Annotated in this window: 36 protein-coding genes (2 of these 36 cut by a window edge); 22 read left to right on the top strand and 14 right to left on the bottom strand. The window is 49.9% G+C overall.

The window, feature by feature from the left end; genetic code table 11:
• The 7 genes from ACN0YR_RS15785 to ACN0YR_RS15755 form a co-directional block, all read left to right on the top strand.
• Nucleotides 1-785 carry the final stretch of a DEAD/DEAH box helicase gene (locus ACN0YR_RS15785; protein WP_417850207.1) on the top strand. Its footprint begins 3,772 nt before the window's first position, so the window shows 785 of its 4,557 coding nt (coding positions 3,773-4,557); its start codon lies off the left edge, out of view; its stop codon occupies nt 783-785.
• Between the two features lie 564 nt (nt 786-1,349).
• On the top strand, nt 1,350-2,342 hold the full coding sequence (locus tag ACN0YR_RS15780) for a hypothetical protein (protein ID WP_417850206.1): 993 nt from the start codon (nt 1,350-1,352) through the stop codon (nt 2,340-2,342).
• 196 nt (nt 2,343-2,538) lie between these two features.
• On the top strand, nt 2,539-2,832 hold the full coding sequence (locus ACN0YR_RS15775; protein WP_417850205.1) for an RNA polymerase subunit sigma: 294 nt from the start codon (nt 2,539-2,541) through the stop codon (nt 2,830-2,832).
• A gap of 192 nt (nt 2,833-3,024) precedes the next feature.
• Nucleotides 3,025-3,252, top strand: a complete 228-nt coding sequence (locus tag ACN0YR_RS15770) for a hypothetical protein (RefSeq protein ID WP_417850204.1) — start codon at nt 3,025-3,027, stop codon at nt 3,250-3,252.
• Nucleotides 3,253-3,343: 91 nt separating this feature from the next.
• A complete protein-coding gene (locus tag ACN0YR_RS15765) occupies nt 3,344-4,651 on the top strand; it encodes an L-fuconate dehydratase (RefSeq protein WP_417850203.1) in 1,308 nt (435 codons plus the stop codon).
• A 151-nt stretch (nt 4,652-4,802) separates the two neighbouring features.
• Nucleotides 4,803-7,454, top strand: a complete 2,652-nt coding sequence (locus ACN0YR_RS15760) for a DUF1592 domain-containing protein (protein ID WP_417850202.1) — start codon at nt 4,803-4,805, stop codon at nt 7,452-7,454.
• The gene (locus ACN0YR_RS15755; protein ID WP_417850201.1) at nt 7,451-8,875 is read left to right on the top strand and encodes a DUF1552 domain-containing protein; all 1,425 of its coding nucleotides are present in this window, start codon (nt 7,451-7,453) and stop codon (nt 8,873-8,875) included. Before ACN0YR_RS15760 ends, ACN0YR_RS15755 begins: the two co-directional genes overlap by 4 nt.
• 268 nt (nt 8,876-9,143) lie before the next feature.
• Here the strand turns inward: ACN0YR_RS15755 and frr are convergent, their stop codons facing one another.
• Nucleotides 9,144-9,704: a ribosome recycling factor gene (gene frr, locus ACN0YR_RS15750; protein WP_145206115.1), complete on the bottom strand. Its 561-nt coding sequence runs from the start codon at nt 9,702-9,704 to the stop codon at nt 9,144-9,146.
• A 279-nt stretch (nt 9,705-9,983) separates the two neighbouring features.
• On the opposite strand from frr, the gene ACN0YR_RS15745 reads away from it, so the two are divergent.
• A complete protein-coding gene (locus tag ACN0YR_RS15745; protein WP_417850200.1) occupies nt 9,984-11,468 on the top strand; it encodes a methyltransferase in 1,485 nt (494 codons plus the stop codon).
• 156 nt (nt 11,469-11,624) lie between these two features.
• Here ACN0YR_RS15745 and ACN0YR_RS15740 read toward each other — a convergent pair whose 3' ends face one another.
• The 3 genes from ACN0YR_RS15740 to ACN0YR_RS15730 all read right to left on the bottom strand — a co-directional run bounded on the left by ACN0YR_RS15740 (nt 11,625) and on the right by ACN0YR_RS15730 (nt 15,671).
• Nucleotides 11,625-12,932 (bottom strand): alkaline phosphatase family protein, encoded by a 1,308-nt coding sequence (locus ACN0YR_RS15740; protein WP_417850199.1) that lies wholly within the window; start codon nt 12,930-12,932, stop codon nt 11,625-11,627.
• Nucleotides 12,933-13,072: 140 nt separating this feature from the next.
• Complete coding sequence (gene trmB, locus ACN0YR_RS15735) at nt 13,073-13,720, bottom strand: tRNA (guanosine(46)-N7)-methyltransferase TrmB (RefSeq protein WP_417850198.1); 648 nt, start codon at nt 13,718-13,720, stop codon at nt 13,073-13,075.
• 472 nt (nt 13,721-14,192) lie between these two features.
• The gene (locus ACN0YR_RS15730; protein ID WP_417850197.1) at nt 14,193-15,671 is read right to left on the bottom strand and encodes an SGNH/GDSL hydrolase family protein; all 1,479 of its coding nucleotides are present in this window, start codon (nt 15,669-15,671) and stop codon (nt 14,193-14,195) included.
• Nucleotides 15,672-15,856: 185 nt separating this feature from the next.
• Here ACN0YR_RS15730 and ACN0YR_RS15725 point away from each other — a divergent pair, with 185 nt between their 5' ends.
• Nucleotides 15,857-17,146 carry a Gfo/Idh/MocA family protein gene (locus tag ACN0YR_RS15725; RefSeq protein WP_417850196.1) on the top strand — a complete coding sequence of 430 codons (1,290 nt, stop codon included), beginning with the start codon at nt 15,857-15,859 and terminating at the stop codon, nt 17,144-17,146.
• Nucleotides 17,147-17,310: 164 nt separating this feature from the next.
• Here the strand turns inward: ACN0YR_RS15725 and ACN0YR_RS15720 are convergent, their stop codons facing one another.
• Both ACN0YR_RS15720 and ACN0YR_RS15715 read right to left on the bottom strand, forming a co-directional pair.
• Nucleotides 17,311-27,216, bottom strand: coding sequence for a VIT domain-containing protein (locus tag ACN0YR_RS15720; protein WP_417850195.1), 9,906 nt, complete (start codon nt 27,214-27,216; stop codon nt 17,311-17,313).
• Nucleotides 27,217-27,840, bottom strand: a complete 624-nt coding sequence (locus tag ACN0YR_RS15715; RefSeq protein ID WP_417850194.1) for an RNA polymerase sigma factor — start codon at nt 27,838-27,840, stop codon at nt 27,217-27,219.
• A gap of 398 nt (nt 27,841-28,238) precedes the next feature.
• On the opposite strand from ACN0YR_RS15715, the gene ACN0YR_RS15710 reads away from it, so the two are divergent.
• Nucleotides 28,239-29,600, top strand: coding sequence for a sigma-54-dependent transcriptional regulator (locus ACN0YR_RS15710; RefSeq protein ID WP_417850193.1), 1,362 nt, complete (start codon nt 28,239-28,241; stop codon nt 29,598-29,600).
• A 269-nt stretch (nt 29,601-29,869) separates the two neighbouring features.
• Here the strand turns inward: ACN0YR_RS15710 and ACN0YR_RS15705 are convergent, their stop codons facing one another.
• The gene (locus ACN0YR_RS15705) at nt 29,870-30,865 is read right to left on the bottom strand and encodes a phosphoglycerate dehydrogenase (protein WP_417850222.1); all 996 of its coding nucleotides are present in this window, start codon (nt 30,863-30,865) and stop codon (nt 29,870-29,872) included.
• Between the two features lie 412 nt (nt 30,866-31,277).
• On the opposite strand from ACN0YR_RS15705, the gene ACN0YR_RS15700 reads away from it, so the two are divergent.
• Nucleotides 31,278-31,493, top strand: a complete 216-nt coding sequence (locus ACN0YR_RS15700; RefSeq protein WP_417850191.1) for a (2Fe-2S)-binding protein — start codon at nt 31,278-31,280, stop codon at nt 31,491-31,493.
• 407 nt (nt 31,494-31,900) lie between these two features.
• Here the strand turns inward: ACN0YR_RS15700 and bfr are convergent, their stop codons facing one another.
• Nucleotides 31,901-32,383: a bacterioferritin gene (bfr, locus tag ACN0YR_RS15695; protein WP_145199699.1), complete on the bottom strand. Its 483-nt coding sequence runs from the start codon at nt 32,381-32,383 to the stop codon at nt 31,901-31,903.
• 487 nt (nt 32,384-32,870) lie between these two features.
• The gene (locus tag ACN0YR_RS15690) at nt 32,871-34,250 is read right to left on the bottom strand and encodes a sigma-54-dependent transcriptional regulator (protein WP_417850221.1); all 1,380 of its coding nucleotides are present in this window, start codon (nt 34,248-34,250) and stop codon (nt 32,871-32,873) included.
• Nucleotides 34,251-34,991: 741 nt separating this feature from the next.
• Here ACN0YR_RS15690 and lptB point away from each other — a divergent pair.
• Both lptB and ACN0YR_RS15680 read left to right on the top strand, forming a co-directional pair.
• Nucleotides 34,992-35,870, top strand: coding sequence for an LPS export ABC transporter ATP-binding protein (gene lptB / locus ACN0YR_RS15685; RefSeq protein ID WP_417850190.1), 879 nt, complete (start codon nt 34,992-34,994; stop codon nt 35,868-35,870).
• A gap of 525 nt (nt 35,871-36,395) precedes the next feature.
• On the top strand, nt 36,396-38,324 hold the full coding sequence (locus ACN0YR_RS15680; RefSeq protein WP_417850189.1) for a transketolase C-terminal domain-containing protein: 1,929 nt from the start codon (nt 36,396-36,398) through the stop codon (nt 38,322-38,324).
• Between the two features lie 355 nt (nt 38,325-38,679).
• Here ACN0YR_RS15680 and ACN0YR_RS15675 read toward each other — a convergent pair whose 3' ends face one another.
• A complete protein-coding gene (locus ACN0YR_RS15675; protein ID WP_417850188.1) occupies nt 38,680-40,296 on the bottom strand; it encodes a protein kinase domain-containing protein in 1,617 nt (538 codons plus the stop codon).
• A gap of 700 nt (nt 40,297-40,996) precedes the next feature.
• Complete coding sequence (locus ACN0YR_RS15670; RefSeq protein ID WP_417850187.1) at nt 40,997-41,707, bottom strand: GntR family transcriptional regulator; 711 nt, start codon at nt 41,705-41,707, stop codon at nt 40,997-40,999.
• 86 nt (nt 41,708-41,793) lie between these two features.
• Between ACN0YR_RS15670 and ACN0YR_RS15665 the strand changes: the two genes are divergently transcribed.
• The 3 genes from ACN0YR_RS15665 (at nt 41,794) to ACN0YR_RS15655 (ending at nt 46,319) form a co-directional block, all read left to right on the top strand.
• Nucleotides 41,794-43,074 carry a Gfo/Idh/MocA family protein gene (locus ACN0YR_RS15665; RefSeq protein WP_417850186.1) on the top strand — a complete coding sequence of 427 codons (1,281 nt, stop codon included), beginning with the start codon at nt 41,794-41,796 and terminating at the stop codon, nt 43,072-43,074.
• Nucleotides 43,074-44,549: an aspartate aminotransferase family protein gene (locus tag ACN0YR_RS15660; protein WP_417850185.1), complete on the top strand. Its 1,476-nt coding sequence runs from the start codon at nt 43,074-43,076 to the stop codon at nt 44,547-44,549. Before ACN0YR_RS15665 ends, ACN0YR_RS15660 begins: the two co-directional genes overlap by 1 nt.
• A gap of 444 nt (nt 44,550-44,993) precedes the next feature.
• Nucleotides 44,994-46,319 (top strand): NRAMP family divalent metal transporter, encoded by a 1,326-nt coding sequence (locus ACN0YR_RS15655; RefSeq protein WP_417850184.1) that lies wholly within the window; start codon nt 44,994-44,996, stop codon nt 46,317-46,319.
• A 182-nt stretch (nt 46,320-46,501) separates the two neighbouring features.
• Here the strand turns inward: ACN0YR_RS15655 and ACN0YR_RS15650 are convergent, their stop codons facing one another.
• A complete protein-coding gene (locus tag ACN0YR_RS15650) occupies nt 46,502-46,945 on the bottom strand; it encodes a hypothetical protein (protein WP_417850183.1) in 444 nt (147 codons plus the stop codon).
• A gap of 201 nt (nt 46,946-47,146) precedes the next feature.
• Nucleotides 47,147-48,541, bottom strand: a complete 1,395-nt coding sequence (locus ACN0YR_RS15645; protein ID WP_417850182.1) for a polysaccharide lyase 6 family protein — start codon at nt 48,539-48,541, stop codon at nt 47,147-47,149.
• A gap of 107 nt (nt 48,542-48,648) precedes the next feature.
• Here ACN0YR_RS15645 and ACN0YR_RS15640 point away from each other — a divergent pair, with 107 nt between their 5' ends.
• The 5 genes from ACN0YR_RS15640 to ggt all read left to right on the top strand — a co-directional run bounded on the left by ACN0YR_RS15640 (nt 48,649) and on the right by ggt (nt 54,043).
• Complete coding sequence (locus tag ACN0YR_RS15640; protein ID WP_417850181.1) at nt 48,649-50,325, top strand: sodium:solute symporter family transporter; 1,677 nt, start codon at nt 48,649-48,651, stop codon at nt 50,323-50,325.
• Nucleotides 50,322-50,555, top strand: coding sequence for a hypothetical protein (locus tag ACN0YR_RS15635; protein ID WP_417850180.1), 234 nt, complete (start codon nt 50,322-50,324; stop codon nt 50,553-50,555). The genes ACN0YR_RS15640 and ACN0YR_RS15635 overlap by 4 nt, the downstream gene beginning before the upstream one ends.
• 43 nt (nt 50,556-50,598) lie before the next feature.
• Nucleotides 50,599-51,399: an amidohydrolase family protein gene (locus tag ACN0YR_RS15630; RefSeq protein ID WP_417850179.1), complete on the top strand. Its 801-nt coding sequence runs from the start codon at nt 50,599-50,601 to the stop codon at nt 51,397-51,399.
• Nucleotides 51,396-52,169, top strand: coding sequence for an amidohydrolase family protein (locus ACN0YR_RS15625; protein WP_417850178.1), 774 nt, complete (start codon nt 51,396-51,398; stop codon nt 52,167-52,169). Before ACN0YR_RS15630 ends, ACN0YR_RS15625 begins: the two co-directional genes overlap by 4 nt.
• 185 nt (nt 52,170-52,354) lie before the next feature.
• Nucleotides 52,355-54,043, top strand: a complete 1,689-nt coding sequence (gene ggt / locus ACN0YR_RS15620) for a gamma-glutamyltransferase (RefSeq protein ID WP_417850177.1) — start codon at nt 52,355-52,357, stop codon at nt 54,041-54,043.
• 345 nt (nt 54,044-54,388) lie between these two features.
• Here the strand turns inward: ggt and ACN0YR_RS15615 are convergent, their stop codons facing one another.
• Complete coding sequence (locus ACN0YR_RS15615) at nt 54,389-56,749, bottom strand: BatA domain-containing protein (protein ID WP_417850176.1); 2,361 nt, start codon at nt 56,747-56,749, stop codon at nt 54,389-54,391.
• Nucleotides 56,750-56,866: 117 nt separating this feature from the next.
• Here ACN0YR_RS15615 and ACN0YR_RS15610 point away from each other — a divergent pair, with 117 nt between their 5' ends.
• Nucleotides 56,867-57,671: the 5' portion of an acetylxylan esterase gene (locus tag ACN0YR_RS15610; RefSeq protein ID WP_417850175.1), read on the top strand. Its footprint extends 503 nt past the window's final position; the window shows 805 of its 1,308 coding nt (coding positions 1-805); it begins with the start codon at nt 56,867-56,869; the stop codon falls past the right edge of the window.

Here is a 57,671-nt window from a genome sequence, read left to right as displayed (position 1 = left end):
TGACAAACCTGTTGCCGACTCAGCTTGACGAACGACTGGGCGAGCTTGTCTCGCGCGGATGGATCACCGCCGATGGTTTTGCAGGATTACGCAAGCTGACACGGACACAAGCGGATGAGAAAAAATCACGTCGGCGTTCCACACTCCATCGTGAACGAAAACCAGCTGTCAATATCGGTCGCTGGACATTGTGGAATCAGGAAGAACATGACATCTCAGACGAAGAAGTTGTTGAGCAATGGGCCTGGCAACTGATTCGCCGCTGGGGCGTGGTCTTTCGCGACCTCGTTCTGCGTGAACCGCTTTCACCTCAGTGGTGGGAACTCTTGAGGGTTTATCGCCGACTCGAGGCCAGAGGAGAAATCCGAGGGGGCCGATTCATAAAAGGTGTTGGAGGAGAACAGTTCGCAACTGGTGAAGCGATCCGGGAACTCCGCACAATCCGCGATACTGATGGAACGCCGGAACTGACGACGATTTCAGCTGCCGATCCCCTTAACCTGACCGGGATCATCGGTTCGGGGAAACGTATTCCCGGGCTAGCTGGAAATCGTGTGTCGTATCTTGATGGAGAAATTGTCGGTTGGAAAAAGGGAGACGAACACTGGATTGCGGACAAGATCGAAGATCAACAAAGAAATGAAATCTTGTACCACTTCGGTCTCCCAATTCAACGGGTCCCTATAGAACTTGAGCTGGACGCTCCCGACAAGAATCGTAAACCCAGAAAGAAACGTCGTCCGAATCGTGATGGGAGTGGAATCCCCAAACCGTTTCCGTTCTGATTGAAAGCTCTGAAAGGGATAGAGCATTTTCGAACCTGGGTCCGGATTCTGCCTCGTAGTGAACAGCAATTTCATTGGTGGATTGTGTACCACTCGGAGAGTCGGTAGAGCAAACTGCTTCTGTCGATGAGAAGTTGCACGAGAAAAATTCGAATCAACCGCCACTCCTGCGATTACAAATTTCTCTCTGAACGCCCTCCTCTCAGCTTTTGATATTTTGCAAACGCTGTCGCGTTTTGACGTCAAAAATAGATGAAAGATTCATCGGGGAATCCCGCTGATTCCACAGACCAGCTGAAGCGGTCTTGCGTTGATTTTGGGCTACGTGTTATTTCTTCCATATCCAGCCATGATTCATTGTGCTTTCCAGTGAATTCACGGTCTACAAGATTGAAGTCAGGAGCATGGTTTGAGGCTCGAAAGGTCAATCTAAACAAGTGGACGAACGTATACAACTTTAGTGTTAGGCTTGAATTGATGTGGTGTGCTAGCTGTCAGGACGACGTCGCCGCCGAAATCTCGGAAGATGGGCAAGTTCTCAAGTGTACAACTTGTGGTGAATCGATGCGCCAAGTGTTCGCGCCGAGTTTGCATCCGGAAACAAAGTCCGCCCGGGACTTGCTGAAAAAATGGGCTGAGGAACAGCAACAGCTTGTTGGCGATCGACAATCGTTGCCTCCAGAGACGCCCAGTGAAGAACCGAAACAGGATGTTTCGCCCGTGACATCACCGGCCGCTGATGTCGTTGCTTCCGATCAAGACGCTTCCCCTCAAGGTTCTTCTCTCGCAGATGCATTAAGCAAGTTAAAAGAGGAAGAACCGGTTGTTGAGCAGGTTGCTGAGCCGATCCAAAACGAAAAGAAGAAACCAAAATTTCGCATAGACGCCGCCCATTCACCAACATTACGAAAATTCCCCGAGATACCGTCTCCACCTGTCGATCAGTCGCCAGTCAATCAGCCACCGACCACGCCTCAAGAATCAGTGATGGCAGAAGTCGTCGGGAATGTGGCTCATAATGAGCACGAAGCTGAACTTCAGGACGACGATGAAGAGATCGAAGATCCGATTCCATTAGCACGTGAAACGATTGAAGCTACTGAAAGTCAGCGAGAGCACTATTCGCACTCTGCTCACGTTCAGGCTCCCGCACCGCATTTCGACGTCGTTGCGGCAGCTAAACAATCAAAATCTCGTCCTGGGCGATCGGAAGTCATTTGGGGGCAACTGATGGCTTACGCTGGTGTCGGTGTTTTAACTGTGGGAACAGTCTTGGTCCTGTGGGGCTACTTTGGAATGGTCGAGCAATACGCCTCGACGGGATGGCTACTTTCAACCGCTGGACAAATGTTGTTATTGCTCGGAATTGTCACGCTCGTCTCTGGCGGAATGCAGCAAACAACTCATGAAGTGACAGAACGAATCGAATATCTGGGTGGTCGTATGATTCGTATTGAGCAATCAACGGACCAACTGTTAAAAGGCCCGCACCTCGGGAAAAAAATTCGTCGCCAGAAAGAATCCGAACTCGGCGACGAGAAAAGTTCTACATCATAAATTGCAACACGATTCCGATCTTTCGTAAAATCGAATTCGCAATTGAGGAACTGATCCTTTCACTTTACGATCCCGCCTCAACACATACAGACCCGATTTTGAGTTCACTTCCTCTGAAGCGAGAAACGTGATTGTGTTGCCGAGAGTATCGGCGATACGCAGAGAGGTGAATTCGCAAGCTAAGTAATTTGGACTCATGACAGGATATACGGTTCACACAGGATCGAACGAAAATTTTCGCGATGGATGGGACGCAATCTTTGGCGGCACCCCAAAAAAGACAACTAAGAAGACCAAGACAGCCAAGAAAGCTGCAAAGAAGACCGCGAAAAAGCCACCTGTAGAAAAGAAGGCAGCTAAAAAGAAAGCTGCAAAGAAAAAATCAAACACTGAAGAGACGACGAAAGCCTCTGTAAAGAAGAAAACGACAGCGAAGAAAAAAGCTGCTAAGAAGAAAACAGTAAAAAAGAAATCAGCAAAGAAGAAGTAAAGTTGATGCATCAATCGCTGGAGGCGCATTGATCGCAGAGAGAATTGAACCCGACCTGAGCTTTGACCTCTCACGTGTTAATGATGGTGAGAACGACTAGACAGAGCATCGGCGATGGAGCGATTCGAATCACCATACCCATTTCCCTACTCCCTTTCGGGTTCCTATCAAACGACATTGGAGGTCTAGTTGATGTCTGAACTCCCGCAACTTGATGAGCAGCAAGTTCTTCCTATGGAAGAAGAAACCACTGGCTACGAAGTCATTTCGAGCGACGAAGTTGATCGAACTGTCGCATCGATTGAAGAAATGATGTCTCGTATTCAAAGTGAAAACATTCGAGCCATTCTCGACGAAGCTGCCGACGAGATTTATAGTTTGGTTTATTCAGAATCGATTCATGACGCAGAGGCTGCGTAACCCAAAATTCAGAAGAATTTGATAAAATCTCAGCACTGCCGACAGCGAATCTGTCGACAGTGCTTTTTTTATTCCCGGTTCGAGACAAGACATGCCCATCACAATCACAAAGCTGACGCCGTTTGATATTCGATTTCCGACCTCGGAACAGCTCGATGGTTCTGATGCGATGAATCCCGATCCCGACTATTCAGCGGCTTATGTTGTCCTGGAAACAGATTCCCCAGACGGAGTTTCTGGACACGGAATGACGTTTACAATTGGACGCGGCAACGAGCTATGTGCGAAAGGAATTGAAGCACTCGCTCCCCTGATTGTCGGTCGAACGCTCGAATCATTCACAGAAGATATGGCAGGTTTCTGGAAGCACATCACCGGGGACAGCCAGCTTCGCTGGGTCGGTCCAGAAAAGGGAGTAATTCATCTGGCGACAGCTGCAGTTGTCAATGCGGTGTGGGACCTGTACGCCAAGGTCGAGGGAAAACCGCTGTGGCGTCTCCTGGCAGAAATGACTCCGGAACAACTCGTCAGCTGCATCGACTTTCGATACATCACCGATGTGATCACTCCGCAAGAGGCAGTCACGCTTCTGGAAAATCTCGCTGACTCGAAACAAGAACGGATTGATGCCCTCGCGCAGAATGGCTTTCCTTCGTACACGACCTCCGCTGGATGGCTCGGGTATTCCGATCAAAAACTGCGGGACCTATGTCGCAGTTGTATTGAACAGGGCTGGGACTGCTTCAAAATAAAAGTCGGTCGAAATCTGGAAGATGACATTCGCCGCTGCCGAATTATTCGCGAGGAAATCGGCCCGGATCGTCGATTGATGATCGATGCCAATCAGGTCTGGGAAGTTACAGAAGCGATTGAGTGGATGAAATCGTTTGTCGAGTTCAAACCATGGTTTATTGAAGAGCCGACATCACCGGATGATGTCCTCGGCCATGCTGCGATTGCGAAAGCGGTTGCTCCAATTAAAGTCGCGACTGGTGAACATTGTGCAAACCGCATCATGTTCAAACAGTTCCTTCAATCGGGGGGGATGGGTGTCTGTCAAATCGATAGTTGTCGTCTGGGAGGAGTAAACGAAGTCCTGGCGGTCTTGCTGATGGCCGCCAAGTTTGACGTCCCGGTCTGCCCGCATGCGGGCGGAGTCGGACTGTGTGAGTACGTCCAGCATCTGTCGATGTTCGATTTCATCGCTGTCAGCGGTTCACAGGAAGATCGCCTGACAGAATATGCCGGGCACTTGCACGAACACTTCAAAGATCCAGTCGTGATGAAGATGGGGAAATATATGCCTCCACAGGCTCCTGGGTACAGCATTGAGATGCTGCCTGAATCAATCGAAACCTACACTTTCCCGAATGGTTCATACTGGAAAAATCGAGCGTAACGAACAGCTTTATTCCGATCACTCAGCAGACGCCGATGCGGACGAACGCCGAAATTGGCTACGCCTCCGTTCTTCTCGGGAGAATCTCGTATCAGCCTTGCTTGTATCAGTAAAAATTGAAATGATAATTGCTTCTTAATAGAGGCAACTCATGTATCGCTCTTCAGTTCAATCTGTCCACCACCTGTTCATTGCTCTTGGACTCGTCGGTTTCACTACATTGAATTTGCCTGCACAAGCACAGGAGAATTCTACGAATACGCGTGTGACCTCCGGCTTGCAGGTTCTTTATCATTTCGCAGAAGAGAAAGGGAATGTCGTCCATGACGTTTCAGGCGCTGGAGTGCCTGTGAATCTGAAGATCGCAAACGAAAAGGGAGTCCGTCGTACAGCTGGGGCGTTAACCCTCACCGCTAGCACGATCCTTCTCTCAGAGAAACCCGCAAGTCGACTGAGCGAGGCTCTCAAACGTTCGGGAGAAATTACCGTCGAAGCATGGATTACCCCGAGTGATTTGGGACTGAGCGGTCCTGCCCGGATCGTCACAATTTCCAAGAATTCCGTTGAGCGTAATGTCACCCTAGGACAAGACAAAGACAAACTCGAAGTTCGCTTACGGACGACAAAAACGAGCACCAACGGACTTCCCTCAACGAGTTCTAAACCTAAAGCTGTCGCAAAAAAACTCACGCACATTGTTTACACGCGGAACCGCGCCGGGATCGCGAAGATCTATCTAAACGGGCAGCTCAACAGTGAATCGAAGGTTGAGGGCGATTTTTCAAATTGGAATTCGTCATTTCAATTTGCACTCGGAAACGAGATGACAAATGATCGCCCCTGGCTAGGAACCTACCATCTCGTTGCGCTGTACAACAAAGCGCTTCCACCGCAGGCTGTCGTCGCCAATTTCAAAGCGGGCTCAAATGCGAAGATCACCGATCCCAAACAGATGGCGGCGAAGTCCCCACAAGAAGAGTTCTTCGAAAACAAAGTGGCTGGAATTTTCGTGAGACACTGTTTTGAATGTCACGATTCATCGACGAAAGAAGGTGGGCTGAACCTCTCAAAGAAAGTGGCAGCTGTAAAAGGTGGCGATAGCGGCGTCGCTTTCGTTGCGGGAAACCACGCGAAGAGCCCCCTTTGGAAGTCAATCGAAGCTGATGATATGCCCGCGAACCGCGAGCCTCTCTCGGCTGAGGAAAAAGAGATCATCAAGAAATGGATCGATACGGGCGCTGTCTGGAGTCTCGATCAGATTGACCCGGAAGTTTATCTTCACGAAGGGAAAGTCGCTGGCAACTGGATTCGCAGGCTGACGATTCCTGAATACATCGAAACTGTCCGGGCTGCGGTCGGTGTCGATATCTCGAAAGAAGCACGCGAACTTCTCCCGCCGGACCTTCGAGCGGATGGCTTCAGCAATACCTCTTACAACCTGAACGTCGACCTGAAGCACGTTAATGCATACTCACAACTTGCTGAAATCATCGTGAGCCGCATGGATGTCGAAAAGTTCGCGTCGCGATTTACGAAAAAGAAACGACTCATTGACGATGATATGCGAGACTTGGCAGCCAAGATGGGAAAATGGATTCTACGTGGTCCACTCACTGAACGAGAGATTGTCATTTACCGCGGAATCTCAACGAGCGTGGCGAGTGCAGGAGGAGACTACCGAGAGGCCGTTGCCTACACGCTTCAGGCGATGCTTCAATCCCCTCGCTTCCTGTACCGTATTGAAAGTCAACGAGGAGACGGGAGTGCCTGGCCGGTCAACAGCTATGAGTTGGCCTCTCGAGTGAGTTACACCATCTGGGGTGGCCCTCCCGATCAGGAACTGATGCGTGCCGCCGAGGCTGGCGAACTCTTCGACCGAGCCGCTCTTGATAAGCAGGTTCAGCGCATGCTGAAGGATCAGCGAGCAATCGATCAATCTGTTCGATTTGTGAATGAATGGCTCGACCTGCAACGGCTCGACAATTTGCGTCCAAACAAAGAAAAATTCCCCAACTGGAATGCAAGCCTGGCAGTTGATATGCGGAAAGAAACGCAGGCCTACTTCCAAGACATTCTCTGGGATCAAAAGCGTCCACTCGTCGACCTGTTGAATGCTCAGTCGACGTTTCTGACACCTGAACTTGCGAAGCATTACAACCTGAATTTGAAGATTAAGGATTTCGAAAAGGTTGATCTCAAAAACATCCCGAGCCGTGGAGGCTTACTCACACAGGGCAGCATTCTCACTAAAGGTGGCGACGAAGCTTCGATGATTTCGCGCGGGCTTTTTGTGCTTCACGACCTGTTGCGTGGTGCTGTCAAAGATCCTCCTCCCTGCGTCGATACCACACCAATTCCCACCAAGCCGGGTCGGACTCAGCGGGTGATCGCTATGGAACGATTGGCAAACGGTTCGTGTGGTGGATGTCATGCGAAGTTTGAAACGCTGGCGTTCGCACTTGAAAAATTCGACGGATTGGGCTCATTTTCCGAAGCTGACAAACATGGGAACAAGCTGCGTGAGGATGGCGAAATCCTCTTCCCAGGTGATGAAAAACCGATCCCATATCAAACATCTGCCGAATTAATGGATCTTCTCGCGAAGAGCGATAGAGTAAATGAATGTTTGTCATGGAAAGTTGCCCAGTTCGCCATCGGGCGACCACTCGTGCCAGCTGATGTACCGATCATGAAAGAGGTGCATCAAACGTCCCAGAAAAATGGCGGAACCTGGTCAAGCCTGATTTCCGCGTTGATTCAGAGCGATCTCATACAAACCATCCGAACGGAACCTGTCCAATGATGAATCGAAACATTAGCCGCCGAACAGTTCTCAAAGGATTAGGAGGCGTTGCGATCGGACTTCCGTTACTGGAAGAGATGATGGCAACACCCGCACTCGCTGCTGCTCAATCAGAGGTTCCTGTTCGAGCTTTCAACGTCTTCTTCGGTCTCGGAATTCCTGCGCCACTGCAAACCGAAGGATTCGATGGGGTTCTCGAACCGCTCAAACCGCTGAGCAAGAAACTGCTCATTATGCGAAATGTGGATCAGGTTCGCTGTGATGAATCAGGCATCAATGCCCACTTCGATGGGGCATCGGGGGCATTCACAGCAGAACCTCCAAGTGGTGAGGCGAAAGCGGGAGGACCGTCCATCGACCAGGTGATTCGCAAAACGTATTACCCCGATGGACTGCCAGCAGGGACGGTTCCGACATTGGTCGGCGGAACGTTCTTTCGCCGAAGTCGTGTCAGTCGCTACGTTCACAGCTACAATTCAGACGGAACAGTCGCTGCGACGATGCAGGAAAAGCCGCGAGATGTTTTTGATCGTGTCTTTGGATCGCTGGCGGGTCAAGTCGAGGACACCGATGTTCGCAAACAACGACTGCGCAGAAGCGTGTTGGATTCTGTTGTCGACCAGTATCAATTTTATACAGGCGTCAATTCTCCTCTCGGTGCATCTTCGAAAGCACGGGTCGCAGACCATCTCGACAGAATTCGCGAGTTCGAACAACGTGCCTTCGAGATGAAGCACGACGCAAAAGGACCAGAACTCCCACCTCGTTCAAAGATTGCTCACGGCGGATCGGCTGACCCAGGTGGCGAAGGTCTCGACATGCCACTAGAGAATCTCGTTACAGAATGGCGATTGATGGCAGACCTGTATGCCTTGGCGATTCAACTTGATCGGGTCCGCTTCGGTTCGCTCACATTCCTGGCAGCTGGCGAACGTCTCCGAGTGACGGGTGACTACGAATACGATGGCCGTAAAGTGTTTACATTTGACGATGCGAAACAACTCAACGCATCTGGTTCGAGTGGGTGCAGCCATGAATGGTGGCACAAGTTCACCGAGAAGAAGACTAACGAACAACTCCGTGCCCACGCACACATGAAAATGCGTGAAGTTGCTTACTTCCTGAGCCGACTAGACGGTCAGGACTCGCTGGAAGCAAACGGCAAGACGATCCTCGAAAACTCCATGATTACGGTCTCAACAGAATCGGGAGACGGCCGCCACTCGGACGTCAAACGCGAACTCTCTGGTGTCTTTCATGCCATCACCGGAGCCAATGGCCGCTTCAAAACCGGACAAATTCTGGACGTCAACGCTGAAGGTATCGACGTTTACAACACAATGCTGGATGCCTTTGAAACCAAAGATCGTCTAGGCCCTGCGAAGCGAGAAACTAACCGCATCGATAAAATTCGTGCGTAGCGTCCGGAAACCTTCCGGCTGGATGCGGTCCGTGAACTCTTTCGAAATTAAAAAACAGATTTCAAAAGGGAAAATAGGGTTGATCGTATATACGCATAGAACAAGCGGTACAAAAAATCAGGCTGAGGGAGCGATGCTCCCTCAGCCTGAAACATGATCATGAAGTGACTCAAGCACTTTGCTTGAAGTTTGCCGGGGACGAACGGTTTTCGTTAATGGAATATTGTCGGTCCACGAGGCATTTTCAAATTCTGATTTCGAAAATGCTCTACTCGTTCATCACTTCTTCTTCTTTCTGCTTCGCCTGATCATTGATCTGGTTTTCAAATTTCTTCGTCAACTCTTGAACATCGTCTTTGGTTGACTTAAGAATATCTTCGGAAATGATTTTCTCTTTCTCCGATTGATCGAGGCTTTTGTTTGCATCGCGGCGAATATTTCGAATTGAAACCCGCGCATCTTCTGCAAAGTTACCAACGCGTTGAGTCAGTTCTCGACGACGTTCGGTGGAAAGTGCGGGAACGTTAATGCGAACCAAACGTCCATCGGAGTTCGGAGCCATTCCAGCATCGCTGGCCTGAATTGCTTTCACAATTTCAGTGACGATTGACTGGTCGAAAGGGCGAATCACAATTTGTTGTGGCTCTGGGCAACTGATGTTGGCCAGCTGTTTTAATGGAGTCGGTGAACCGTGATAGTTCACTCGAACAGTATCGACAAGACCGGGAGTTGCTCTTCCCGTCCTGAGTCCTTGCAGGGCGTCCTTGAACACTTCGACCGCTTTTTGCATGCGTTCTTCCGCGTCCATTAAAATCTCATCTGGTTCCATCGACATCAGTTCAACCTCTTTCTATTCCTGGCAACAAATCGCCAGACTTGCCCCAAACGCTCTCCGGAGACATGCTCCTGATGGATCTTGCGGCAGTCCAGCAGGAAACGAGACGTCCAATCGCTCGCTTCACACCTTACAATACTGGAGATCGGACACATTGAGAAGCCAGAGTTCAGATTTGCCCCCCTTGACTCTCTTCTCCCCCGACAGAGTAGGCAGAACAGGTCCTCTTTTTGCTATGCTGCGGACTCAATTCAGACCGAATGAGTGAATAAAATGTTGAGACTGACATACGACGACAACGGATCAACACATCAGGATATCACCCTGCAAATCGGTGACTTCCTGAGCGTCAGCGATTCGTATTACTTTCTTCTGGAAATGGACGAAGAGCTTCCTGCGGCGGTTCGTGTCCGCACGTGTCTATCACAGATGCTCACTGCCTGGGCCACTGAAATTTCCGAAGCGACAGAAACGACGTATTTACTCGCTGAACTCCATGATGAATTCAGCCGCTGGATTCGATGCGTGCCGCTCAACGACGGCTTCGAGGTTCAACTTGGCTGGTCGACCGAGGCAGGCCACGATCTCAATTCGCTTCGTGATGCAACACGAACTTCGCCGCCGGCAGACTGGCAAGAGTGCTCCGGTTCTGAACCTGTAATTCAAACGCGGCAAGAAATTCTGCGCTTCGGCGGAAGCATGGAATCTCTTCATGTTCAGACGGAACCTTTGTTTGATCCAACACCTATTTTCGAGCACTTTCGAGGTGCATACGGAACACAACTTCTGACTGCCGCTGTTGCCCACTTCAATCTGTTCGAAAAACTTGCCACAAGTCCCGATCTTTTTCTCCCAGTGGGACAACTCAGGCAAGAACTGGGATTAGAGCAGCGCCCGTTTACGGTTCTGATGACTGCGATCAAAGCGATGGGTTTACTGGTTCAAGATGGGGATCGAATCGGTGCGACACCCTTGGCAGCCGAGCATCTTCTTCAAAATCGAGAGTTTGAAGTCACGAATTATATTGGTCTGGCCGCCACTTCTCCTGATGTTCTGGGAATGGTGGAACGTCTGAAAACGAACATACCTTACGGGCTTGATGTGAATGAAAATGGAGCTGCATTTATCTACCGAAACGGAATGCCCTCAGCGATGGAAGAGTCTGAACTTGCCAGACACTTTACACTTTCTCTGGCAGGTCGAGCCAAAAACGTCGCTCCAGTTCTCGCAGATCGTTTTCGCATTCCCGATGCAAAAATCCTTCTCGACATTGGCGGCGGAAGTGGAATTTATTCCATCGCCTATCTGGCAAGAAATCATCACTTGAAAGCGATTGTCATCGATCGCCCCGAAGTTCTGACAATCGCTGCTGAATTCGCGGAACAATGCGGGGTTGCTGGTCGCCTTGAACTTCGCGAAGGAGACATGTTTACAGATGACTTCCCGGAAGCGGACGTGATGCTTCTTTCAAATGTTCTTCACGATTGGGATGTTCCGGAATGTGAGGAGTTGATCGCAAAGTGTGTGAATCGACTTCCTCCTCAAGGCCGACTCCTCATTCATGACGTCTTCCTGAACGATGAGCACACTGGACCACTTCCCATCGCTCTATACTCGGCAGCTCTTTTCTCACTCACAGAAGGCCGAGCTTACAGCGTTGCGGAATACACAAGCTGGATGACCAAGTACGGTCTGAATGTCAGCGGCCCCATCGAAACACTCGTTCATTGCGGCGTGCTTTGTGGCTTGAAGCGTTAACCAAAAAAGTTGTGCGACCGCACTTATCAAGTACGATCGCACAAATTGTGATTCACATTTTCCTTACCCAGGCACTTTCGTGTTTCCTGTGCCCATGAAGAACACTCTTCACCAGCGAATCAGATCTATGTGGACAGGGCAAGGATTGCAGAGGTTTCAAGAACTGAACTCAACTCCGAAATCCTTGAGCACAAGCGGCGTGACATCCGTATCCTGGTAGCTCTCTTCATCCAAACCTTTTGACGAGATCAGGATGCCAGTTGAACCGGGATACCCGTGTGATCCTTTGACCAGGGTTGCATCCAGCGGTGTCGACTTACTGGGCATGTCGATAAACATTTCAACGGGGTCGAAGCCCGGCTTGCGGTGAATATCAACTGTTCTTGCATAGGTCGGGGCTTTCTCGTCATCCAGCCACCAGTAGTATGCAAACCATGCTTCCTTCTTCGAGATCAATACAACTTCTCCCGAACGTGGATGGTCCAGTTTGTATTTGTCTCGTTCCGCTCCAACCAAGACTTCATCAACCAGCGGATGATTTCTAAACAGTTCCGCGACGCGCTGAATGTCTTCTTCATCCTTGACGAACACATGAGCCAGTTGATGGTCAACCATCGCCCATGCCTGTGATTCTCCCGGGACAAGTTGCTCACGACCATCGTCGTCAGCGAGTTGTAACAGACCAGCTTCACGCAGCACCCGGTTCGGGTAGGCAACGTCATTCACTTCAGTAATGACATATTCACTCGCGATCAACCAGTGAATGTCATCCATCTTGGAATTTTCAATTCCATCAATCAGTCGGCCAAGTGAAGCGTCAATATCAACGACCGCTTGAAGCGCCTCTGGGCTGTCTGGTCCCAACTTCTGGGCAGCGTAATCAAGATGTGTGACATAAATGTAGAAAAAATCAGGCGCGAACTCATTCGCCGCTTTGATTGCAGAGTCAATAATCCAATCCGAACTTTTAATATTTGCAATCGGCCCCCAAAAATTCATCAATGGGAAATGTCCGAGTTCGTCGCGGAGTTCTCCATACAGTTTCTCTGGAACTGTGTAACACCAGAGCGATTCTGATCCATCCGGATTATGAATCGGTGCGGGAGTGCAAATGTAATCCGCCCCAGCCCCTTTGGAGTGCATCGGAAACCAAACCGCCGATTTGATCTCTGGATTGGCCTGATGCAGCAGATCCCAAATTTGGGGAGCTTCAATACATTCATTCCAGGCGGTCCACAGTTCGAATTCTCCTTTATCGCGATAGTAAAACCCATTGGCGATCACTCCGTGAACATCTGGACCTACTCCAGTCGTCAAGTTCGCCTGAACGGGACAAGTCACGCAGGGGAAAGAAGCTGTCAACGGTTTCACAGCGCCAGCATCAGCGATTTTCTTCAGATTCGGCATCCGCTCGAGATCTTGCTGACGCAAACCTGGGATAGAAACGAGTACTGTGGAGGGCATAGAATTTTCAGGAGTTAGGAATAGGATCTGGGAAGCAGGTTTTTACAACTTCACACTCTGTGGAATCACGCACTGTCGATTCACAATGCATGGACTGTTCACGCTGTGTGGATCGTTGCATTTCCGATCTGATCACCTCGTCAGGCAATTGGTTTTCTTTGCCATTTTCCTCGGTGAATAGGAAGGCCGAGCTTACGTTTTTTTCTTTCGTAGCTGGTCTGGTAATCCATATCGTGATCTGGGTCGCGTTCTTCCGGGGTCGGGAGCGTTTCAAAATCTTCATGATGATTCATTAACGCAGAGATGACTCCGAAATACTCTTCAACATCGGTCCAGGAATGCAACAAACCTCCCGGGACGAGCAGATTCGAGCATAAGTTCACGAACACATCATTGAACACGCGGCGACTGCGATGCTTTCGCTTCCACCACGGATCGGGAAAGTAGACATGGATCGCATCAACTGAATGCGGTTCGATCATTTTTGTAAACGGAACATTCGCATCGCCGCCGATCACGCAGGCGTTCGTCAAGTTGCGTCGCTTCAATCTTGCAGCTCCACGCCGACCTTCGCGGAAATCGATTTCAATCCCCAGAAAATTTCGCTCGGGGTGCATCTCGGAGGCTGTCACGACAAACAGCCCCCGTCCGCAACCGACATCGATCTCGACGGGATTGTCGTTACCGAAAAAAGTCGGCCAGTCGAGTTTGCCGTCATACTCCTCGAACAGATCGTCCATCGCGAGGAAAAACGGCTTCAGGTTAGTCGGTGGAGGATTCGTTTGCATGCTGATGAGAGGTTCGTAGTCGGGTCGTCAAAATTCGGAGTATAGCGAAGCAAGAGGGGGGTTTCATCTCAGCGATTGTGAGGAAAGCGAGGAATTGTCCCGGAATCGTTTCTCTATTTGCCGAGAGAAATGACTCCCTGACGAATTCAATCCCACACTCACGAAGCAGGTCGCCGATTGTGGAGACCAGTCAGGGAAAAAGGATCGAAACTCACTTGATTCCTCTTCTCCATGTCCCGCTTACCGCTGCACGCAAGAGAATTCTCGCTCAAAAACTCGCTCAGAAATGTTCCTCCTCTATAAACATCGCGGAACTCAGATTTAGTCATATGTCTGCGATGTCAGCTTTGAGAAATTTGATTCAGGACAATCTTTCAGCAACCCATCAACAGCAGCTGATTCACCGGAAACGACGACAGAAGTTTCGCTGCAAAAGATTCGTTGCCGAAGAGATGCAAAGTCTCATCGCCCGTTACTTTTTAAATTTGTGTGGAAAACGTTTTTCCACGGGTATTCCGTCCGCATCGCCCTGCGTCCATTTTTTCAAAGCGGACAACATTCTCTGACCGCGATGGAAATACGTTCGAGGAAGTGCGTCAAAATGCTCGCTGAAACTTTCCTGACAGGCGACATCCCAATCTGCATTCAATTGGACATAGCCTTGCTGATGGAGCCAGTGCCCGATCGCAAGGGCAATTTGCTGATGGCCTTCAAAATTTGGATGAACATGGTCAACGAACAAATTGTGGCCAACATTCCCCGTTTTCGTTTTCTTTTGCAACATTTCGTTAAGGTCAATCAAGGGAACATCTTCTTTCTCAGCAAGTTCATCGAGCGCAGATTCCAGCGCAGTTGTCATTCTCAGAGGACAAACATCAAGGTCTCTCGCTGCGATGTAGGCAGATTTTGCTTCTTCAGTCCGATACTGCACGTCAAGACACGATCCGAGTTCATACCAGTTTGTCGCAGCGGCCGGATCAATGCGGCAAATTTCTCTCCAAATGTCTGTCGCCCGATTCATATCAGATGAATACAAACGTCGAGCGGCAATTTTCATCTCTTCGACATTGGAGATTTCCTCCTTTGTCAGCAAGGCTGATTCCGACTTAAAGGGAGGCGTCCCACTGAGATTCGAAGGTGGCTTGAGCAAAAGGATCGGAACGTTGTTCGCCTGAGCAAGATGTATCATGCGGAGAACATTTGATTCAAAATGAACCGCAACTCCATGGCTCCATTCTTCGTCACGATGAAAGGCTGCGATCCCGTTTTTATAGTCGAGAGTTGCATCGGCTTCCGTTTGTAAAATCGTTTTCCCGTCCGAATGAGAACACATCATGCTCGATGCAAGTTGAACAGTTCTCGTCGATGTTAAGAAATGTGCTGGCTTTTCAATCCATGCCGGGACTTGTTTGAGATGCTTATAAGTACGATCTTCCAGAAATTCATTGTGTCCTGTGCAAAGAATAATGAGGTCAGGCTCGTAGCGAAGTGTCTCTTCCAAGATTGGGACAAGGCGATAGCTGGCGTAGGAAATGCCTCCGCAGTTAACAACTTCCCAATTTGTCTCAGGATCTGCCTGCTCAAGTCCGATCCTCAACCATGTCGTGAAAGAAGTTTCAATCGAATAGGGACGTCCCTGAACCGTTGACCCTCCGAGGCAGAAAATTCGAAATGTTTTTTCTGATTTCCTGGCTGGGAATTCTTCATGAGCAAAAAAACTTGTTCGCTGTGGCGAAAGAACAAACCGGCTGCCATCCTCATTCAATTCGAATAACGGAACAATGCTGGCAAATCCGACAAACGGATCTTCAGTTTCAGAGCTCTTTCCTATGTTAAAAAGAGTAAGTACCAACTCAATAACAAGGAATGGAGAGAGGGCAAGCGCGACAGTTAAGCAGCGAAATGCCCATCTCCTGCGACGATTCGGTTTGTCTAGAAGGGTCGATTCCATCAGGAAATTGTAATATGAATTCGTTCAGACCTGTACCGATTGGCTTCTCAATTCTTCCGCCACTATAATAATTTGAACTGATCCGAGTGCCTAAATTCACCTCTTAAACTCTGAGGATACCCTATTACCGCTTTGGTTGTCGGAGAGGTTCTAATACGTTTCGAAAATTACTTCAGGAGTCGAGAATGACGAAAATTAGTCGACGTGCATTACTTGGATCGACCGCAGCTGCGACCGTTGCGTATGCGACCGGACCACTCTTCGCACAGAAAGGAGAGTTACCCTCACAAAAAGTTCGTGTGGGGGTCATGGGATTGAGTCGTGGACGTTCATTGGCAGTTTCCGCTGCTCGTTTGCCCGGTGTCGATGTCGCTTACGTGTGTGACGTGGACTCCTCAAGAGCAGGATCTGCTGTCGCTCAACTTGAAAAAGATACGGGACAATCGCCGGAGCCGATCACCGATTACCGCAGAATGCTCGATGATAAAGATCTCGACATCGTGGTCTGTGCAGCACCGAACCACTGGCACGCCCCAGCGACAATCTTGGCCTGCAATGCTGGCAAGCATGTTTACTGTGAAAAGCCAGCCAGCCACAATCCGTGGGAAGGTGAGATGATGATCAAGGCGGCTCGGCATAATGACCGCGCCGTTCAGTTGGGTACGCAACGTCGAACCAGCACTGGTTACATCGATGCTATCGCAAAAATCCATGAGGGTATCATCGGGAATGTGTACTGTGCCCGCTCATGGTACAACAACATTCGCGAGGGAATGGGAATCGGACACCCGGCTGAAGTACCTGGAAACCTCGATTACGAGCTCTGGCAGGGACCAGCTCCTCGTATGCCTTATTACGACAACCGAATCCATTACAACTGGCACTGGTTGTGGCACTGGGGTAACGGAGAACTTGGCAACAACGGGATTCACTCCCTTGATGTCTGTCGCTGGGGCCTGCAGGTTGAATTCCCCAAAACGGTTGTCTCATCAGGTGGTCGATATGCGTATGAAGACGATCAACAAACGCCTGATACGAATATCGCTACTTACGAATTTGCGGAAGGAAAACAGATTTCCTGGCAAGGCCGAAGTTGCAACCGTCACAAAGATTCCTCAGCTTTTGTTTCATTCTACGGAGACAAGGGAGCCTGTGAGATCGACGCGAACGGCAACTACAAATTCTTCGACCGAAACGACAAACTTTTCGACGAAGAGAAAAAATCGACCTATGCAAACGAGCCGCACATTCAAAACCTTGTTGATGCAGTCCGCTCTGGCGAGCATCTCAATTTGAATGCCGAAATCGAGATTGGACATCGCAGTACACTTCTGTGCCACCTCGGTAACATTGCCTATCGAACGCAGTCCATGCTGACCTGCGATACTGAGAATGGACGCATTCTCGAAAACGAAGATGCAATGAAACTGTGGAAACGTGAGTACGAACCTGGTTGGGAACCGAAAGTCGGTTAACACTTTGAACTGACACTTTTAAGCGTCAGTCCCAAACAGGGATCTCGATCCCAATGCAACTCCTGGAGTCAAAATGGCTCCAGGAGTTTTTTTGTTCGCAGTAAGACAATGTTCAGCAAACTCACCTGACCAGAATGTCTGAGTGTTTCAGCTCAGAGGAAAGATCACTGCTGCGATTTGATTCGCCGATCGAGCTCACGAGTTTGATTGTTGACGTCATTGAATCTTGCGGGCCATTCGACACGTTGAAGTTTGTGAAGCGTAGCCTTTGCATCTGTCCACTTCCTGGCTTGAACCTGGGCATTTCCCAGTCCGAGCAGACCTGTCGGTTCGAGTTTGCGAAGTTCTGCAACACGCTCCCAGTGTGAAATGGCGGATTCCCACTGTGATTGCGTTTCGCGAAATTTCGCCAACTCTTGATGAGATTCTGCTTCATTCGGTGCCGACTCCACGATCGAAGTCGCCGCCCGCTCTGCCAGCTCAGAATCTTCTTTGGCGCGATTGGCAAGTTCCACATACAACTGAAGATTGTGTCGATCAAAATCGATCTGTGCGAGCAGTTGCTTGATTGCCCCTTGCGAGTCATTCAACTTATCGAAGCTGTTCAACAGTCCCTGGTGTACCTCACGATCATAAGGTGAGAGTTCTAGTGCAAGTTGATACTGTTCGATGGCAGCTTTGTATTTCTGCTCATTAAAGAATCGCATCCCGATTGCCTTCCGGATGATCGGACTGTCTTCCCCGGTTTGCTTGGCGTTTGCGTCAATCACTTGAATGTAATCACTGATATCCCTGGCACTCGCGATAACAGCATTCAAGTTGTCGAGAGCATACTGGCGCTGGTCGTGGTGGGCTCCCCAACTGACAATGGCTGCTGCTGCCGCATCAATCGCTTTCTCGGTGTTGCCTGCGCGTCCATAGGCGACTCCAAGCTCTGAGTAGTACTGAGAAAGAATCCCTCCGCCGATTCCACGATTCTGAGCAGTTCGTTGATGCAAGTTGATGGCTTCTTCTAAATAGCCAATCCCCTCCTGCAGACGTCCAATTTCGACACAAACTCGCGCAAACTGAATGATGTTGGCCTCGGACCACAAATTGTCGGTGTGAAACAATGCATCCGTTTCCGTTAACAGAGCTTGAACCTTGTCCGCTTTTTCTGTGTAGTAATATGACCGCAGAAGTAAGACACGCAAACTCATGTCACGAGGAGAAATTTCGATGAGCTCCGTGAGCAACGGAATCGATTTCAGATACATCTTCTGCGCGTGTAAGAATCGAACCAGCGTGCGTGTTCCGCTGTCGTCAAGAAGTCCCCGTTCCTTGGCATCCATCAAAATGTCAATTGCTCTCGAATGACGACTCAATCCCTGATCGAGATAGTTCGCAACATAGAAAATTATCCTTGGGGAGTCGGCTCTTTCTTCGAGAACTGTTTCTGCCACACGTTGGAAATCTTCAGCCTTCTCCGGCCAGAAATAGGAATAGTTGTCGTGATAAAATTCCTGGTTCCGAACTTGCAAACTCAGCAGTTCATCGCGGAGCTCTTCGACGATAATCAGCAATAACCGACCTTCGAGTTGATTGAGTCTGGTTTTGTCGGTTGCCTGATCATTCGCGGCATTGTGGCGGTACTGCGCTAGCTGACTCGCATGATTCACCCACTGATTCTGGGAACTGTAGCGAAATCGAACGGGATACTCTTCGTATCGATCGATTACGAAGTTCAGCGCTTCGAGTGGACTGACGCGAGAGTTAAGAATTGAAGCAAAATGACTGATGAGACTACTGTAGTAATCTTGTTGCGGTTGGATAATCTCGGGGAATGTTTGACTTGTAAACTTCAGGAACTGCCCTTGTTCATCCATTGGACCTTTTGTTTGATCTTCAAGTACGTAGTTGAACAAATTCCCAATCTGCATCAAGACGTTGTATCTTTGATTGTCGTTTTGAGTCGTTGACTGCTCGACAAGCCTTGAAATTAAATTTTCGAAGAGCGTCGCTCCTTCGCCCAGAGAAACGCGAGCGTCATGCCGAAAAGCCTGTTCATAAAGACTGTTCAAGTGTTGCTCATAGGTCCATTGCTGAGACTCGTTCTGCAGAGCATCGCGATGCTTAAGCACATACTTCTCAGCTTTCGCGTAGGCAGCTCGCCGTTGAAGGAAGGATGAATAAGTCGTCACGAGATCGCGAGATGCATAAGGAATCAACCCACTATGTGGCTCAGCAAATTCATCGAGTGCGATCTCAATCAGACGAATCGCCTCATCGTGTCTTCGGTAGGAATTCAACAACGCAGCACGCGCCACCGCGATCCGGACTCGTTCTGTTGATCCTGCTTTTGCACTCTCATGGAGCTGTTTGAGTTGACTAAGCTGAACGTCAACAAGTGGTTGTAACACCACTGCATCTCTGGAATTCGTCAGTCCTCCTAATTGCTGAAGAAACTGTGCGTAACGTAATGGTTCTCCTTCCTGCCAGTCTTTTTTGAACGCTCGATTCAGAGCAGCAACCGCTTTCTGAGCATGTGGCCCCGGCTCGTTGAGAACTTGCGAAGATTTGACTTCGATCATCGCTTCAATGAGATCAAGAGCACGCAGATCGAGAACAAGCGACCTTTCGTTTGGATCAGCTCCACGGGGAACTTCTCCAGCGTTTAAACGATCGCGCAACTTCTCAACATGCTCCAGCATTTTATCAGCCGTCGCTTCTTTACGAACTTCCCTGAGGATGGTGTTTTGAAATTGCTGCAGCGCGTTGTAAGTCATCGATTGAGTGCGACCGAGCATCCCCTCCGGGACTTGTTCGAAGACCCTGAAGTCACTCGTCGCAGTATATAAATTGCGGATCATTGAATAATGATTTCCCGGCTGGCTGGTTTTCTCGAAGAGTGCTTTCAGTATCAGAAATGAGTTTTCATCAAGTTCATGTGGTCCATTCCCGCTACGAATCTGTCTGGCTTGTTGATTGAGGACATTCGCCAGGTTCCATTCGCTCTGCTCAAAGAGCACCTTCAAGCGACTTGCCTCGTGGTCCTCTTTCCGATCGAGAACAAGTTGCCAGTTCGCAAGTGACTTGTAGTCGTCGCTGGTCAATTCCTTCTTGTCTTGTATCGTCTCGAAGATTTTAATTGCCTCTTCAAGCTCTCCCTGTTCGGCAAGTAACAACGCCAACCCACGTTGCCAGGAGGTGTTCCACTCGTCCGTGTCGATCCACGTTCGCAATTGTTTTCGCAATTCGTCTGGGCGATCGAACAGGATCAACAGCTTGTACTTCAATGATTTCCAGGGCTTCGAGAGATCTTCTTTCTGGTAAATTTCGCCCTCTTTCCCAAAGCTTTTCTGCAACGTTTCCGTATCTTCCGTGGTTTGCTGAATCGCCTTGTCGACGTAATCCAGAATCCGCTCGATTTCCTGCTTCTTTGCGTCTTTACGTGCAGCGAGATTGATGACCGTCATGAGGGCTCGTTCTCGAACGCGTTCGTTCAGTAATTTTTGAAACAACTCCTCGATTGTCAGTTCTGTTTCCAAATCGATCGCAACCGGTTCATCACCGAGGAGTTCCCAACATTCTTTTATTGATTGCTGTCGATTTTGTTCCAACTCGATATCAAGACGAATTCGTTCGAGTTGAAGCCACGGCAATAACTCGGGATGTGAGTCGTCGATTTGTTCTGATGTTTTAACTAACCGCTCAGCCAGTCCTCCACGGGCTGACTCGACAATCGCCGCTTGCTTCTCGGTCAACTCAGTCCGTGTCAATTCATCCGACTTACCTTCGTCCTGTAACTTGACGACGCTAGCGGTCACGCGGTTTTGTAACATCTTGTCGATGAGCTGATACAACTTTGGTGCAAGGTCTGAAGCCCTCTGACTTGGACTCTCAGATTCAGAAAGACTCAACCAGAGGTCGAACGCTTCGCTTTCAATCCCTTCTGACCAAACCTGAGACAGCAGAACATTGAAGAGTTGTTCGCGGTAATTTCTCCGATAAGCTTCAGGCCCTTCTTCGACGAGACGCCGCAAAAATGGAAGATGTTCTGGCGTCAAGTATGATCCGTAGACAGGAACCAGCAACTGTGAGAGTTGATGTTGCCGCAAAGACTCTTCTTCTTGCTCCCAGCGTTTCAGGAGTTGATCAGCAATGATCTTCCATTCTTTCTCGGTGACCTGACGGATTTCCATCGCATCTCCTTCACCGATCAGCAACCGTCCTCTCTTGAGCGTCTCAAGATAAAAGGAAAGCCGTTCATACGGGAGTGAGCCCGTCTCGTCGAGAAGCCAATTCAAAATCGAACCGCGTAACCGATCACCTTCATCGGACTGAACGAAATTGTTATTGCTCACGATGTTCCGAGCGATCTGGAGCCGTTCATCATTTTGAACGCAAACAATCGCGGTCTTGAACAGTTCCGGCAACCATTTGCGATCCATCCCGTTGTAACGATTCAAGTTGTGGCCATTTCCGAAAGCAAATTGAATCGCCGCATCTACTTTTGCCAAAGCAACAACATCCAGCTCAGCTGGTTGCTGAGCGAGTTGTAACCAGGCGGTAGCGAGATTTTCAGCCTCAGTCATTTGATCATTCATGACCAAGGCTGAGAGCAATCGTGAAAAGACTCGCGATGAATCGGTCTCCTTCTTCAACCAGTCCTGAAGAAAAGTGAGCAACTCTTTGTACTCAGAATTCCCTTCCAGCATTTCCGCATACCGATCACGAAGGCGCGTCAATTCATTGTGACGCCAATGATTTTCAAGGCTCAATTGTTGCAAGAAGAATTTCTTCGCCGCATCTCGCCTTTGATGCAGGGCGAGTGTTGAACCGTAGCCGATTTGCACAGAGACATTCCCCGGATACTTCTGAGTCATCTCTTTTTGTAATTGCAAATTCTCCTCGGTTTTCCCGAGAGCATTCAAGACTTGAACCCAGCGATTCTCCCAATCCAACTGTGCGACTTCGGTGTCTGCCTGTCGATCATAAATCGGCTTGAGTTTTTCCACGACAGGAGCATATTCCGGCCAGCCAATGATGGAGTAAACCGACGAAAGCAAGTGCGTTGCCAGGAACAGATCTCCACGCTGCGAGACGGGATTTCCTTTGCCTGTCCCATCGACAAATGTGTCAACGCGTTTGACAATTTTCTGTCGCGCATCTTCTTTTCTCCCCGCTGCCAATTCTACGGCGATGCGAACATATTGCATCCCGGGCTTCTCTGTTGCCAAAGCTTCCATTTTTCGAAGCTGCTCGAATGCATCTTTCCAAGATCCGAAGTGGCTATAACGCACTAACATGACAAGATGATCACCGACCGTAGCATCACCTTCGCGAACTGCTTTTCGGGCTACGTCCAGTTCAGGCAGAGGGAGCGTAAGGATCAGTGATTCGTTTTGTTTGGAGAGTTGCTGTTCCCATTGAGCAGAGAAATCTTGCGGTGTGAGCTCGCGAATTTTTTGCGTGACAACAAAGCTCGGATTCTCCTGTCGTTGAGCGGTAATCGTGGTCACCTTCGTCGGCCACCAGCGATTCAGGACAGCGACAAAATCTTCGTAGAGAACTGTCGATGTCACTTTGTCACTTGTCAGCCTTTCCTGTTTAGTGATCACTCGCCGTTGCGTGTCGATTTCAAAACGGAATCCAGAAGCTTGCGTCGGGGATTTCAGAATCAGAACCGAATGCCCCTCGTCAACTTTATCAATCGTCGCGACATAGGTACTCATCGATTCGTGAAGAGAGTTCAACGAATGCCCCTGTAGATTCAATGGATTTGGATTCGTTTCGTCCTCAATCAAATCTCGAACTTGTCCGAGCAGAAAAGATTCCGAGTAGACGCCCCGATGTTCCTCATCACGCCAGTTGACAATCGAATTCTGACCCTGCGAATGATCAACAGTCACCCATTTTGACGGCGACCAGACTTCCGTTCGCTGATGACTCGGGACAAGACGACCAAAGTCGTCACTCCAGGCAGTCACTTCACGCTGAATGAGAATGCCACCATCGCGAATCGCTTCGAGCTCATCTTTCACAAGCAAGCTTTTCGCAAGCTCGATTGCCTCAGGAGACCATAGGTTTTCTTTGGGACTTGCGAGTTCGCTTTGCGGGGCTGGCATCACCAATGCAGGAAAGAGTTGATTCACCCAAACCAAAGAGTCGGAGACTGAGGAGGAAGTTCGGAATCCCCAAGCCGACTTGTCTCCAGATCTCCTCAAGGATGTCTTAAGGCTTGGTAGACGGCTGAAAAGCTCTCCGCTGACACTTATTGATTCATTTCTTTGTCGATCTCGAAGGGCAGTGTCCCAATCCTTGAGTTGGGACCTTGAACCTCCCAAAAAACCTTCCGCACCGGGGAACGGACCGTTGTTTGTGCTATAGATAGAACTGAATGCCGACTCAACCAAGGGATTACGCTGCTGCTCCTGATAAGCCCCGAATGGATGCAGGCTTTCACCTTCATCTTCCAAAGACACGCCGCTGAAATCGAAACCGAGCGTAGACAACCCTGGTCGACCTCCAAAGCCGCCCCTCTGATTGAAGGGCTCGCCAAGCATTTGTCTTTTGTCTGCATCGAACCCCCTTCGATATTCCTTGGTCGCCTGGACGTCTCCAAACCACAAGTTGACATCCCGAGACTCACCGTCTTGTCCACCTCGCCCAAGTTGAACGTAGAATGAGAATGTATCCGGTTGCATTCCTGATGCGGGATAATACTGGACGTCGTCACCAAGGGAATAACGCCCTGCTCTCCCAGAGAAATTCAATGATGTGTCATCTGAAATAATGGGGGCTTCTTCTTCACCAATAATAATTCCTGGAGTCACACCCAGTTGCAATTTCTCTTTGGCGACTCGGCTTCTACGAGCAGCAAAATCATTGACTGATTGAAAGACTTTGGGATCTCTCCCCATCCCGGCGATCTCTCCCAGAATTTGACGTCGCAGTCCTAACCTCCAGTTACCTGCGTTTTGCATCTGCTGTTGCTTGAGCTCATAGTTTGCATTGCTGCGACCATCTGCGAAGAATTGCTCGCCGTCACGCATCCCAAATCGTCGTTTGACACCAAACCGTTCGCGGTCTGCGTCACTCTCTAAAACGAGCAGCGACGTATACGGCGTGATAATGTGGAACTCTTCAGAAAGAGCGATGATCTGATCTTGAATCTTCTGATTCGATCCCTGCTGCATTAGCTGATCAAGATGCCCACGTGCCCAGAGACGGGGGATGAATGAATTTCCGCTCTCCGCTTCTGACAGGTTCACGTGGGCGACATACCTCACAGGCTTCCCCTCCAACATTCCGGTGACGACAACCTTTCCAGTCTGATTTTCACCAGTCGGTCGGTATCGTCCGACAAGAATCTGCTGCGTCCCAACCGGAATGTTTGGAAGTTCTTCAGGATAAACTGCAGCGACCTCGATTCCCTGAAACTCAACCTGCACATTCTTCAGCCCGGGACTGGTGATTTCTTTCAGCAGATTCAAAGCTGTCAGCTGAGGTGTGATCTCGCCGGAAATCTGCCGCATCGAACCTTTTCCAAGCGAGGCAATCCCCTTCAAAACAACGGATTCAGAAATCGAACCGACACTAACCGCGTGAAAACCGGGAGCAACTCCGGATTGCGTGCGAGCTTGTTCAAAACGTCGTTTAAGACGGTTCACAAATGCAGCCGGATCGCTGTGCGACGTGGTGACAATTCCATCACCGATGTAGATCACCTGCGTCTTCGGAGTGGCCTTTTCCATGACGGCAGCAAAGGCCTGGTCTAAGTCCGTCCAGCCAAGCGAAGCTCGATTCTCAAGAACTTCGCGAATTGCTGCGATCCTCTTTTCCGTTGGTGCAGAGAATTCCTCGATGAGCCAGTCTGTCGAAACGTCCGTTGTCGCAACAGCGACACGGTCATCATCGCTGAGCGAACCGAGCAAGGTGGCCACGAACTCTTGCTGAGCCTTTCGCATTGACGAGTCCATCGACCCGGAGGTGTCACAAAGCAGGATGAGTTCCAGCGGGGAGCCATCCGAAACAGTTTGTCGCTGCCACTCTCCAGATTGTCCTGGAGGCATTAATTCGAAGAGAAAATATCCATCGTCCCCTCGCTGATGCGGAATCAACACGACATCATTCTCTCGCTGACTGACATCACAAACGACTTCAAAATCTTTCGTCGGCGAATACTCCTGCGCCACGAACTCCAATTCCGCTGAGTGGTTCGTCATCTGCGTGCGGCAAGTGTGCGTCGGTGACTCAACAGCACTGAGCGGAATTGTGGAATTTATCAGGCAACGAATGTTCAACTCTCGCAGAGGATTTGTCTGCAGCATTTCACTTTTGAGGCCGTAACTGTATCGAAAGCGATTTCCCTGAAGCGGAAGAACCTGCGTGTAAACAATTTTCACCCGCTTCTCAGAATGGGGTTCAATCGGGAAGACACGCGCTTTAAAGATGTTTCCACCCGTCCATTCCAGCAGCCCGGGATCTCGTTTTTCACGAAGAATGGTTTCGTAGATTTCACGGGCACGTTGCTTTTCGACGATGTCAGCTTCGACCAGTTCACCGCCAATCCACATTCCGAAGCCGCTGATCGAAGCGTCTTGTGGAAGTGGGAAATGAAACTGCCCTTCCATGCGTGAATCAGTATGATTGACAAAAGTTTCCTCAATCGTCGTACGGGCGATTTGATCACGTATCTCAATGGTCACGTGATGTTCGCCGACCGTAAGGGGAGTTGCTCGACCGTCGATCTCGACGATCAGAGAACCAATCGAATCTTTCGATGAGGACCCGTCGTACCCCTTCAGCCACGTCGGTTTATTCATGACCTCTGAAAGCTGCCGCTCGTTATCGATGCGGACTATTTGGCTTCCCGGTTTTTGAATCACCTGAGAATCGTCACCAAGTCCTCGCAGCAGGAAATCATTGGGAGCAGATTTCGATCGAGTCACTTGAACCGTACCGGAATGCAGACGCACTTCATCGGCTGAAATCACTTCCACTAAAGAGTGAGGACCAGCGATCAGTTTGATCCCCGACACGAGTTCGAGTGTCACCGCGTTCGCTCCATGCGCATCGGTACGAACCCAGTCTCCTACCTGGATCAAGACCTGTCCCGTGATCGGTGTCCAGCGTTTGGCGCCTGTTGGGCGAAGAGTCACGATCCCCTGCGAATCACTCACTTTCCCAATCCGGTCTGTCTCTGCCAGTTTCACAGGGACGCGGAATTTGGCTTCATCAATCGGAATATTGCGGGCGATCAGCGAGAGTTCTGCCAGCGGTGGTCCGGTCCTCCGAGCCCCTTTCGGACGAGCTGTAATCGCCAGCAACTCACTTGTTTTCTGATTGACATAAAAATTCAGCCGCAACTGTTGATCGCCTGTTTTGACTAATTCACGAAAGACAAGACAGTCAACACCCGAGTAATTCGTCACACCATCAGCAGTTGCTTCAAGAAATTCATTTTGTGTGTTCGATTGAATCCCCAGCAGCGCAACCAGGTCAATATTCCCGGACTGAGATGTCCACGGGTTTTGAATCGGATCGGCAACGTTCGCTTCTCCAGAGTCAGTGTCGCTCACTTCCCAGAGCTTAGACCCTCTTGCGATTTGATATTTCTGTGGAGAAACTTCCCAGCGGACGATCCCGGAATTTTTCACCCAGACATCAGACGATGCCCCATCACGAGTCACTTGCAACTGAAGCGTTTCGGCATCCTTAAGCTTTGCCAGCACATCCCCAAGCTTCAACGTCGATGCCTGTGTGTTTGGAACAATCACAAACCAGCAGACAGAAAGAACAAGAGCCAAGGCGGTGACGAGTGCGGACGTTTTCATCGGATGACTCGTTTTCTGGTAAGGATCGATTGGAGAGATGGTCACACTGGGAGATTCAGAATCAGATGATCCACCAACGTTCGCAGTTGAAGATTCTTGAATGGCTGACATTGATTCAAATTCTTGAATGGTCAATTCTCGAATCCGTTCAAGCAGATCGTGATCCGGTTCGGCCACATCAAACTTCTGAGGATGGAGGAGTTCCTCGAAGTCACTTTCGTCGTTGAGTGAAAAGGAAGGTTTGTCGGTCATCTACTCTGGACCTCCATCATTGAGCCGTTCAAAGACAGTGCGAAATTCTGCTCGTGCACGCCGTAGTTTCGAACGTATTGAATCGGATGTTCCCCCAAGATGATGTTGAATTTCATCGATCGTCAGTCGATCCATGTACTTTGAAGTCAGCAAAAATGCGTACTCGGTCGACAACTCTGAAAGTGCTGCCCGAACGACCTCTGCCTGTTCCAGGTCTTCGAGTATTTGAACTGGAGCAGTCGTTTTATCTTGTTCCTGCTGACCACTTCGAATGCGTCGCTGAACATCTCCTCGAGATATCTTCTGATTTCGAGAACGCTTGCGGAACCAGGCAAAGCTCTGGCGATGAGCAATTCCGGTCAACCAGGCCCACAGTGAGCCTTTTGTTTCATCGAATGTTCTGGCCCCGCGTGCGGCAGCCAGAAAGCTCTCTTGGACGACCTCAGCGACGGATTCAGCGTCATTTCCGATGATTCTGGAGACGTATTTCCAAAGGCTTTCGCTGTACTCGTCGTACAATTGCCCCCACGCAAGTCGCTCACCGTTCCGAAGACCTTCGATGATCTCGGAAGATGTCGCGTCATGCGTTGTGAGCGTCAGATTGTGATTGGGAGGATCGGTCAAAGTGCCATCTAGTCAATTTCCGGGGTGGCTGATCGATTGTTCTCTGCTATCGAATTGACCAATAGACGCAGGAATGTGTCACAGAATTCCAGAGATTTCCCGAATGAATGTCCACTCCACCGATAAAACAGCCCCTGTCAGAGCAATTGTCCGCCAGCCTTCGTCTCTCAAAAGTCCCTCCCGATTGCTGACCAGAGAATCGAGGAGTCAAGACGACGCCCCACGAAAACCGACCTTGAAATCGATTCCGCCCGAGCTCATCTCCCAGATTTGTCCCTCTCCCCAAATTCTGACTCATAAATCCTTTGCAAAGATGCATGCAGCGTGCGTGCAAAACGCGTCAAAAGACTCTAAAATCTCAACTCACATCGATTTCTGTTCGAATCCGAAGAGAAGAAATGACCGAGCCGGAAAAACCAAGCACCAGTTACCGTAAGATTCTGATTGTCGAAGACGAAGAAATTATCCGCAATACACTCGGAGAGTTTCTGACCGGCGAAGGCTTTCAGGTGACCCAGGCAGGGACCGTTGAAGAAGGCTTAAAAGCTGCCAAGGATCAGGACTTCCATGTTGCCATCTGCGATATCCAACTCCCCGACGGAGACGGTATTAAGCTGATGAAGCAGATGCACCGGCTCAATCCATCTCTGTTCGTGTTGATTATCACCGCTTACGGAACTGTTGAATCAGCCGTTGATGCGTTCACACGTGGAGCCTTTGACTACCTGACCAAGCCAGTCATTTTTGACGATCTCGCCCACAAACTGAAACGGGTCTTTGAGTATCGTGATCTTTATCTGGAAAACCAGAAGCTCCGGTTAGAACTGGCTCAACCGAACCGATTCGACCAAATCGTCGGATCAAGTGAACCACTCAAACAACTCCAGGATACAATTTCAAAGATTGCAGTCACGAACTCCAACGTGTTGCTGGTTGGCGAAACTGGAACAGGAAAAGAACTCTTCGCTCGAGCTATCCATTCTGCCGGCCCAATGAAAGAGGAAAAATTCCTGGCGGTCAACTGTGGAAGTCGCCCTGTTGAGATGCTCGAAGCAGAACTGTTCGGGTCCGATTCTCCCGGGAACACACAACCAGGTATCCTCCGAACTTCCGGGAAGGGGACCGTCTTCCTCGATGAAATCGCCCGGTTGCCGATGGGGACACAAACAAAACTTCTACGTGCCATCGAGTACGAAGAAAGCATGCCGGTCGGCGGTTCCGAACCATACGAAGTCCAATGCCGAATCATCACATCCAGCAGCGAAGACCTCCTGCGACTCGTTGGCGAAGAGACATTCCAAGAGGACCTGTTCTATCGCCTTGATGGTGTGAAAATTCGTATCCCTCCGCTCCGGGAGCGTCTCGACGACATTCCGGAACTGGTTGATCACTTCATTGCTAAGCACTCGAAATCCCTGCGAAAACGAGTTGTCAGCGCGACGAGTGAAACAATTCGGCTATTAATGGCTGCCCAATGGAAGGGGAATGTTCGGCAACTCGACAATGCAATTGAACGAGCCGTCATCATGTGTGACGGAACCTCGATCGAGCCGAGCGATTTGCCTCCCGACTTGCTTGGATTGGGGCAACCATTGCCAGACACGGACGACCTTCGAAGTGCATTGCGACATTACGAACGATTGCACATCACACGTGTCCTGCGTCAATGGCCCGACAAACGCGAAGCCGCCAAGCGTCTGAAACTGGGGCTTTCCAGCCTGTACCGGAAGATTGAAGAACTGAACATCGAACTCGGCTAGAGCAGTTTCAATGTTTGTCGTAATGGTGAAGTTCACTTCCATGACTTCATAGACGGCTCACCACGAGGCAGAACGTCCAATCCAATATTGGATTGGATCTCGAGCATTTTGAAAAAAATGTAGGCCTTCTGTCTCGTGGAACCTGTCTTGTGAACCACCTCAGTGCTCTAGAGCATCTTTCGAATTGGTTTGCAGGATCTGCCTCGTGGCGAACAGCATTTTTCCTAGAGAAATGCGTTCTTCACGGGCACACGGTAGAGCAAACTGCTCTATCGGTCCCAGGACCAGTCTTTGACGCCACTCAGATTTTGAATGCACATTTGCGGCCATTCACCATTCTTCAGGGCGATAATCGTCTCTGCCGCCATCGTGAGTGTGTCTCGCTGCGACTCGATATCGAGCCCGGCGACGTGACCAGACAACATCACGTTCGACATCTTTGTGAGCGGGCTATCGACAGGGAGTGGTTCCACGTCGAAGACGTCTAAGCCTGCTGCACTGAGTTGCCCCGAATTGAGTGCATTGACGAGTGCATCTTCATCAACCAACGCACCGCGTGCGGTATTGATCAGCACAGATCCCCTCTTCATCATTGAAAAGGTCTCGGCATTCATCATTTTGCGGGACTTTTCAGTCAGCGGGTTATGCAAGGAGATATAGTCCGCAGCTGCAAAAAGGTCATTCAGCTCCAGCAACTCAATGCCCCATTTGTCGACAAAATCCATCTCTGGATAAGGTTCACAGGCAATGACCTTCATACCCAATCCGGCAGCTCGGGTCGCGACAGCCTGTCCAATTCGACCGAGTCCGATCAATCCGAGTGTCCGATCCATCACACGTGGACGAGCGATACGTTTCCAGTTTCCAGTTCGAACACGCTGGTCCTGATCAGGAAAGCCACGAGAAAGTCCCATCAGCATCGCGATGGTATGCTCAGCAACGGAGTGGTGATTCACTCCGGGTGTTGTTGTGACAACAATTCCCAACTCGTCACACGCCGCCAAATCAACAGCGTCGAACCCAACTCCAGTTCGCGCGATCACTCGCAAATCCGGCAACTGCTTCAGAACCTCAACAGTGTAAGGTTCAGAACCGGCAATGACGCTGCAACATCCCTGGAGCTCTTCGACGAGTTCAGCTGCGTTCCAGAAATTCGCTGAGCGATTCCCCGGATGAACGGCGAGTCCAGCTTTCGGAAGAATTTCAAAATGTGGCCCTTCGTCAGAGTTCAAAGCGCAACATTTTACATTCATCGCCACAGTCATAGCCACAGTCAACACTCCAATTCAGTCTTTGAATTTAGTTGGACGTAACCTCTCAGCCTTATCCGGACTCGCTGTAATGTAGAAACTTTTGGAAGAGTCTTCCATCAGGCGAAAATATGGGAGTTGCTTCGAAGGGAGCACCATTCTTAATTTCGGGATGTCACACCTATTCCTTAACCCCTTTATCCAAAGATGCTTACGCATGGAAGAATTGAAACGCCCAGAAAGCCGAAAAAAAATGGGGAGATTTCGAATTTCAAGTTGACCCGACTGAACAGTTGGAAATACAATCTCCTTATTGAGATTGAGTCTCAGGTTCACCGGCAGTAGCTACTACATTGCTGATTGCAGTCTCGCCGATGCCTGTTTCCGACGTTTTCAGTGAGCGGAAATCTATTTGAGAGTGACCACTGTGAGCCAGACTGTCATCAACGATGCGATTGTTTGTCGCTGCCTGAACGTACGAGAATCAACGATTCAGGATTCCGTCGAAATCATGGGCGCGGAAAGCCTCCAAGATGTGAAATCAATCTGCGGTGCGGGAGGTGGGTGCATGTCGTGTCGATCTCGCATCAAGTGCTTGATCTCCGAGTATCTTTCAAATCGGGACACCGTCAAAACAGACTGAAGAGATCACCGATTCAGATGCACCATGTTTCAGAAATTGAGCGAGCAGAGAATAGCCCCAACTGACTTCAAATCGATTTCGCAATCTGCTCTGTAGACCGTCGCGATCTCGTCGACAAAACCCGTTGTTCATAGAAAAATGGCGGGACAAATTAGAACCAGTCCGAAAACCTCTGAAATAGGTGCTTTCCTCAACGTTTGAGAGAGCAATTTCAAGTTTCAGGATCAGTTCTAAAAAACGCTGAACATTCACGATTCCTCGGAATGTTCAGCGTTTTTGTTTTCGCAGATCAACTTCTCGGTCGGTTAGAGCAGTTTGCTCTACCGTGTGCTCGTGAAGAACACATTTCTTAAGTAAAAATACTGTTCGGCACGCGGCAGAACCTGCAAACCAATTCGAAAGTTGCTCTAGCCGTTTTTCGCTTCGCCCATTTGCGACAGCATGTAGTTTTCAATTCCGAGACGCTTAATTAAATCAAGCTGAGCTTCCAGCCAATCGACACTCTCTTCAGATTCACGAACAATCTGTTCCATCACTTCTCGACTGGCTGAGTCTTTCTCTTCCAGGCAGATCTGGACGCCTTCGTTATAAGTTTTACTGGCGTTCAATTCGAGAGCGAGATCATTCTCCAGCTGCTCTTGGACGTTATCGCCAACACGAATCACGTCGTACCGTGCGATTTCCGGAACTCCATCAAAGAAGAGAATGCGGTCAATCAATAGCTCCGCATGTTTCATCTCTTCGATCGATTCTTCGTAGTGGTGGGCTCCGAGTTTATGTAACCCCCAACTTTCGCACATTTTCGCCTGAACGAAGTACTGGTTGATTGCAGTCAATTCGATGGTCAATCCGGCATTGAGTGCATCGATCACTCGTTGACTTCCTTGCATAGTTGCTTCCCCTTGTGAGTTCTCAGCGACATTCGTCGTACTGAGCTCGATATTCGTAAAGACTTGTTGAACCTGTCTCGTGGCAGGTACTTGAATCAGCTTTTAATCAGACTTGTTCACTTAATTATCTGAGACTGCGCGGCTGTATCCAGATTCAGCAGAGGAATGATTCTGAAAATTTTCAGATTGAAACCGAATCTCTAAAGCACGTCTCTTTTAGAGCAGTTTGCTCTACCGTTTGCCCATGAAGAACGCATTTCTCCAGTAAAAATGCTGTTCGCCACGAGGCAGAACCTGCAAACCAGTTCGAAAGATGCTCTAGATCTCCAGCCTCATATCTCGTCCCTTGATGAGTCAGCGGGGGCGAAATGACTGCCAAAGATGCAGCAAGATGACTCCGATCAGCCGTGAACATGCTCAATTGCGTCTCTCATTATGAATCCACGATGACCCCGAGGGCTCTTTTGACAGATTGTGTGAGTTGAGCTTACTTCAGATCGTACTCTTTGATCTTTCGATAGAGTGTGCGCTCTCCCATTCCCAGCATGACTGCGGTTTCTTCTCGTTTTCCACCTGTCAGCTCCAAGGCGCGGGCGATGTAGTATTTCTCGACTTCGTCGAGTGGTCGACCGATGAGCATATCAGCCCCGGAGCCGCCAATCAGTCCATCAGGAGACTCTCCACCGAGTTCAGCGAGCTCCGTTGGGAGATCATCCACATCAAGTTTGCCATCCATATCGAGAGCCAGCATTCCTTCAATCGCATTTCGCAGTTGACGGATGTTGCCCGGCCAGTCGAATGATAACAGTGCCTGCCGCGCTCCCCGCGAAAGCCCTTCCACTTCGCGTCCTTGTCGCTTGCAGAATTCCTTCAGGAAATGATCGATCAGTAACGGGATATCTTCACGACGGTCGCGAAGTGGCGGAAGATAGATTGTCACCACACTCAATCGGTAATAGAGATCGCCTCGAAAGGCCCCCTCTTCCATTTCACTTTTCAGATTCGCGTTCGTCGCTGCGACCAGACGGACATTGATTGACTTCTCATCATTCGAGCCCAGGCGAGTGATCTTCCGCTCCTCCAAGACTCGCAACAGTTTGATCTGCGTTTCGGCTGGCATTTCTCCAACTTCATCGAGAAACAATGTTCCGCCGTTGGCGTACTCAAATTTTCCGACTCGTTTGGTTGCCGCGCCAGTGAACGCTCCCGCTTCATGTCCGAAAAGCTCGGACTCCAGAATACTTTCCGGAAGTGCGGAGATGTTCAATGGGACAAAAGGTTTGCTTTTGCGTGGGCTGTTCTGATGAATTGCACGGGCAACGAGTTCTTTTCCTGTACCACTTTCACCGAGAATCAGAACTGTCGTATCAGTAGGAGCGAGGTTCTTTAACTGCTCGATCACACGATGCATCGAAGGGCTATTTCCGATGACACCTTCAAAGCCAAATCGTTCATCGAGCCCTTTCGCGAGCGAGATGTTCCGCCGAATTAAACGGATACGACTGGAGGCCTTGTCGACAGATTGACGCAGTTCCTGAATATCCAACGGTTTTGTCAGATAAGTATAAGCCCCTCCCTGCATGGCTGTGACCACCGACGGAATCGAACTGTGAGCTGTCAGAACAATCACTTCGGCATCGGGCAATTCTTCTTTGGCCTTCCTGAGAATCGCCAAGCCGTCAACCTCGTCCATCTTGAGGTCGGTAATGATCACGTCGTACTGCTGAGACTCGATCAACTCCGCACCTTTCGGCCCGGAGTTCGCAATCGTACATTCACAATTCACCCGCCGGAGGCTTTCTGCAACAGCCTGCGCGTGAGCCTCATCGTCGTCCACGATGAGGACGCTGATGGCAATTTGAAACATATCTTTTTGCTGATCACTCACTGTGGATTCCTACTCGGGAACAATGATCTGGACGAGAAACGTATCGGTCGACGCCAAACCATCCCAGTGTTTACGAGAGCCTTCCATGTTTCTCGCGAAAGATATCTCTAAAGTTTTTTCAATGTTTGCTGAGTCCATGAAGATCACAATCACGACTTCACGGATAGCTCACCACGCCGGAGAACGTGAGAACCAGGATTGGAGTTGCTCTAGGACATTTCCAGAAATGATGTATGCGTTTTGTTTCGTGGCGTAAAGTTTTTCGCCTGATGAAAACCGCTCTTCACGAACACGAGAAACAGGAATGTGTCCTAGCCTGCAATATTTACAGGCTTAGTGCAAACTGTAAAGCCGCCGAAATGGCAGTTTCCAAAGTTCAAGACTTTCTAACCACTTTGTACAGGGCATAAACCTGAAAACCCTTAATCTCGCTGCTGTCCACTCAATTCAGCCTCCACCCGTTTTCTTCCCTCCTCTCATTCGAGATTTGGATGAGCTTGGGACTTGAACGTGATCGTGATGATGTTGAGTCCGACGAGTGAAATCATCTATATTTCAGTCGAGTTGGTCGTAAGTTACAAAATATGCTGACAAGACTGCTGAAACCGTAGCACTTCACAGGTGATTCCGGCGACTTCTGCAGTGTTTGTCACAGCCAGAAAGTTGTGAGGCGATGCTGTCTGCCAAGCAATGGGCTGTCTGCGAACAAAGGATTGTTCAATGTCGATTCTGGAATGCCGTGATCTTGTCAAAGTTTATCCAAACGGCTTTCGTGCCGTCGATGGAGTCAGTTTTTCGGTGGAGCCCGGTGAAATTGTCGGCCTTTTAGGACCGAACGGAGCTGGCAAATCGACCACATTCCGAATGACCTGTGGTCTCACCGCTCCAACCAAAGGGACAGTCTTTCTGAATGGGCAGGATGTATCGAACTGGCCGATGTACAAACGGGCTCGGCATGGAATGGGGTATTTGCCGCAGGATCAGAGTATTTTCACAAAGCTTTCAGTGGAAAGAAACCTGATCGCCATTCTTGAATATATGCCGCTCTCGAGCCGAGACCGCAAAGCTCGCGTGACTGAATTGCTCGGTGAGTTCGGCTTGGAAGGCAAACGCAAACAGGTCTCCTCAACCCTTTCCGGGGGAGAGCGCCGCCGCCTGGAGATCGCCAGATGTCTGGCAAGTAACCCAAAAATCATCCTGCTCGACGAACCATTCACCGGGATCGACCCCACAACAATCAACGACATTCAAGACGTGATTGGAGCACTTCAGGACTCTGGGATTTCGATTTTAATGACAGATCACCGCGAACGAGAAACATTAACCATCACTGATCGCTGCAATATTATTGTCGATGGTCGTGTTCTGGTGACGGGCGATATCGATGACATTTTCCGTAGCGAAGATGCCCAATCACGCTACTTCGGACATCGCTTTGACCCAACATCGATCAAAGACGAACGAAAACGATTTCGCACTGACCGTGCAAATTCTCCTTCCGTTCCCGCACCTCATTCGAAAACCGAAAAGCCATCCCTTGCTATCGCTTCGGAAACCATCGCTGCAGAAACCGTTGCTGACGAAGCGGAATGGCTCTAAGGCATCTCCCGCAGACTCTTCACCATAAAGTCTTTCACAAAATACGGTTACGACGGTGAGTCGAGCAGACTGTTCTTCCGTGGGTCCGCGCAGAACTCGTTTCATCAAGTAGCTGCTACGTGATTCGAGACGCCTTCAGTATCGCAACACCGACACGAGACGGGAAAAATGCTCCACAACAGCTTGGCAGGATTTTATCTGTTCCAGCCGAACGGACTGAAAGTGTGAGATTTTGATGGTGGGCAGGATCTCCGGCCTCCTCAGGCGAACAGATACCATGTTTTCAATAAGCTGAATCTGACAGCATTGCAATTTCTTCGATTCACTTCATACTTTGGCCCAAAACCAGAACCAGTTCGAAAACCTTTTGAATCGCCGCTTTCCTCAATGTTTGAGAGAGCAATTTCAAGTTTCAGGATCAGTTCTGAACGCCGCTCATATCGCTTACACCTGGTTGTCAAATGTCAAGTAGGACAGATTCCACGGCCTGATCGCAAACTTATTGAATTGTTGGAGAAAATAGAGATGACTGTTACCACTGAATTTCCAATTCCACTTCATGAATACCAAGTGGTTCCGCTCGATCCTAAAAATCCAACTCTCACTGCCGAGCAACGAACTCAGCTCGACAAGAACATTCAACTTTGCCGCGACGCCATTGTCTTCTTCACTGCCATCGCCGATGCAAAAGGGCTCGGGGGCCATACAGGAGGTCCCTACGACACTGTGCCTGAAACTCTCATCATGCACGGCTTCATGGAACATTCAAAAAACGGTGGAACACCAGAAGTGCTGCCGATCTTCTTTGATGAAGCGGGTCACCGAGTTGCGACTCAGTACCTGATGGCGGTTCTGGAAGGGGACATGGACATTGAGAAACTGTTCCATTACCGCGAATATCTGTCACATCTTCCAGGTCATCCGGAACGCGGATTTACTCCGGGCGTGAAGTTCAGCTCTGGTCGCTTGGGGCACATGTGGCCATTTGTGAACGGCGTGGCGATTGCCAACCCGAACCAAGTCGTCTTCATGCTTGGGTCCGATGGATCACAAATGGAAGGAAACGACGCTGAAGCAGCACGTCTCGCAGTCGCCCAGAACCTGAACGTCAAAGTCGTCGTCGACGACAACGACGTCACGATTGCCGGTCATCCTTCAGAATACCTCAAAGGTTTTGATGTCTCTAAAACACTCGAAGGTCACGGACTGACAGTGAACACCGGCGACGGTGAAGACCTCGACAGCCTGTACGCCAGAATGTGTGAAGCGGTCACACATGACGGACCGGTTGCGTTGATGAACAAACGTAAAATGTGCGTTGGCATCAAAGGGCTCGAAGGAAGTGCGCACGGTCACGACGTCATCAAAACCGCTGTCGCAATTGAGCATTTAAAGTCACGTGGTCGAGACGCAGCTGCTGAGTATCTAACGACTGTTGAAAAAGGTCCTGGAGGCCCATCTCACCAAGGTTCCGATGGAAGCAGTATCGGCAAGAACCGTGACCTCTTCGGTAAAATCATGAATGGAATTCTGGATAAAATTCCAGAAGAACAACGAATTGAATCGATTCGAGTTTTCGATTGCGATTTGGAAGGAAGCTGCGGCCTCAATCATATTCGTGCCGAACATCCGGAAGTTTTTGTTCGCGGCGGAATCATGGAACGTGGAAACTTTTCCGCAGCTGCCGGCTTCGGATACGAGCGAGGAAAGCAAGGAGTCTTCGCGACTTTCTCCGCGTTCCTGGAAATGGTCGTCTCTGAAATCACGATGGCACGATTGAACCAGAGCAACGTTCTGGCACACTTCAGCCACGCCGGTTGCGACGACATGGCAGATAACACCTGTCACTTCGGACTGAACAACATGTTCAGTGACAACGGGCTTCCAGAAGAAGGTCACGACAACACTCGCCTCTATTTCCCAGCGGACCAGCATCAGTTCAAAAAATGTCTCGAGACGATCTACAGCCAGGAAGGTCTGCGTTTCATTTTCTCAACTCGTTCAGGAGTGCCTGATTTGCTGAATGAGGAAGGCAACAAAGTTTTCGGCGACGACTACGAATTCGTCCCCGGGAAAGATGATGTGATTCGCGAAGGAACTGCTGGTTACATCGTCACTTTTGGCGAGACGACTTATCGTGCTCTCGACGCTGTGATTCGCCTGAAGGAAGCCGGGACGGATGTGGGATTGATTTGCAAATCCACACTCAATGTCTACGACGAAGAAATGATGGCGAAACTTGCAGCTGCCCCCGCAGTCCTCGTCGCCGAATCCTTCAACGTCAAAACCGGTCTCGGTTCACGCTTTGGAACAGAACTCCTCAAACGTGGATTCAAAGGGAATTACAACAACATCGGAACTCATAAAGAAGGTTCCGGAGGGCTGTGGCAGCAAATGGGCTACCAAGGGCTGGACTCCGACGGAATTATGGCCTCCATGCAAAAGTTGACATAAAGCCACCACTACACCGGTCTTCACGCTCTCTTTCAAGATTGGCCTCTAAAGTTCAATCCGAGGTAGCTGGAAGAGTCTCTAGAGAATCTTTCGAATTGGTTTGCAGGTTCTGCCTCGTGGCGAACAGCATTTTTACTAAAACTGATCCTGAAACTTGAAATTGCTCTCTCAAATGTTGAGGAAAGCGGCTATTCCAGAAGTTTTCGGACTGGCTCTAGAGAAACGCGTTCTTCACGGGCACATGGTGGAGCAAACTGCTCTATTGGCATGAAGCGGGCAACTGACCCGCAGCACGACCGGTGAATGAAGCTTTCAACAGACCGCACACGAGATCAGCTCTCGTGTGCGGTCTGCTTCATTTCTTTCCGAGCATTGAGCCGATATCCCAATCCGAAACGTTCAACGGTTTTCGGAATTCTTCGAGCATTCCGAGGCTCTTGCTTCGGTTACCGGGTTCGATATCCAGCAACGACCGCAGGATTTTTTTCGCGGTCGAGTAGCTCTTGGGGATCTGTGAAAGGACAACACCGACATTCCATTTCTGAAAGTTTTGCCCCATTGCCAACAGATTAGTCGGGTTCGACAGGCGTTGCCCCGTCATCAGTTCGAAGGCAACACAACCAAGAGAAAACCAATCCGATTCTGGACAGATCTCCCCTCGAAACTGCTCGGGTGACATGTAGGCCGGAGTTCCTGCGATCACGCAGCGAGAGTCTTTTCCGGCAAAGAACGGGACAGACAACCCAAAGTCCATCAGCTTCACATCGCCTTTCAAGTCGATCATGCAGTTGGCGGGCTTCACATCGCGATGAACAATTCCTGCGGAATGAGCATATTCAAGAGCGTGAACAAGATTGGCAAGAATTCGCAGAACTGACGTTTCATCATAGGGGCCACGTTCTTTCAGGACTTGCGCAAGTGACGCCCCTTCAATAAATTCGATGACCATAAACGCGGTTGCGAATGCATCAAACCGTTTGAGCAGCCTGGGAATATTCGGATGATCAAAAGAAGAAATCAGCTGCGCTTCGCGATCGAACCACTCTCGTGCGAGCTGATCGATATGAAGCCGGTGACTCATCATTTTCAGAGCGACTCGCTGCCCGGTTTCTTCGGACAATGCATCGTAGACAACCGCCATTCCACCTCGCCCCAAACGGCGAGAAATCTGATAGCCCTCCAACGTCACTGAGAAGAGTGCGTCGCGGCGGTGGTTCCCTAAACGCTCCCCAATAATTGTTGTAATCACATTGGAAAACTCCTGATGCTGACGAAGCAAAGAGTGAAAATCCTGCTTGCTGAGTGTGAGCACGTCCACGACCCCTTCTGCCGTGACCGTAGCTGTTCGCCAGGGAATTCCCATCAACGCCATTTCGCCAAAGACCTGTCCCGGAACAATACGACCGATCCGTAATTTCTTCGCGTGATCCTGAACAATGGTCACTTTCGCGGAGCCAGCACAGCAGACATAAAGGAGATCTCCCTCCTCCCCTTCTGTGATAATCTTTTGCCCGTCATGAAAGACCGCTGGCTGCATTTGAGAATGAAGCGCTTTCTGCATTGAGACCGGCAACAGCCCCAACGGTCCGCCTCGAAATTCCGGGATCGCAGCAGATGCCGGAAAACTTTTCGAGGAAGCTGGAAAACGACTTCCGGAATCGGACGCTCTCAGCAAAGCTGCACTGATGCGAGATGGATTCAAAAGTTCTTCAGGCGCACCAACATACTGCTGATGCTCCGGATAACTTGAAAAGTAAATCTCGGGTAAAAGATCTGGTGTTCGTTCCTGGAGAATTCGAAAATGATGAACGACAAGCTCTTGAAGCAAGTCTCGATTTTCCGAGGAAAGCGAGAACGAATCAAGCAGTTCGAAGAGCGAGAATCCCGAATCGGAATCGCAACGGTCTTCCAATTCAGTCAACAGTTGCCCCATCAGAGCAAAAGAAACAGTATCGTCCTGGTCATTCGACATTGAAATTCTATTCAGTCGCTTGCCGAAGAAATCCCTTGCCTGAATTGAAATTGCCTGAGAATCAATACTGTCTTATGCAAAAGAACTGAAGCTAACCCTGATTGATCTCATTCAGACGGCTTTTCGTCACGGTTTTCATGATCGCGAAAACATAACTCCAAGAACCAAATCGTACCAACGTTTTCGATCCATCGCTAGGGCATTTTCAACGCCTTTCGTGCCCGTGAAGTTCGCTTTTTCAACTTCGTAGTCTGCACGCCACGAGGCAGAACGCAAAGGTCAACATTGGTTTACTCTGGGGCATTTTCAATGCCTTTCGTGCCCGTGAAGATCGCATTTTTAACTTCGTAGACTGCATGCCACGAGGCAGAACGCAAAGGTCAACATTGGTTTACTCTGGGGCATTTTCAACGCCTTTCGTGTCCGTGAAGATCGCATTTTTAACTTCGTAGACTGTATGCCACGAGGCAGAACGCAAAGGTCAACATTGGTTTACTCTGGGGCATTTTCAACACCTTTCGTGTCCGTGAAGATCGCATTTTCATCTTCGTAGACTGCATGCCACGAGGCAGAACGCAAAAGTCAACATTGGTTTACTCTGGGGCATTTTCAACGCCTTTCGTGCCCGTGAAGATCGCATTTTCAACTTCGTAGGCTGCGAGCCACGAGGCAGAACGCAAAGAACAACAGCCGACCGGTGTTAGACAATTCTTGATTTGGGTCGCGTCTTTGAAGCAGAATCAAGATGTTTGGCGACAGCTGATTCAGCACCTGCTGAGTCACCTGCTTTCAGGGCTTCAAGGATTGCAGTATGTTCACGAAATCCGCGTCGCAGGCTCTGTTCAGTGTCATTTCCTGCTTGATACGACACACGTTTGTAGCTCCAGCATTGACGAATCGTTGTTCGCATCGGCAGGTTGTCGCAGTATTCTGCAATTGTCAGATGCAGACCACTATCGAAATAGGCTGCCGCCTCGACCCAGGCATGCTCTTTATTCGGCCGTGCTTCCCGAGCCAGCATTTCCAGATCGGCAAGGACCTCAGCATCGATGTTCCCAGCGGCTCGCGCGGCTGCATGTGGTTCGACAAGTTGTCTGAGCTGATGCACATCAACCAGCCAGTTTTCAGCTGCCTCTCGAACCGTGGCTCTCCGGTTCCGATGTTGACTGACTAAACCGTCAGCAGCAAGGCGGACGAGTGCCTGTGCAACCGGGGTTCGGCTGACTTCGAGCGATTCAGCAAGCTTTGTTGTTTTCAGCTCCGCTCCACCTGGCAAATCTCCATTGACGATTTGCAGGAGTATTTGATCGTAGACATTGTCCACCAGCGACATTTTCGCGTCTCCCCCGTCAGTCACAACGAGACGAAGAGCCGGGTATCGGTCAGGATGGAATAATGACTTGACGACCATGAAGACTCCGGATAAAGTGCATGCACTTACTGAATGTGAGTTCAATTATTGTAGTGTATTCGATTTGTGAAACAAGGGAAATCATCGTGTCAACAACACAATCGCGAAACTTGTTGCGAGCAGGCATGGTCGGAATGGGGATGATCTTTGACGAGACATATCGCCCCTTCTTTGAGTCTGTTCAGGCAACAGGACTCACAGGACAATCATTTCCGACCTGCGATGTCACGCTGGCTGCGGTTGCAACGCGAACCGGAAAACGAGCGGAATCTTATCGCGAACGGGCGAGCGGCCGGCTTGCAGAATTCGAAAGTTGTGCCGGTGCGGATTCCGTTCAGCAGATGCTGCAAGAAAAGCCAGACTTTGTCTGTGTCGCGACTCCTGATGACCGTCACTTCGCCGCCGCAAAAGCTGCTCTTGAAGCGGGCTGTCATGTCATCATTGAGAAGCCCTCGGTGCTGACGCTCGACGAACTCGATCAACTCCAACAGATTGCAACTGAAAAGAATGTGTTAGCGAAAGTCGTTTACCACAAATTGCTTGACCCAGACCACAAGAAGCTCCGCACGTTCGTCGTCGATGGACAGCTGAACCATGTCAACAATGGTTACTGCACTCTGCTTGAGCCGAAATCGATTTCAGGTGGACAATTTGCCGAATGGATCAAAGGCAGAAACCCCGGAACTTACGTAGCAGTCCATTATATTAAACTCATTGACTTCACATTTGGTGGGAAACTAAAAAGTGTCACATGCACCGGGCAGCGTGGACTCGTTGGCCCTGCGGATGGCCCCACCTGGGACTCCACACAATTGCGATTGATCTACGAATACGATGATCAACGAGAAGCTGCATTTGATATCCATACAAGCTGGGTGACTCCCGACAACTTCCCAGGTTATGTTGAACAAGAAGTGCAATTCCGATTCGATAATGGTCTCTGGAACGGACACAGTCGCAAACGTGGGATTGAATGCACCATCGAGGGAGAAACTCCGCTCACAAGAAAAATTTCGATGAACAACCACTACAACGGTGAGTTCCTCGAACCATGGAACGAGAGAACACAGCGCGGATACGGCGTTGAAGTTATCGAGCGATTTGCTCGGGAAGTGGCTCATGTTGAATTGGGTGGCCCCGCAGAAGAACGTGATCAACGCCTGAAAGAAATTTCCGCATTCGATTACAATGACCTTTCCGCTGACCGGCAGGTTGTTGCGGCGGTCCAGGCAATGGAAGCGATCCTTGAACGCCATGCCGCAGGGACTCCCGATTCTGTTGCGTATCTCAATACAGACGAAGGTGGCCTCGTTTTGTACTCTCCCGGAAGTGTCAAACCAGAAATTTTATACAAAGGTCAAGTTTAATGACGACTGAATCAAGCACTCAAAAAGCTGCCGTGCTGCATGACGGCGAGACAGCTTCAAACGAACTTCGTCGCCGCAATGTCTCGACAGAACCGCGGTGCCTGCGAACGCCCACTTCCAGCATGGCTGTCATCGAAAGCAGTGCGGGTAGCTACCACTACACTGCCGAAGGTCGAAAGCTGATGGATTTCACCTCAGGTGTGCTGGTTTCCAACTTGGGACACAATCCGACGCGCTGGTGGAAACGACTTTACGACTACCTTGGACATGGAGAACTGATTCAAAAGCTCCATGATGGAATTTCAGAAACCGACGAGCAGTTTGTTCGCGCGGCACCTCTGACGGTTTATAACGCGGTCTCTCCGTTAGAGGTTGAGGCTTGCGAACGGCTTCTCAAAAGTATGCGTTCCGAGTCTGGCGGAGCCCGGATGGAACAGGTCCTGTGGGCAGCCAGTGGAAGTGAAGCGGTCCAGAAAGCACTTTGGGCATCTCTGGCACATCGCAAAGAAGGAGACATCATCATTGCAACGCGCGATGGTTTCCACGGCAAGAAAGGCTTGTCGGCAGCGATCACAGGGAACGAAAACAGTCCTGACCGTGATCCACGTGTGCGATTCATCAGCTTCCCGAAAGAAGAGTGTTACTCCGTCGAAAAACGACGTGAACCTCTCGATCTGACGAAATACGAAGCAGAGCTGACTGCACTCGCAAATGAATTCGGTTCACGTCTTTGCTGCGTTGTCACCGAGCCATATCTCGGAGGTGGAGGATCATTCCATCCTCAGAAAGAATACCTGCAACTGCTGCAGCGTTTCTGCCGAGAAAGGGACATTCCATTTATTCTGGACGAGATTCAGGCAAACTTTGGACGCACCGGTTCAATGTATGCCTACTCACATTACGGAGTTGAGCCAGACATTGTCCTCCTCGGCAAGGGACTCGGCAACGGAATTCCTGTCGATGCCGCAGTCGGCCGGTCCGATCTCTTCGGGGCACTTGGCTATGGCGACGGATCTGACACCTGGAGTGCCCATCCACTTGGATGTGCTGCCGTGCTGGCAACACTCGATGAATTTGAAGCTGGAAACGTCATCGAAGAATGTCAGGAATTGGGATCAGTTCTGGAAGCAGGCTTGTTGCGTTTGACCGAACTCCCAGCCGTGGCGGCCGTGCGTGGTGAAGGAACGGTTTGGGGCGTTGAGTTCCAAGCCCTGGAAAGCGACAAAGCCGAATCCGGAACTCACACTCCGGAAGAAGTGGCGATGGCGGCCGTGGCGGCCTGCTACTATGGCGATGGAGCTGGACATGCCATCCATGTCCTCGGACCTCTGGCAGGTCGCGTGATTCGAATCGCTCCTCCACTGGTGCTTTCAACAGCGGAAGCACAGGAATATCTGGACGCCATGTACAACATCTTGTCGCGGCTCCCTGAATTCCTGAGTGGTGACGAGAACTGGCAGCCAACGCAGTCTTAAAACGCTGCAAGACACGGAAGTTGCAATTTTTAATTTTGAGCGTTTCAACTGTGAGCGTTTCGAACGCTCACAGTTGATTTTGAATCCCGGAATCCTCTGGTGATTGACTAGAGGCAGTCTCAAAACCTATGGAATTGCGACCTTTCTCTGTGCCGGAGAAGTGAACAGCAAGTTTTGAGACCAGTTCTAGAGAGTTTCGGTCTTATGCGGCAATCACAATCAGCCTACCCCTCTTCTCTCGAACTCAAGAGCATCATCTTTCGGTCTCCCCATTGAGCAGGCGCCACCGAGTAATTACAAGATCTTCGACTCGCTTGAGAGGATGAGACAATTCAAACAGGAAAGTCACTCGACAACCGCTGCTCAAAACTACAAACTCTCACCGAATGACTTCGAAGCCTCTCAACAACACTCACTATCAGCGAAGAATTGATTGAGTTAAATATGAAAAACATTTTCAAGTCGATTGGCCCAGCGATCATCGTTGCAGCGGTAGTGCTTGGCCCGGGTTCGATTTTGACGAGTTCAAAAGTCGGTGCAACGTTTGGGGTTATGGGACTCCCTGTCATCTTCGGGGCAACAGTCTTGATGATTGCGATGGTCTCGCTCTCCGCGCGGCTGGGAGCAGTTTATGAGGGAAGCCTGTGCGATGAGTTGGCATCGCGACTGGGACGCCCGGTTGCTGTCCTGATTGGCCTCACCCTTTTCACCCTCGTCGCGTTTTTTCAATCATCGAACAATATTGCTCTCATCGGGGGAATCGAACCGTTATTCGGTGACACCCCGCTCAGCTTCCAAGCTCGCTGCGCAGTCCTTGTGCTGGCGAATTTATCAATTATTGCTGTGCTTTATCTTCTTCGTGACCTGTACTCGTCCGTTGAAAATATGATGAAGTTGCTAATGGCGATGATGACTATTTCGTTTTTGTTGAATTTCCTCGTCATCTTCACAAAGCCGAGAGCATACGAACCGGTTGCTTCTACTGAAGCACTCGACTGGCTTCCTTTACTTGGAATGATTGGAACGACCTTTTCGGTCGGAGGTGCGTTTTATCAGGCGTATCTTGCAAAAGAAAAAGGTTGGGGACCAAACGACGCACGAGCTGCTTTCACCGATTCGATCTTCAGTATCTCTCTACTCGGATGTATCACAGCCATGATTCTCCTGACATCATGGCGTGTCTTTTACGCGCACCCCAATCCGGTTGAATTGTCGTCAGTCGGCGATGTTGCTCGTCAATTGGAACCTTTATTCGGTTCCGCAGCGAAGTATATCTTCTGTCTGGGAATTCTGGCTGGTGCACTGAGTTCGTTCCTGGTCAATGCCATGATCGGTGGAACAGTCATGTCCGACTCGCTTGGAAAAGGTGCGAGCCTGAAAGACAGATGGCCGCTGCACATGACTGCCATCGCGTTACTCGTCGGTATGTCTGTGGCAATTGCTTCGCTGGCCAAAGAGGGCAGCACGGTCAACCTCATTACGATCGCCCAAGCACTGACAGTACTCGGAATTCCCGCCCTGGCAGCTGCGTTGATCTATCTCGGAACCCGTAAGGAACTTCAAGGCAACCGCAAGATTCCTAAAGGCATCATCATTGTCGCGATCATCGGCTTCTGTGTGGCCTGTGTTCTCGCAGCCATGACCGCTGTCAAAGTCTATGACAAGTTGAATCCTCCTCCCAAGGAAGAGAAATCGGCAATGGTCATCGAGGACAACACTCTGCAGAGTCATCAATGTGCTGAGACATTCGGTTCCACTTTCATGAGTTAAGTACCGCAATTCTCGTACACAGAACAATCTGCTTTAACAGAGTAAATCCAAAACAGATCTTCCCATTCAGACGCATGCCTCGCAGTTCATGAAGCCATGAAAGTGACTTTCACGGGGTATCGGAAGCATTGAGAATGCTCTCACTGAGAGTGCAAAGAGCTTCTCAATGCTTCGGTTGAAGATCAGCTTGGATCGTGTTGTTCTGGAGTGAGAGGATTCTTTTTACGAGCAAGAATCGCCCCCAGAAAACTCATGGGGAGATAAGCGAGTAGCAGATCAGATGCGATGAACCAAATTGGACCACCGCACATGACGACCATCATGATCCCGCCCATGAGAAAGAAAAGGCCAATTCCGAGAGCGATGAGCATTTGGAAACTGGCTGCCATCCTGGCGGCGGTATACGCACCGGCGAGAGTCCCGAGGGCATGAGCCAGAAATGGAAAAACGAAATTGATTGGCGTGAGCAGCTTCATACTTTCGCGTACGCCGTCCATAGTGGAGACATCCGCACCTTCGGGAAGAGGGACCAACGCCATCCCGAGATTGACCAACCCAATATTCACGATACTGCCAATCAGAAAACCGACAACGATCGCCAAGATATTCTTTACGATATGATTCATGAGCAACCGAGTCCTCAGCTAGAGCATCTTTCGAATTGGTTTGCAGGTTCTGCCTCGTGGCGAACAGCATTTTTCCTAGAGAAATGCGTTCTTCACGGGCACACGGTAGAGCAAACTGCTCTAATGCGGTCTTCTCAGTGAAAATGAGGACGAATCCTCTTTCTGAAAAGAAGCAAAGTCCGTTGTTGAAGTGTCATTCTTTCAGTTCATAATCCAGCTTGGCCCAACATCTTTTTTAGTGAGTGGGGGTCTTGTTTGGTTTCCGAATTCATCGCAACCAATGTCGTGTGGCTTCTTTCCACGATCGACTCCGTCGATATCTCGCTGGATTTCGTCCCACAAAGGTGAGGCTGCAGCGATCGCCGGGCTGTTCAAAGTTGGTCGGGCGATCTTTGAATCGTCGAGTTGAAACGAGATCTCTGCAATCGTTTCGGCTTCGAGGTTGTCGGCATATCGAGATTCGACCGGCTCCCCGAACGGATGAATAACCACCAGATCTTTCTTGCCGACCAGAATATTGTTGGTGATCAAGGAATTCACAGGTGGCTCTCCTTGCTTCTTTGATCCACCGACTCCAATCGAGAAAGTGACTTTGCAATCGATAAATGTATTGAATGCAACGATGGGATTTTTGACCTGAAAGTAACCATGCAGCGGAGAATCCTTCAGTCCGTTCATCATGCACAAGGCACTTCGTTCGTCATCTCCTTTCAGATTCGAGAAGTAGTTGTTAACGACAATGTGATCTTCGCCAATAACCCGAACTCCTCCGGTCCCACGTGCACCTTCCCCCAAAAAGAAATTCTCTTCGACTCGGCAGCGGTTACCGTGTCGCAGCGTGAGCGTTCCTGAACAGCGACGGAATGTGTTCTCTCGATAGATGTTTCCACAGGACTTATTCGATATCATTTCAGCTTCGCCGTTACATTCTTCAAACAAGTTTTTCTCGACAATAGTCAACGATTCGTTCATGGAAACATCACTGGTGCCAATACGGATGGTCTCCCCGCCGTTCCGACCAAGCGGCTTTCGATGCCCCAGGTAATTGTGGTCAATGCGATTGTGATTGGGGCGATCAGTGACCCAGACGACGAGTGTCGTACCGTCTGATTCTTTTCCTGAGAAATGACAATGGTCAACGCGATTGTGCGTTCCATAAAGCGAAAGATATTTTTGTTCCTTCTTCCCGGATGAAGGGAGAGTGTTTGTAAATGCACATTCGGTGACACGACAATGGTTTGCGAGTTCTTTACTGCTGCGTCGCGTTGCAAGAATGTGAACAGGAGTGGTGACATCCTTGAAGTGGAAGCCGCTCACCACAATGTGTTCCCCGCCGAACTCAAACTTCGACTCTCCAGTAAAGACCACTTCCCCCGGCGTTTCGGCCTCAACAAGTATGGGGCGATCAGAGGTTCCCACAGCTGAAAAGCGGATTTCAAAATTCTTCCAGACTCCGTTCTTCAGTTTGAAGTGGTCTCCGGGAGCGGCCTCCCCGAGAATCTTGTTGACGTCATCGGTCGGCTGCAACAGTCGTTCAGCAGCCACAGCGGGATGGGCAGTCACAACAAGTGTGAAAACAAGCCAGAAATCACGCATGTTTCTTCCTTCGACACTCAGGGACGATTGATTGCTTATTGTGACACAACATAGACTTGGACGCGATTCACTGAACCGATTCCGGTCCCTTAAAGAGGACAACAATTTTGATACTCGCTGCGACCAGCCAACTGACCACGCCGGATTATATTGTTATCCTTCTGTACCTTGCAGGGACGATAGGAATCGGGATTGCGATTGGCCGGAAGATGAAGACCGGCTCAGAGTTTTTTCTAGGGGGGCGACAACTTCCCTGGTGGGCGATCGGTATGTCCCTCGTCGCCACCGATATCGGTGGGACCGACATCATCGGTGTTGGTGGAGCGGCCTATACGCATGGTCTCGCCGTGGCAAACTTTGAATGGATCGGCTGTATCCCCGCCATGATTATCGGGGCCTTTCTGTTTATTCCGTTCTTCTACCGAACAGGTGTTTTTACAATCCCCGAGTATCTGGAACGCCGATACAATGTAGGGGTGCGCACGGTCATGGCCATCTGTTGGCTGCTCTTTATGGCCTGCAATCTGGGGATCATGTTGCTGGCCTCTGCCAAAATGATGTCGGCAGTTTTTGGGTGGAATGAGCCGCTGTGCATCTTAGTGACCGCAGTTCTTGTGGGCGCATACACTTGCGTCGGTGGGTTAGCTGCGGTTGTTTACACCGACATGATTCAATGCACAGTAATGATCATTGGATGCCTGCTCGTCCTGGTGCTGGGCATCATTGAAGTCGGTGGCTTTGAAGAACTCCAAAATCGTCTCGCAGAGGTCGAAGCTCGAAAACTGGAGGAGGCTCGTGGTGAAAACGAACCGGAAATAAACGAGGAAGCTCCACCAGCAGACCGCCCTCTCGAGCGAACTTCATTACTTCTTCCAGCAGACACAACCTCTCCATTTCCTTGGACCGGGATTTATTTTGGATTGGCGTTAATCCTGAGCCCGGCGTACTGGATTGGAAACCAGGCAATCGTGCAGCGTTCACTCGGAGCGAAAAGTGACTTCGAAGCGAAAGCCTCTTACATCTGGGGTGCTCTGCTGAAGAACATCATTCCGATTATCGTCGCCGTTCCAGGTTTGGTCGCGATGGCCTTATTACCAGATTTAGAAAGCGGAGATACCGCGATTCCAAGTTTAGTGAACCGGCTGCTCCCTGTCGGATTGCGTGGACTCTTCGTCGCGGCGTTTCTGGCGGCGTTGATGTCGAGTGTCGATTCCTATTTAAACTCCGCAGCGACGATTGTTTCAAACGATCTTTATAAACGTTTTGTGAATCGAAACGTCACGGACGAACAGCTGTTAACAATTGGGCGAGCAACGACTTTGGCTTTAGTCATCTGGGCGGTAATCTTTGCGTTCCTGCTCACGCTCGCGAGTGAAAGCTCTGGGATTTATGCCATATTCCAAACGTTAATGGCCTTCTTCCAGGGACCGGCCTTTGCCGTCTTGCTCTTTGGAATGTTATGGAAACGGGCGACCGGAAAGGCCGCTTTCATCGCATTGCTGTGCGGGATTGCGACGTCGATTATGCTCTACATTCTCAGCCAGGTGGCTGTCACAGACGCACTCGGATGGGAACCTCTTTTTCGGATTCAGGAACCGTTCTTGTACTTCTCAGTCTGGGCATTTCTGGTGACTGCATTCCTCTTAGTTTTGATCAGTTTGATCACCCCCATCGAAAGTGACGTGAAGTTGAAGTACGTCTTCCATCGAGCGAAGTCGCTCGACAAAACTGATTTTTCGGCTGCGGCTGGCCTGTCGATTGCGGCTGAGGAGACCAACACATGAGCCCACTGCATTACATCGGTCAGACAGTTCGAGAAGCACTCCAAACGATTCCGATGTGGGGTGTGCGTCTGCTATTTGTCGGGACGTTAGTTGCTTTGTTAATCTGGGTTCTCCGGCTTCCAGAGAGTGAAACAACCCCTGAAGGGGGAGCAAAACGCTGGGATGAAAATCTCAAATTAGGGGCATCACTGGCCCTCATCCTGCAAATCATTGTTTACTCATTTCTTTAAAGAGAAATATGATTACTCCAATCGATGTGAATAGAGTTCATCTATGAAATTACCGAAATTTGAAATCTGGGATCTGCATTGCCATTTCTCAGGTGTCGAAGGAAAAACCGTTGACGAACGCCTTCCGAAACTGATCGAATATGCAGACCGGATGAACGTCAAACGGTTGGTTTTCTTCATGGGTTGGCCTTGGTCGACGACACCCGATCCAGACGAATTTCGGAAGCAAAACGATCAGGTGATTCAAGGCCTCAGCCACTGGCATGACCGGGCGTTCGGCTTTGCCTATCTCAATGCCCAGTACGTTGAAGAATCGCTCGCTGAGATTGACCGCTGCATTGCCAATGGACCGCTCGTGGGAATTAAGCTGTGGGTTTCACGACGTTGTGGCGATGAAGAACTGGATGCCATTGTTCAGCGAACAGCAGAGCTCAACGGAATCATTTTTCAACATACCTGGAGCAAAGTAACCGGAAATCTCGACGGAGAATCGACTCCTGAAGACCTGGCTAAACTCGCGAAGCGAAATCCAGACGTCCCGATCATTTGTGGACATAGTGGAGGAGACTGGGAACGCGGAATTCGAGCAGTTCGCGATTCTCCAAATGTTTCAATCGGGATTGGAGGATTCGACCCGACAGCCGGAATTGTCGAAATGGGAGTACGTGAACTCGGTGCAGAGCGTGTCATTTATGGAAGTGACATCGGTGGCAGAAGTCTGAGTTCTCAACTTGCCAAGGTTTATGGAGCCCAAATTTCTGACGCAGCCAAAGAGCGGATATTCGGAAAAAACCTGCGCGAGATGATGACCCCAATACTCAAAGCGAAAGGGGTGACGTTGTGATCACCGATGTGAACGTCAATCTTTCTCGCTGGCCGTTTCGCCGACTTCCGTATGACGAACCGGCTCAGCTTGTGCGCAAACTCCGCAACTCTGAAGTCACAAGCGCCTGGGCCGGTAGCTTTGATGGGCTGCTGCACAAAGACATTGCCGCTGTCAATCAAAGACTTGTCGAAGACTGCCAAACGTTCGGTGACGGCCTGTTGCTCCCGGTCGGGTCAGTGAACCCGACTCTCCCGGCGTGGCAGGATGATCTTCGGCGATGTCATGAAAAACACGGGATGAAAGTGATTCGCTTACATCCGAACTATCATGGTTACTCACTTGATGACCCAAGGTTTGCGGAACTGCTCGATCTGTCAGAAGAGCGAAAACTTGTTGTTCAAATTGCACTGAAAATGGAGGACGAGCGAACGCACCATCCACTCATGCAAGTCAAAACGGTCGATCCCTCTCCACTTGCCGATCAATTGAAACAACGCCCGCAGCTGAAGATGATTCTGTTAAATTCGCTTCGTACGCTCCGGGGGGCATCTCTGGTCAATTTGGCGAATGCTGGAAATGTCTCGTTTGAAATTTCCATGCTGGAAGGGATTGGCGGAGTCGAGAAAATTCTGGAAACAATTCCGGTTGAGAAGCTTCTGTTCGGTTCCCATTTCCCGTTCTTCTATCTTGAATCTTCTCTCCTCAAGATGCAGGAATCCGAGTTAGGGAATTTCCGCAGCAAAGCAATCCTGTTTGAGAATGCAGCCCGTATCGTTGCTGAGGAATGACGTTGCCCTGTGAAGTGCTATGATACAATTCATCGCATACAAACAGTAAAACAGATGCACCAAACGAATGCACCTGCGGGGCTCGGTTCCCATGGTGCAGCGTTTCAAAATATTCCGTGACGGACTTCTCGCCCATAATCAGTTTCATTCTGAATTCTCAACCATCCTTTATGAGGAATACTCCATTGAATAAGTCATTGCCTCTAATCCTGGGCTTGCTGCTGTCGCTCTCCGCACCTTCATATGCGGGAGGCACTCCGCAGTACGCCTCGCATGCGATGGTCGTTTCACAAACGCAAGCTTCCTCGGATGCTGGAGCCGCGGTATTGAAAGAGGGTGGTAATGCCATAGACGCCGCTGTGACAACCGCGTTTGTTCTTGCTGTGACACATCCATCTGCTGGAAACATTGGAGGCGGAGGGTTTCTGGTTTATCGACCAAACACAGGCGCCCCGACAACCTTTGACTTCCGCGAGAAAGCACCTGCAGCGGCGCACGCAAAAATGTGGCTCGACGAAAATGGCGAATACGATTCGACGAAGCACCACTACAGCCACCTTGCTGTTGGAGTCCCGGGGACGGTCGCTGGCTTGCATATGGCTTGGAAAGAATATGGATCTCTCCCCTGGGAGCGTCTTGTCCAACCCGCGATTGATCTGGCTCGTGATGGCTTTCCCGTTTCTCACGGCTTGGCATACGACCTGGAATCGCAAATCGAACGCTTCCGCCCTTACCCGGCGTCGATGGCGCAATTCACGAAGAACGGAAAGCCTTACCAACCGGGTGATCTGCTCAAGCAGGAAGACTTGGCAAAGACACTCGAACGCATCGCCAAAGATGGACCTGACGGTTTCTATCGAGGCAAAACAGCAGAACTCTTGGCTGCGGAAATGGCGAACAACGGTGGGATCATGACGAAAGAAGATCTCGCAAACTATGCCCCCGTGCAGCGAGCACCAATCGTCGGGACATACCGGGGACACGATATCATCTCGATGCCTCCTCCAAGTTCAGGAGGAATCACTCTCGTGCAGATGTTGAATATCCTCGAAGGCTTCGACTTAGAGGAAAGCCAGTTCGGCTCAGCGAAAACAATTCATCTGATGACGGAAGCGATGCGACGTGCGTACCGCAATCGGGCTCTACATTTGGGCGACCCGGAAGCAAACCCCGAGATGCCGATCGCGACGCTCACTTCCAAAGGATTTGCCCTTGAACTTCGCCAACAGATCGATTTAGACAAAGCGACCAAATCGTCGCTCACTGGATTTGAATGGCCGCACGAAAGTACCGAGACAACACACTTTTCAATCGTCGACCAAGACCGCAACGCCGTCTCTCTGACTTATACTTTGGAGAACAGCTACGGCTCTGGAATTGTTGTGACTGGAGGCGGCTTTCTGCTGAACAATGAGATGGGCGATTTCAATCCTTCCCCAGGATTAACGACAGAAACCGGACTTATCGGGACAAAACCGAATCTCACTGAACCGGGAAAACGGATGCTCTCCAGCATGACGCCCACAATTGTTGCGAAAGACGGGGAACTCTTCATGGTCACCGGCTCACCCGGTGGACGAACAATTATCAACACCGTTTTGCAAACCATCGTGAATGTGGTTGATCACAAAATGGATGCTCAAACAGCAGTCGACTCAGGGCGATTTCATCACCAGTGGTTTCCGGATCGTATTCAGTTCGAAGAGCAACGCTTCTCACCCGACACTTTGAACATTCTCAAGAAGCAGGGGCACAAATTGAGATCATCTGACCGACAAGGTTCTGCCCATATTATCGTGGTTGACCCGAAGCGGAATATCTTGACTGGCGGCGTCGACCGTCGTCGCCCCGACACCGGAGCAGCTGGATTTTAAGACTTTCTTCTTAGTTCACTGGAGAACTGAATAGAGATCGTCCACAAAAAGTAATTTCATAAAAGTCCACCAAACTATGGAACTGCTAAGCGAGCACGAAGGACTCAGCTGATGTAGTTCGGGACTTCTGGCGTACAAGACGATTGTAGCACGGGACCATTGTCCCGTCTGGAGTACGTTTCACATAGGTCTTCAGACCTCCATTTTGCCTACGGTGAGTCACTTGTTACTAAATGACTACAAAAGACACAGCAATATTGCGGCAGGCCAACTGTGAAAATGATCGAAAATGATCGAACTCGTCCGGGACAATGGTCCCGGACTACGAACGATGAGCCGACTGCGCTAGGTGACGTAACTCAGCCGGGACGCGAGCATAGGTTCGGCAATGCAAAGAAGTGCGAGGATGATCAATAGCAGCCAGCGAACTTCAGAACCGGGGGATTCGTTGCGAATCCAGTCGAAAGAGCCGGCTTGCTGAATTTCGATGTCGACATCTGGTCCAAGCTCCTGAAGCAAAGCCTCATCATTCATGATCGCAAGTGATCCTTCGCCAGCAGGGACATTTACTGCGTACAACCGACGCTCACGTTGTTGTTCCGTCGTGCTGAGTACCAATTCATAAATTCCGGGCTGGTCTGTTTCCTTGTAGACAACATCAATCGTCGGGACGTCCGCCCGATCTTCATCATCTTCGCTGGATGAGGGAGTTGCCTGAATTCGGTTGATCTGATCATTCGGTGAGATCACTTCAACGTCTGGTGCATAGAACGCCTGATTCAGATTAATAGCGAGCGGCTTCCCTGACTCCAACTGGGGAAGTGTTCGATCAGAACGAACAAGATGCTTGGCAAGTTCAAGTTGGAAAACGGCAAAGCTGAAACTCCCTGGACCGTTTGCCCAGTTTGTCCAGATGACTCCTTCTGGATTCATCAGCGGACCAGCAGCGGTCAAACATGTGATGATTTTCCCGTTTCCATATTGGTGTTCCAAAATGAGCGGCTGTTCCTGACGGAGAGTCGCTAAAACGTTGACATCCTTGGTGATGTTCGCCTGTGATTCCAACTTCTCTGCGAGCGGATAGGCGAGATTGACAAAAATCAAGTCGTAAATTGGAACGTCGACGTTCGAGAACAATTTGAAAATCGGATGGGTTCCGGGAACAAGATCTGGCTGAATAGCAGCGGCTGAGATCGGACGATCAGTGAGTCGAGGAGCTGCACCAATCCGAACAGGAAAGAGTCCACTCTCGGCGTTGAAAACTTTCTCGTTGTAAAACGCCGGACGGACTGCATCGCCCAAGTACCAGACCAGCCCCCCTCCCCCTCGAACATACTCTTCCAGAGCAGCAACCGCGTCGGCTGCGAGTTCCGGAACATTGATGAGGTAAACGAGATCGTAATTTTCAAGCGGTGTCCGTCTGAGATCTTCCGGAGTTTGGATACTTGTTGCGAAACCGGTGACGGACGTGTTGGCTGCCAAGGCATCCGCAACATAAAACGCCTGTTCTGTCGCTGGAGAGCCATCAATTATGAGGACTGGATTCTGTTCCGGAACATCGATCGCCAGAAAACGCTGATTGTCAGCTTCGAGCGAATCTTCCCGAATCGTCAGCTTGACCTGATGCGGTTCGGCAGTCGGAAAAACAACATCAAAGGATCGTGAGATCGATTCTCCAGCGGGGATGGTCTGAAAATCGATGGTACGGGGAAGTCGGCTCCCGTTGATGAAAAGGTCTGCTCGTACATCCTCAGCGACTCGTGTCCCCCAGTTGCGAATTGTCGCTTCGAGAGTCACGGGCACCCCAGCGGCTGCGACTTCAACTCGGCCTCCAAGTTCCGTCACGCTTAAGTTTTCATGACTCTCTGATACACATTTCACCAGATTCAGCTTGATATTGGCTTTACTCAGCGATTTGAGAACACTGGCTGCGGACTTGTTGTCGATCCAGTCCGAGTTTCTGAAATCGGAAATCACGTGAACCTGTCGAACAGCTGAGCGATCTTCCGCCAGACGTTCTTGCGCCCGTTGCAAAGCTTTCGCCGGATCAACTGCTTGATGCGTAGCTGCGAGAACATCAAGTCGTTCAGAAAGTTCGACGAGTAGATCCTCGGTGATATCGGTTTCGCTCAGCCCGGAGAGTGTTTTCTCTGGATCCGACATGAGTATCAATGTGAAGACCTGCGAACGCGGAGTTTTCGCCCCTTCAGCGACGAGTCGCCGGATGACTCCTTTGGCTTCATCGAAGACTGTCCCCTCAGCGAGGCGATCCTGCATCGAGACGGAGTCGTCAAGAATGACGACATGGTGAGACTTTGCTCCTTGAAAGAGCGAAAGCTGATTCGGATCAATGATGAGTCGAGCGATTAACGCCACGACAATCAACACCATCAAGACTCTCATCAACAGTAGAAGTATCTGTTCGATGAGAACACGCCGTCGATTTTTTTTCTGGCTGGAAAGGAGGAACTCCATCGCGGCAAAGCGAACACGGCGATACCGCATACGATTGATGAGATGAATGATGATCGGCGCAGCGACCAGCAACATCCCGGGCCAGAAAAATGATGGATTCAGAAAATGCTGAAGAATCCAGGAGGTCATATCGACTTTCGTTTCATTCCGTTTAAGGTCATCGGCAACAGTGTATCGATTCCGCTCGCGAGAGTCTTGTGAACCTCGACAGGTTCTCGGACTCCACTGCACAATTCGGCTTCGCTGTTCAACCGCCAAAGAATTGTACCGGTCGACTGGCAAAAGCGAAGCGGACTCATCAACATTGCAGTCGGCAAATGAAGAATTTTTCTGGAATGAGCAAACACAATGACAATTCGACGATCCCGCCTGCTGTTCGCAGCGATTCTATATGTTCTCAGCACGAGTAGCCTCTTCGCACAAAACGTCCCTGCACCGAACTACGACGAGAGCAAAATACCGGAATTCAAGCTTCCTGACCCCTTCGTCCGTGTCGACGGAACGAAAGTTTCGCCACGAAAATGGCATGAAGAACGCCGCGAAGAAATCATGGAGATCTTCGGGAAGGAAATGTACGGTATTGCTCCCCCTGGCCCCAAGGTGCTCGAGTCTGAACTCATCAACCAGGATGAAAACGCTCTCAACGGAAAAGCTGTCCGTGAAGAAGTTGACATTACACTCGCCAATGGAGAACCGCCATTGAAGATGAGAATGCTCATTTATCGCCCGAAAGGGAAGAAAAATGTCCCAGTTTTCCTGACGTTAAATTTCGGAGGAAACCATTCGATCAATGCCGACCCGGCGATTACTCTCAATAAAAACTGGATGAGAAATCGGGCGGACCGAGGCTACGTTGACAACAAAGCCACTGAAAAAACTCGCGGAACAGCGGCATCTCGCTGGCCTGTCGAAATGATTGTGGATCGAGGGTACGCACTCGCGACGATTTATTACGGCGACATTGACCCTGACTTCGATGATGGTTTCCAGAACGGTGTCCACCCTCATTACTATGCAAAAGGACAGAAGAAACCTCGCCCTGAGGAATGGGGCAGCATTGCAGCCTGGGCTTGGGGATTGAGTCGGGGACTCGATTACTTCAAAACGACGAAAGATATCGATGCGGAACGTGTCGCCGTCATGGGGCATTCAC

Source organism: Thalassoglobus sp. (assembly GCF_048270125.1).
In the GTDB taxonomy this organism is placed as follows: domain Bacteria; phylum Planctomycetota; class Planctomycetia; order Planctomycetales; family Planctomycetaceae; genus Thalassoglobus.
Note: the sequence above shows the minus strand (reverse complement) of the source record. Positions and strands in the feature narration are given on the sequence as shown.

Excerpts from the sequence above, each read along its gene's own strand:
- ACN0YR_RS15710 (WP_417850193.1), top strand. The coding sequence starts at position 28,239 with ATGACCGAGCCGGAAAAACCAAGCACCAGTTACCGTAAGATTCTGATT.
- ACN0YR_RS15650 (WP_417850183.1), bottom strand. The coding sequence starts at position 46,945 with ATGAATCATATCGTAAAGAATATCTTGGCGATCGTTGTCGGTTTTCTG.
- ACN0YR_RS15705 (WP_417850222.1), bottom strand. The coding sequence starts at position 30,865 with ATGACTGTGGCGATGAATGTAAAATGTTGCGCTTTGAACTCTGACGAA.
- trmB (WP_417850198.1), bottom strand. The coding sequence starts at position 13,720 with ATGCAAACGAATCCTCCACCGACTAACCTGAAGCCGTTTTTCCTCGCG.
- ACN0YR_RS15730 (WP_417850197.1), bottom strand. The coding sequence starts at position 15,671 with ATGGAATCGACCCTTCTAGACAAACCGAATCGTCGCAGGAGATGGGCA.
- ACN0YR_RS15645 (WP_417850182.1), bottom strand. The coding sequence starts at position 48,541 with ATGCGTGATTTCTGGCTTGTTTTCACACTTGTTGTGACTGCCCATCCC.
- ACN0YR_RS15745 (WP_417850200.1), top strand. The coding sequence starts at position 9,984 with ATGTTGAGACTGACATACGACGACAACGGATCAACACATCAGGATATC.
- ACN0YR_RS15675 (WP_417850188.1), bottom strand. The coding sequence starts at position 40,296 with ATGTCGAATGACCAGGACGATACTGTTTCTTTTGCTCTGATGGGGCAA.
- ACN0YR_RS15680 (WP_417850189.1), top strand. The coding sequence starts at position 36,396 with ATGACTGTTACCACTGAATTTCCAATTCCACTTCATGAATACCAAGTG.
- ACN0YR_RS15635 (WP_417850180.1), top strand. The coding sequence starts at position 50,322 with ATGAGCCCACTGCATTACATCGGTCAGACAGTTCGAGAAGCACTCCAA.
- ACN0YR_RS15765 (WP_417850203.1), top strand. The coding sequence starts at position 3,344 with ATGCCCATCACAATCACAAAGCTGACGCCGTTTGATATTCGATTTCCG.
- ACN0YR_RS15720 (WP_417850195.1), bottom strand. The coding sequence starts at position 27,216 with ATGACCGACAAACCTTCCTTTTCACTCAACGACGAAAGTGACTTCGAG.
- ACN0YR_RS15660 (WP_417850185.1), top strand. The coding sequence starts at position 43,074 with ATGACGACTGAATCAAGCACTCAAAAAGCTGCCGTGCTGCATGACGGC.
- ACN0YR_RS15690 (WP_417850221.1), bottom strand. The coding sequence starts at position 34,250 with ATGTTTCAAATTGCCATCAGCGTCCTCATCGTGGACGACGATGAGGCT.
- ACN0YR_RS15760 (WP_417850202.1), top strand. The coding sequence starts at position 4,803 with ATGTATCGCTCTTCAGTTCAATCTGTCCACCACCTGTTCATTGCTCTT.
- ACN0YR_RS15780 (WP_417850206.1), top strand. The coding sequence starts at position 1,350 with ATGCGCCAAGTGTTCGCGCCGAGTTTGCATCCGGAAACAAAGTCCGCC.
- frr (WP_145206115.1), bottom strand. The coding sequence starts at position 9,704 with ATGGAACCAGATGAGATTTTAATGGACGCGGAAGAACGCATGCAAAAA.
- bfr (WP_145199699.1), bottom strand. The coding sequence starts at position 32,383 with ATGCAAGGAAGTCAACGAGTGATCGATGCACTCAATGCCGGATTGACC.
- lptB (WP_417850190.1), top strand. The coding sequence starts at position 34,992 with ATGTCGATTCTGGAATGCCGTGATCTTGTCAAAGTTTATCCAAACGGC.
- ACN0YR_RS15725 (WP_417850196.1), top strand. The coding sequence starts at position 15,857 with ATGACGAAAATTAGTCGACGTGCATTACTTGGATCGACCGCAGCTGCG.
- ACN0YR_RS15630 (WP_417850179.1), top strand. The coding sequence starts at position 50,599 with ATGAAATTACCGAAATTTGAAATCTGGGATCTGCATTGCCATTTCTCA.
- ACN0YR_RS15740 (WP_417850199.1), bottom strand. The coding sequence starts at position 12,932 with ATGCCCTCCACAGTACTCGTTTCTATCCCAGGTTTGCGTCAGCAAGAT.
- ACN0YR_RS15775 (WP_417850205.1), top strand. The coding sequence starts at position 2,539 with ATGACAGGATATACGGTTCACACAGGATCGAACGAAAATTTTCGCGAT.
- ACN0YR_RS15770 (WP_417850204.1), top strand. The coding sequence starts at position 3,025 with ATGTCTGAACTCCCGCAACTTGATGAGCAGCAAGTTCTTCCTATGGAA.
- ACN0YR_RS15655 (WP_417850184.1), top strand. The coding sequence starts at position 44,994 with ATGAAAAACATTTTCAAGTCGATTGGCCCAGCGATCATCGTTGCAGCG.
- ACN0YR_RS15670 (WP_417850187.1), bottom strand. The coding sequence starts at position 41,707 with ATGGTCGTCAAGTCATTATTCCATCCTGACCGATACCCGGCTCTTCGT.
- ACN0YR_RS15755 (WP_417850201.1), top strand. The coding sequence starts at position 7,451 with ATGATGAATCGAAACATTAGCCGCCGAACAGTTCTCAAAGGATTAGGA.